The following is a 55,191-nucleotide window of genomic DNA, read 5'->3' on the forward strand; positions in this document are numbered from 1 at the left end:
CGAGCGCATGGCGTTGCCAATCTCCTTGGAGGCGGCGTTGCGGCGCTCCTGCTTGGTCTGCAGCTCGGTGACGTGCTCGCGCCGCGCTTCGTCCTTCTTGATCAACTCGTCGACCGTGGACTGCGCCTCGTCAGCCGACCACGAGCGCTTGGCCAACGCCTCGACAAGGGCCTTCGGGTTGTCGCGAATCCATTTGATGTCAAGCATGGTTGGTCCGTCCTCAGGTAAGGTCTGAGGGGGTAAACCGCATCCTTGATCGATGCAAGACGGCGACTGTCGCGTTTTTCCGCTAGCGAAAGCGCCGGCCTAGGAAGGAGCCTGCGTTGAGGACGCCTTCGCTGCTTTTTCGGCCACCGCTTCGGCAGCTTCCTGCTTTTCGCGCGCCAGCTTCTGCTTGACCTGGTCGCGCTCGATGAACCGGGCCGCCCAGATCGAAACCTCGTAAAGCAGGATGGTCGGGATAGCCAAGCCGATCTGGCTCATCGGATCCGGCGGCGTCAGCACGGCCGCGACGACGAAGGCGATGACGATCGCCCATTTGCGCTTTTCGGCCAGCGCCTTCGACGACAGCATGCCGACGCGCGTCATCAGGCTGGTCACCACCGGCAGCTGGAACACCAGGCCGAAGGAGAAGATCAGCGTCATGATCAGGCTGAGATATTCCGACACTTTTGGCAGCAGCGAAATCTGCACCTGGTCGTCGGTGCCGGCCTGTTGCATGGCGAGGAAGAACCACATCACCATCGGCGTGAAGAAGAAATAGACCAGCGACGCGCCCATCAGGAACAGGATCGGAGAGGCGATCAGGAACGGCAGGAAGGCGTTGCGTTCGTTCTTGTAGAGGCCGGGCGCGATGAATTTATAGATCTGCGTGGCGATCAGCGGAAAGGCGATGACCATGCCGCCGAACATGGCGAGCTTGACCTGCGTGAAGAAGAATTCCTGCGGCGCTGTATAGATCAGTTCGACCTTGTGCGGATCGAGCCCTGCCCATTGCGTCGCCCATTTGAAGGGGATGACCAAAAGGTTGAACAGCTTTTTGGCAAAGAAGAAGCAGACGAGGAAAGCGACGAAGAAGCCGCCGATCGACCAGATCAGCCGCCGCCGCAGTTCGATCAGATGCTCCATCAGCGGAGCCGACGACTTTTCGATCTCGTCCTTTTCGGTGTCCGAAATGCTCACTTGGCGGCTCCCGCCGTCTTCCTGGCTGCCGGCTTTTTGGCTGGGGCAGGCTTTGGGTCAGCCTTTGTAGCAGCAACTGATTTGGCGGCCTTTGCCGGCGCCACCTTGGCGGTCGCTGCTGGCGACTTGGCAGAGGATTTGGCCGCCGGTGCAGCCTTTGCCGGTGCTGTCTTGGATGCCGCCATCGTGGTTGCCGGCGCCTTGGCTTGCTTGGCCGTTGCTGCCGTCTTTGAAGGCGCTTTTTGGGGCGTTGCTGTTGCAACAGCCGGCGTAACCACGGACTCGTCGGTCATGGCCGGAAAGATCGGCGCAGCCGGCGCTGTATCCGGTCCGTTGACACCTGGCATCACCGTCGCGCCGTTCTTGAGCGGCTCCGCTGCCTGCGGGGTCTCTGCCGCCGGCGTTGAGGGATCAACCGCTGGCTTCGGCTTCATCACCGCATCGACGCCGGAGCGCACGTCGGCTGCCGCCTGTTCGAATGGATTGAGCTGCTTGCGGATCTCGGCCGCCGGATTGAGGCTCCTGAGCGTATCGACCGACTTCTTGACGTCGTCGAGTTCGGCTTCCTTCAGCGCCTCGTTGAACTGTTTCTGGAAATCGGAGGCCATCGCGCGCAGCTTCGCCGTCGTGCGGCCGAAGGTGCGCAGCATATTTGGCAAATCCTTGGGCCCGACGACCACGATCATGACGATCGCGATCACCAGCATTTCGGTCCAGCCGACTTCAAACATGGCAATCAGTTCCGACTAGTGCTTGTCGCCCAAAAGTGCGAAGCGGTTTTGGGACAACGACTTGCACAAAAGCAACAACCTTGGGCTCAGCTCTTGCTGGCCTTTTCCTTCACTGCCGAAACGGTCTCGTCGGGACGGTGCTCGACGGTGCGCTTGTCATCGGCGGTATCGTCGTCGGCCATGCCCTTCTTGAAGCTCTTGATGCCCTTGGCCATGTCGCCCATCAGCTCGGGGATCTTGCCGCGGCCGAACACCAGCAGCACGATCACCAGCACGATCATCCAGTGCCAAATCGAAAATGAACCCATTGTAACTCTCTCTCGAATGTTTTCCCTGGCGATGATCTATGCGTTTTCGCGTTGGGATTCAAACACAACAGCGACAAAGTTTATGAAGGCGCGGCTCATGTCACGCATTTTCGGCAAAGCTGCCCGCTACCAATCGGCGCATCTACAGCCGCAATGCAGCTTTTTGACAGCGGCTTGCGGTCAATCTTCCGTGACGCGCGGCGTCAGCAGGCCGAGTTCCTCAAGGTCGATGTCGGTCAGCGCATCCTCGTCCTCGGTCAACGCATCCGGGTCGGCCGGCGGCAGCGGGATGGCGAAATTCGATGGCATGCGGCCCGAAAGCAGTCCCGCTCCCTTCAGTTCGTCCATGCCGGGAAGATCGCGGATCTCCTCGAGCGCGAAATGGTCGAGGAATGTGTCCGTCGTGCCGTAGGTGACCGGACGGCCGGGCGTGCGGCGGCGGCCGCGCATCCGCACCCATTCCGTTTCGAGCAGCATGTCGAGCGTGCCCTTCGAGGTCTCGACGCCTCTGATGTCCTCTATCTCGGCGCGCGTCACCGGCTGGTGGTAGGCGATGATCGCCAGCACTTCGAGCGCCGCGCGGGAAAGCTTGCGCTGCTGGACCGTATCGCGGCTCATCAGGAACGCGAGATCGCCGGCCGTGCGGAATGCCCAGGCGTCGCCGACCCGCACCAGGTTGACCCCCCGCCGCGCATAGATTTGCTGCAGCTCGGCCATGGCAGCGGCTATGTTGATGCCATCAGGCAGTCTGGCTGCGAGCTGCTTTTCGCTGACCGGCTCGGCGCTGGCGAATACGATCGCCTCGGCCATGCGCACGGCTTCCGCCATATGCAGCCGTTCGCCAGGATTCATGGGCGAGTTCTGGGTCTCAGTCGGGTCCTGGGCGATAATGCCCTCCTCCGTCTCTTCTTCGACCTTGAACGGAATGACCGAAGCGTTGCCGCGTTCGCTCATGATGCCACCTCGACTGCTTTGATTGCCGGCTCCCGGTGGTCGCGCAGATAGATCGGCGCAAACGCCTGGTCCTGCCGCACATCGATCTGCCGCTCGCGCACCATTTCCAGTGTTGCGGCGAACGAGCTGGCGATGGCCGTGCGGCGTTCTTCCGGACTGGTCATATACTCGATCAGGAAGCTGTCGAGCGCCGTCCAGTCGCTCAGCGACCCCATCAGCCGGGCCAGGACGTCGCGCGCGTCCTTGAGCGACCAGACGCCGCGCCTGGCGATCGTCACATTGGTGATGGCCTGCTTCTGACGCTGCTGCGCATAGGCGGTGAGAAGGTCGTAGAGCGAGGCAGAATAGGCGTTGCGCTTCTCGACGATGACCATTTCCGGCATGCCGCGGGCAAACACGTCGCGGCCGAGCCGGTTCCGGTTGACCAACCTGGCCGACGCGTCGCGCATGGCTTCCAGGCGCTTCAGCCGGAACTGCAGCACCGCCGCCAGTTCCTCCCCGCTTTCGCCCTCTTCGCCGGGCTGTTTCGGGATCAAAAGCTTCGACTTGAGGAAGGCCAGCCACGCCGCCATCACCAGATAGTCGGCGGCAAGCTCGAGCCTCAGCGCCCTCGCCGTCTCGACAAAGGCCAGATACTGCTCGACCAGCGCCAGGATCGAAATGCGCGCCAGATCGACCTTTTGGGTGCGGGCAAGGTGCAGCAGAAGGTCAAGCGGACCTTCGAAGCCGGCGACATCGACGACCAGCGACGGATCGCCGGTGACGCGTGAATCGTCGTTCTCGGCCCACAGACGGTCCATCGGTGCGGCCTTCGCAGCCTTGCTGTCCAATGTTTCCGCCACTTACTTCTGCTTCCTTTGGTCTAGGCCACCGCGTCGAAATAGGTGGCAAACTCGGCGCGTATTTCGGTTTCGTCGGCCCGGTCGCGATCCCTTATATAGGTCAGCGCCCGCTTGGCGCGTTCCAGCGACGTGCCTTCAAGTCCCGTGGTTCGCGATGCGATGCCCGCCATCTCCTCGAAAACGCCATTGCAGTGAAGGACCAGATCGCAGCCCGCCGCAAGGATCGAGGCCGCCTTTGTCGGGAAATCCCCAGAAAGTGCCTTCATCGAGGTATCGTCGCTCATCAAGAGCCCGTCGAAGCCGATCTCGCGGCGGATGATCTCGTCGATGACCTTGCCCGACGTGGTCGCCGGGTTGTTCGGATCGATGGCGCTGTAGACGACATGCGCCGTCATCGCCATCGGCAGATGGCTAAGCTCCCGAAACGGGGCGAAATCATGCCGCTGCAGGTCGCTCAGCGAGGCATCGACGACAGGCAGTTCGAAATGCGTGTCGGCAAAGGCGCGTCCATGACCCGGAATGTGCTTCATCACCGGCAGCACGCCGCCCGACATCAGCCCTTCCGCCGCGGCGCGGCCAAGTTCGATGACCGGGCGGGGTTCCTTGCCGTAGGCGCGCGCGCCGATGACGTCGCTGGCGCCCTCGATCGGCACATCCAGCACCGGCAGGCAGTCGGCCGATATGCCGTAGCGCAACAGGTCGAAGGCATGCAGCCGCGCCATCAACCAGGCGGCGCGTGTGCCGGCGTCGTGGTCCTTGCGCCACAATGCGCCGAGCGCGCCGCCGGCCGGATAGTTCGGCGCCAGCGGCGGCCGCAGGCGCTGCACCCTTCCGCCCTCCTGGTCGATGAACACCAGCGCATCGGGGCGCCCGATACAGTCGCGCATCTCGGCAACCAGATCGCGGATCTGCTCGGTCTCGCCGATGTTGCGCGCAAACAGGATGAAGCCCCAGGGGCATTCATTGCGATAGAAACGGATTTCGTCGCGGGTGAGCGATTTCCCGGCACAGCCGAGGATCATGGATTTTGATTCGGTCATCCCCTGAGTTTAGGGCTTCGCGCCGTCAAAGGGAATCACCCTGGGCCGCAAGCACCTGAACCCCTCGTCCATCCACATGAAAAAGCCGGCGCGACCCTTGGGAACGCGCCGGCTTCGATGATTGGATCAGGTCTTAGCGCGACACGAAGCAGTTGCCGCCGGCAGCCTTGTAGCTGGTGCACAGATTGATCGCATCGTTGCGCGACTGCGCCGGGACGCGGACGCGGTAGAAAGTGCCCTTGCCAGCGATCTCCGCCTTGACGATGTTGGCGGTGCGACCAGCGAGCACACTGCCATAGCGGCGCTGCAGGTCCGCATAGTTGGCCTGGGCGCTTTCGACCGTCGGCTGCGAAGCAATCTGCATCGACCACGAACCGCCTGTTGTCGCGGCCGTCGCCGGAATGGAGGCAACCTGGTCGGGCTTGACCTCACCGACCACGTCGACCGGCTGATCGGACGGGCGCTGCGGCGCCACGGCAACCGTCTGCGGCGTGTTGGCGGACTGCGTCTCAACCTTCGGTGCAGCCGCCGGCTTCACCGGCTTGACCGGCTTGGCGGTTTCGGCACCAGCCTGGTCGCCATTTGCCTGATCGGCGGCCGGCGCCACGGTGCCGGTTTGCTCGGCATCGGCCGACGGGGCGACATGCTGCGGCGCCGGGTCAAGCGGCTCGGCCGCCGCAATTTGCGGTGCGGCCGGCGTCGGATCCTCACGTGCCACCAGCGAGCCGTCGGGCTTGACCACCATGGTCCGCACCTTGCGCGGGGCAACGGCCACCGTATCGGGGTTCTTGTCGGCTTCCTGCAGAACCTGCGCGATGCGGTCCTCGGACTTGGGTGCCGGTGCCGCGGCCGCGTCGGGATTGCCTGCAGCATCGGGGTTGCCGGCGGCGTCGGTGCCCGGGGCAGCATCGGTATCGTCGGGTGAAAGATCGACGACGCGGCTTTCCGGTTCCTGCGCCTTCACATCGACCGGCTCTTCGGTGTTGGTGACCAGCTTCTCCTGCACCGGCTCGGCCGGCTTGGTGCCCTTGGCGACCGCGTCATAGACCTTGTTGTCCTGGTTCGGCACCACGGCGCCGCCGGGATTTTCCGGCTTGACCTTGATCGGGGTGTTGTCGGCCTTGACGATCACCGGAGCGTCGGTGCCGCCGTTGCCGCCAAAGGACAAGGCAAAGGCGCCAAGGCCACCCGCAATCGCCACCGCAGCAACGACCCCGGCGACCAACAGGCCGCTCCTGCGCGGCCTTGCAGCTTCCTGCTCGGCCGGGCCTGGCAACGCCATCGCCTCGTCCAGATCCGGATCATAGTCGAGCTCGTCGACCGCGAAATCGTCAGCCTGCGAAACCGGCCGGCTGCCCGGCAGATCGTCCACGGCGAAGCCGCCAGCAGCACCAGCATAAGAAGGTTGCGCTGCGGCCACAGGCGCTTCTGCCGGCCGCGCCGCATAGGCGCGCTGGTCGAAGTCGTGGCCAGAACTGAAGCCGGAGCTATAGGAATCGTCGTCATAAGCGGCGCTGCGCGTGGCCGCAGGCGGCGGCGCCGCTTCCACCGCATTCATGTCGGTGAGCAGACCGGCGAATTCGGCGTCGATATCGTCGTAGGCCGCCGGCTCGTCTTCCTGGAAGCTGAGCTCGGGAATGTCGAGGTCGTCGGCGATCGCCACCACACGCTCCGGCACATCGACCGTCTCGACATCCGGCATCTCGTCATAAGCCGGAGGCGGCGCCTGGCGCGTTGTCGCCGGCGCCACATAGGCGGCGGCGATCGGCTGGTCGCGATAGGTTGGCGCTTCCGCCGGCGGCATCGAAGGCTTTTCTGCAAAAGAAGCTTGAGGCTGCGCTGCAAACGAAGGTTGCGGCTGCACTGAGAAAGAAGGGTTGCCGGGGGTCGGGGTCACGCGGCTCCATGAACGCGCCGGCTCCGGCGGCGTCGAGCGCCAGTCGCCAGTAACAGGTGCGGCTGTGTCGTCATCACCGAGATCGATGCCCTTGGCCAAGGCCGCATCGAAGGCATGATCGTCGAACTCGATCTCGGGCTCCTCCCCCTCGAGTTCCTCCGCAAGCAGATCACCGAAATCGGCATCGTTCTGGGCCGCGGCGGCCTGAGGAACCTGCGCAGGTGCGTGTTCGTCCAGGTCCCAATCGAGATTATCGGCGGGAGCCGCCGGAGCCGCAGCGGACCGCTGCACCGGCACGACAGGCTCATAGGCTCTTGTGGGCTCGATGACTGGCGCCGGCCGTGGTGTGGTCATCGCGCCAAGCAGCGCGTTGAGTTCATCTTCCAATGTCCGTTCATCGGCGGCCGGCGCGGCCGGGGTCGCCTCAACGACGGGCGCCACAACAGCGGGCGCCACATAAGCGGGTACGTCCGAGGCTGGCTGCACCGGAGCGGCGGCGACCTCGGCGACCGGCTCTTGGTCGGCAACCGCATCGTCGATGCTCAGATCGAAATCGTCGAATGCCTCATGTTCAGCCTCATGGGAGGGGCCGGCCTCCGCAGTCCAGGCCGGCGTCTCATCGGCTTCCGGCGCGTCCATCTCAACCGGCGCGCTGACCTCGAGATCACTGACGTCCTGATCGCGCTCTGCCGGATCCTCGGCTTCAACAGGCTGAGCTTCGAAAGCCTGAGGCTCGAAATCCTGGGCGGCGAAATCCATGTCGACATCGGCCATTGCGTCTTCGAAATGACCGGCAAAGCCCTCATCGGCAACCGCGTGGTCGCCGGCGTCGACGACATGAACCGGGGCCTCGGCTTCCGGAGCGGCATACTGCTCCTGCGCCGGCACATGGCTGTCCAGCATCAACTCGTCTTCCAGCGACAGCGAGACGGCATTGTCGAAATCATCGTCGAATGCGACGTCGTGGGCAGGCGCGGCAACTTCGGCGACATGGGCTACATCACCCGTCGCATCGTCGTCGAGCAGCAATCCCTGCTCGAGCGAAGCGGCAAGCTCGTCGTCCATCGGCAGGTCGTCTTCGAGCGGTGACACGTTTTCCAGCGACCTGGCGACAGCAGTGTCGAAATCGTCATCGAATACAGGTTCTTCGAACGCGGGCTCGACGGCAACCGCCGCAGCCTGCGGGAGAACGCCAAAATCATGATCCGCAGCATCGTCGAACACGAAATCATGGTCCAGCGAAGCGGCGAGCGCATCGTCCATCGCGGCATCGGCGGTTTCGAAAGCCGGCTCGCGAATCTCGGCGGCAGGCTGGTGAACCTCGGGAGCCGGCTGGCTGACCTCCATGGAAGTGAGGTCGTCGCCGAATTCGCCCATCAACTCCTTCTCGAGGTCGATGTCGAAATCACCCTCGTCCGCAGCCTTCTCGACGGCTGGCGCCTGTGGCTTGACCGGCTGGCGCGGATCGAAACCCATGATCCTGGTCAGTTCTGCGAACGGATCATCCTGGTCGATGTCGTTGTTGTCGGCTGCTCTCAGCTGGGTTCTGTCTGCCATTATTGTTCCCGAACTCGCACTCATTCGGACGCCATGGACGTCGCGTAGGGTTGGCCCTTACCAGCGCAATGTGGGCAAATGGTGACAGGTGTTTTAGTCAAACCTAACGCATTTCGGCGGGCGCATCAGCCCCAATCAGCGTCAGGCCGGAGGTCAAAATATCCGAAACAGCCTGCACCAGCCCTAGTCTGGCATGAGTCAATTGTCGGTCGTTAACCTTAACAAAACGTAAGTCTGGATTCTCGGTGCCCCGATTCCAGTGCCCATGGAAGCTGGAGGCGAGATCGTAGAGGTAGAATGCCAGCCTGTGCGGCTCCAGCGCAAGAGCCGCCGATTCAATCAGCCGGGGATATTCAGCCAGCTTCCGGATCAGCCCGATCTCGCCCTCATCGGTAAGCGACGCCGAGGCGGCGGCCAGGCTCTTGCGGTCGAAATTGGCCTCGCCCAGTTGCTCGCTCGCCTGCCGGAACACCGAATGGCAGCGCGCCGAGGCGTACTGCACGTAAAACACAGGATTGTCCTTCGACTGCTCCGTCACCTTGGCGAAGTCGAAGTCGAGCGGCGCATCGCTCTTGCGGTAGAGCATCATGAAGCGGATGGCGTCGCGGCCCACTTCCTCCACCACTTCGCGCAGTGTGACGAAGTCGCCCGAGCGCTTCGACATCCGAACCGGTTCGCCATCGCGAAACAGCTTCACCAGATTGCACAGCAGCACCGTCAGCTGGAGCTTCAGATCATCACCGGCAATCGCCCGCGCCAAGGCTTCCAGCCGTTTGACATAGCCGCCATGATCGGCGCCTAGCACATAGATCAGGTCGACAAAGCCGCGATCGACCTTGTCCTTGAGATAGGCGACGTCGGCGGCGAAATAGGTGAACAAGCCGTCGGACTTGACCAGCGCCCGATCCATGTCGTCGCCAACTGCGGTCGACCGAAACAAAGTCTGCTCGCGGTCTTCCCAGTCGTCCGGCTTTTCGCCCTTGGGCGGCGGCAGCTTGCCCTTGTAGATATGGCCCTTCAGCGTCAGATCGTTGATCGCCGAGCGGATTTTCCTGGCATTGTCGGCATGCAGCGTGCGCTCGGAGAAGAACACATCGTGATGCACGTTGAGCAGCGCCAGATCCGAGCGGATCATCGCCATCATCGCATCGATGGTGCGGTCCTTGACGATGGCCAGCGCCTCGTCATCCGGCATCTGCAACAGCTTGCGGCCGAATTCAGCAACCAGAGCCTCGCCGACCGGAACCAGATAATCGCCAGGGTAGAGACCGGCCGGTATCTCGCCAATGTCGTCGCCGAGCGCTTCGCGGTAACGCAGGAAGGCCGAACGCCCGAGCACGTCGATCTGCGAGCCGGCATCGTTGATGATGTATTCCTTGGTCACGTCGTAGCCGGCGAAGGCCATCAGATTGGCCAGAGTGTCGCCGACCACCGCACCCCGGCAATGGCCGACATGCATCGGCCCTGTCGGGTTGGCCGAGACATATTCGACATTGGTCTTGCGGCCACCACCGATGGTCGAGCGGCCGTAGTTGCGGCCCTGTCCGAGCAGCGCGGTCAGATGCGCCTGCCAGAAAGCGTCCTTGAGCCTGAGATTGACGAAACCCGGACCGGCCACTTCGGCGGCCGAAACATCGGCGTCAGCGCGCAGCACCTCCACCAGCCGTTCGGCCAGCGCGCGCGGGTTCTGCCCGGTGGGCTTGGCCAGAACCATCGCCGCATTGGTGGCGAGATCGCCATGGCTGGCGTCGCGCGGCGGCTCGACGGCAATGCGCGACAGGTCGGGCGTAGCGCCATTACTGTCTTTCAAATCAAGCGCTTCGACGGCTTTTGTGATTCGCGCGCTGAAATCGGCGAAGATGTTCATGGGTCTTGCTCTGGCGGACTGTGCAGGAGAACCGGCTCGTTGGCCGGCAAATCGCGCCCGCCCTAGCTTAAATCGGGCGTATGGTCAAACAGACGGCGGTGTTCCTTCAAGGCGTAAGTGTCCGTCATCCCCGCCAGGAAATCGGCAACGCTCCGCGCCTTGATGCGGTCTTCGGCCCGGTCGAGCCCCTCACGCCAGCCATCCGGCATGGCGCGCGGATCGGCGAAATAGACGTCGAACAGGTCGCGCACGATCTGCTCGGCATCGCCGCGCACGCGCATCACCTCGTCATGCCGGTAGAGGTGCTTGTAGAGAAACGCCTTCAATTCCTTCTCGCTCGCCGCCATCCCGGCGGAAAACGTCACCATCGTCTCGCCCGCCGCCCGCACCGCTTCAGCGCTGTCAGGCTTGATGCGCTCCAAATTGGCGGTGGTCGACACGATGACGTCCTCGACCATCATCGTGATCTGCCGGCGCATCAGCTCATGGCCGGTGCGCACATCGTCAAGGCCGGGATAGCGTGCGCGCACGCCTTCAAGGATCGATCCCGGCAGGGCAACCTTCTCCAGCATGTCCAGCGTCAGGAAGCCGGAGCGCAGGCCGTCATCTATGTCATGGGTATTGTAGGCAATGTCGTCGGCGATCGCCGCGCACTGCGCCTCGATACCGGCGAAACGGTCGAGTTCGAGGTCGTGCAGCTGCGAATAATCCCGGATCGCCTGCGGCACCGGGCCCTTGAGGCCTTTTCCCTTGGCGTCGGTCAGCGGGCCATTGTGCTTGACCAGGCCTTCGAGCGTTTCCCAGGTCAGGTTCAGCCCGTCGAACTCGGCATAGCGCCGTTCCAGCCGCGTCACCACGCGCAGCGACTGGGCATTGTGGTCGAAGCCGCCCCATTCGGTCATTCGCTCGTTCAGCGCGTCCTCGCCGGTATGGCCGAACGGCGTGTGGCCGAAATCGTGGACCAGGGCGACCGCCTCGGCCAGATCCTCATCGCCGCGCAGCGCCCGCGCCAGAGCGCGCGCAATCTGTGCCACCTCGATCGAATGCGTCAGCCGGGTGCGATAGTGGTCGCCTTCATGCGCCACGAACACCTGTGTCTTGTGCTTCAGCCGGCGGAACGCTGTGGAATGGATGATCCGGTCGCGGTCGCGCTGGAACGGCGTGCGCGTCGGACTCTCGACCTCGTCATAGAGCCGCCCGCGCGACTTGGCGGGATCGCTGGCATAGGCCGCGCGCGGCCGATAGCCGAACCCAATGTCGCCAAGCTCATTTGTCATGGCCGATGCCGCCGCAGTTGACTTGCCCCTTCCCGCTTCATACCTATCATGTGAAACCGAAAGCAAGGTGACGCCCATGGGCGCTGATGCCAAGAGTGCCATGAAAGTCGAAATGACCGAGTCCGCCGCCAGGCGGATCGCGAAAATCGTCTCTGGCGAAGCCGGCAAGACGGCCCTGCGCGTCTCCGTCGAGGGCGGCGGCTGCTCCGGCTTTTCCTACAAGTTCGATCTGGTCGACACGCGCAATGACGATGACGTCGCAATCGAGAAGGACGGCGCCACCGTGCTGATCGACGATCTGTCGCTGGTCTATATGGGAGGCTCGGTCATCGACTTCGTCGACGATCTGATGGGCCAGTCGTTCCAGATCCGCAACCCCAATGCAGTCGCCTCCTGCGGCTGCGGCACCAGTTTTTCCATCTAGTCAGATGCCTGCCATCGGCGCGGTCCGTCAGGTCGCCCTGTCGGCCGGGCGCGATCTCGATGTCACGCTGGCATTCTGGCGCGATGTGCTCGGCCTGGGAGTTCACGCCCGATACGATCCGCCCGGCATGGCCTTTATTATGGCCGGCGACGTGCGCCTGCTGTTCACCGATGGCGTGCCGGCAGGTACCGTCTATCTCGATATTGCAGGCCTCGAAACCTTCCATGCCGAGGCGAAAGCATCCGGCGTTCCCTTCACCGCACCGCCTGCACTCGTCCACAACGATGCCGAAGGCACGTTCGGCCCGGCGGGGGAAAGCGAGTGGATGGCCTTTCTAAAGGACCCGGCAGGCAATACGATCGGGCTTGTCGAACGTCTCCCGCCCGAACATCCCTGAGGCTGCATGAAAATCGTCACCTGGAACATCAACGGCGTTCGCGCCCGCATCGGCAACCTCACCCACTGGCTAAGCGAAAGCCAGCCCGATATCGTCTGCCTGCAGGAGATCAAGACGGTCGACGAGCAGTTCCCACGCGCCGAGATCGAGGCGCTTGGCTACAATGTCGAAACCCATGGCCAGAAGGGTTTTAACGGCGTCGCTCTGCTGTCGAAGCTGCCGTTCGACGAGGTCAGAAGGGGCCTGCCGGGCGACGACACGGATGAGCAGGCGCGCTTCATCGAGGGCGTGTTCTCGACCGATCAGGGCGCGCTGCGCGTCGCCTCGCTCTATCTGCCGAACGGCAATCCGATCGATGACGAGAAGAAATTCCCCTACAAGCTGTCGTGGATGGACCGGCTGTATCGCTGGGCCGAGCAGCGCCTGCTTCTGGAAGAGGCGCTGGTGCTGGCTGGCGACTACAATGTCATCCCCGAGCCGATCGACGCGCGCTTCCCCGAGAACTGGCTGGGCGATGCGCTGTTCCAGCCGCAGACGCGGCAAGCCTTCCGCCGACTGAAGAACCTCGGCTTCACCGAGGCGGTGCGCGCCGTCACCGACACGGCCGATGTCTACACCTTCTGGGATTATCAGGCCGGCGCCTGGCAGAAGAACAACGGCATTCGCATCGACCATCTGCTGTTGTCGCCCGAGGCCGCCAACCGCTTTTCCTCGGCCTCGATCGAAAAGCACGTGCGCGCCTGGGAAAAACCCTCCGACCATGTGCCGGTGGCGATCGATCTGGCGCTGCAGCCGGCCTGAGATCAGCCGAAACCCTGATATCGCCACAATCGCGCCATTCAGTCGGACATCAGCATGGCGGCTGGGGTTCCATGACCATACGATTCCTTCTTTGTCCGATCGGCTTGGCATTTGCCATGGCTGCACCTGCAGCCGCTTTGGCCGACCAGCAGTGCCTGGCCAATGGCAAGTCCTACCAGGTAGGCCAAGTCGCTTGCCTGACGGTTTCCGACCAGAGCCATATGGCCCGCTGCGATCTGGTGCTCAACAACACCTCATGGACGAAGATCGGCGACACCTGCCCTGACAGCACGATGAAGCCTCACTTGCGCGTCACGCCAATCTCAATGCCGGTACGCAGAGCGGTGCCGACCGAGCCGATCGAGAACTGATTTTCCGATTGTTTTGAGGCGGGCAACCTTACTGGTCGCCGCCGCCCTTGGTCAGGATGTCGTCAGCCAGCGATATGGCGGTGCGGCGGTCGGCTTCGCCGGCGGCGGCAAACGCCTCTTCCTGCATGCCGCGGATCCACGGCTGGTCGGCCGGCGAGGCGCGTTCGAGCGCGGCCGTCATCATGGCCAGCCCGCGCACGATCTTGCCGCTCTGAAACAGAAGATTGCCAAGCGTCGCCTGGGCGCCGGCATGGCCTTTTTCGGCGGCGAGCTGGAACCAGCGGCCGGCCTGCTTGACGCTGGCCTTCACGCCGCCCTCGCCCTTCAGGAACATCTGGCCCATCTCGAACTGGGCGTTCGGATTGCGGTAGTTGGCGGCTGCGCGCATGTAATATTCCTGCGCCGCGACCTCGTTTTCCTCGACCGGGCTGCCGGGAATGCCTGTCCTGAGATAGTCGCCCAGCGCCACCAGCGCGTCGGAGACATAGCTTTCCTCCGGCGACCCCGGCTCGACATCCTGGTCGACGATCTCGGAGAAGAATTTGAAGGCCGCATAGTCATCGCGGGTCACGCCGTCGCCTTCGGCATACATGCGCGCGAGCTTCCAGGTGGCGCCGATCTGGCCGTTCTCGGCGGCGTATTTATACGCCTCGACCGCCTGTTCCTTGTGGCCGCTCTTGTAGGCGGAGAAGCCGAACTGGAACACGGCCCACGGGCTCGACTGCGGCTTCACGCCGGTCTTGTCGTCGAACACCTTGTCGTCGAAGGCCATGGCCTGGCCCACGGCGCCAAAGATCGCAACAGCGACCAGTGCCGGAAGGACAGACGACCTCAACAACTCAGATATCCGCATAGCAATGTGTTTCTTTGGCACCGCCGGGATGGGTGACCGCGCCGTCGCGGGCGGGCCCCACCGTCTGTGCGTATTTCCAGATCGCGCCCGACTGATAGTCGGTCGTGCGCGCCTTCCAGGTCTTCGCCCTCGTTGCCAGTTCAGCCTCGGACAGATCGACCTCGATCGTGCCTTTGGTTGCATCGATCGAGATCACATCGCCGTCTTTCAACAGTCCGATCGGGCCGCCAACGGCAGCTTCGGGTCCGACATGGCCGATGCAGAAGCCGCGCGTCGCGCCCGAAAACCGGCCGTCGGTGATGAGGGCCACCTTGCCTCCCATGCCCTGGCCGTAGAGAGCCGCCGTCGTCGACAGCATCTCGCGCATGCCCGGGCCGCCGCGCGGACCTTCGTAGCGGATGACGAGAACCTCGCCTTCCCGGTAGTTGCGGTGCGTGACCGCCTCGAAACATTCCTCTTCCGAATCGAAACAGCGTGCCGGGCCTGAGAATTTCAGCTCCGTCATGCCCGCGACCTTCACGATCGCACCCTCGGGGGCAAGGTTACCCTTCAAGCCCACGACACCGCCGGTTTGGGTGATTGGTCGGTTGGCGGGACGGACCACATCCTGGCTATCATTCCAGGCAACGTGCTCCATGTTTTCGGCCAAAGTACGGCCGGTCACGGTCAGGCAGTCGCCATGCAGGTAGCCGTGGTCGAGCAGCGTCTTCATCAGCAGCGGAATGCCGCCGGCCTCGAACATGTCCTTGGCGACATATTTGCCGCCCGGCTTGAGATCGGCCATGTAAGGCGTCTTCTCGAAAATCGCGGCGACGTCGAACAGGTCGAACTTGATGCCTGCCTCATGCGCAATGGCCGGCAGGTGCAAAGCCGCATTGGTCGAGCCGCCGGTGGCCGAGACCACCGTCGCCGCATTCTCCAGCGCCTTCAGCGTGACGATGTCGCGCGGCCGGATGTTCTTGGCGACCAGCTCCATGATCTTTTCGCCGGAGGCGAAATTGAAGCGGTCGCGCATTTCGTAAGGCGCCGGCGCACCGCAGGAATAGGGCAGCGCCAGGCCGATCGCCTCGGCGACAGTGGCCATGGTGTTGGCGGTGAACTGGGCGCCGCAGGAGCCGGCCGACGGACAGGCGGCCTGTTCGATCTCGAGCAGCTCGGCATCGCTGACCGTGCCGACCGAATGCTGGCCGACCGCCTCGAACACATCCTGCACGGTGATCTGCCGGCCGCGATAGCTGCCGGGCAGGATCGAGCCGCCATAGATGAAGATCGACGGCACGTTGAGCCGCACCATGGCCATCATCATGCCGGGCAGCGACTTGTCACAGCCGGCAAGGCCGACCAGCGCATCATAGCAATGGCCGCGCATGGTGAGTTCGACCGAATCGGCAATCACGTCGCGCGACACCAGCGACGACTTCATGCCCTGGTGGCCCATGGCGATGCCGTCGGTGACGGTGATGGTGCAGAATTCGCGCGGCGTGCCGTTGGCGGCCGCGACGCCCTTCTTGACCACTTGTGCCTGTCGCATCAGCGAGATGTTGCAGGGCGCGGCTTCGTTCCAGCAGGAGGCGACACCGACCAGCGGCTGCGCGATCTCGGCTGCCGACAGGCCCATGGCATAGAGATAGGAACGGTGCGGCGCACGCGCCGGACCGACGGTCACATGGCGGCTAGGCAGCTTGGCCTTGGAAATGACTCTGGCGTCCATACTCTTCCTTGCCGCGGGCGGTGCGGCCTGCCTCATCGCCGAGCCTTTTGGCGCGTGTCCCGAGACAAATTCGAGGTGCGCCGGGTTTATGGCGGGAAATGGGCAATTTGGTCGGGAGGAACCGTAGCGCGGGGGGTTGATCGGGAACTGTTGCCAAAACGTCACAATCGCGAGAGGCGAAAGTGATGAGGGATTTGCAACGCCGGCGCGTTGCGGCACGGCACGACACCGTGCGTCAACGAAAAAGGCAGGGCAAAAGCCCTGCCTTTTGTGTGGATTTTCAGAGCCTTAGAACTTGATCTTGACGCCGCCAGAAATGGCCGTGACCAGATCGTTGCCGAAATCATAGCTGACGTCTGTGCCGGCTTGGTAACCGTTGTCGCCATTCACGACCCCTGAATGGCCGCTGGTCAGGACGCCGACCGCGCCCGCCAGACGCACTTCGATATTGTGCGAAGGCGTGTAGGCGACGCCGCCGCCCAGCGTCCAAGTGTCGGTCTGCGAGCCATAGCCGTGTGATGTGCCACGATCCCAGGAAAGCTGGCCGGCCGCGCTCCACTCATCGTTGAACTTGTGGCCGATGCCGCCCGTGACCGTCCAGCCGTCGCGATACATCAGGTCCAGCGAGGTAATCTGGCCTGAATGCAGATCATCACCCGTAACGCACAGCGCAGCGGGAGTGCCCTGGACGCAGATCGGAACACTCTGCAGCAGGCTCCAGTTGACCCACTTGAGCGAGCCGAAGGCGAGCCAGCCGGGCGCAATGCCTGACTGCAACTTCAATTCGACCGTGTCCGGCATGTACTCCGTCGCGCCGTAGATCGGCAGCACGACAAGGCCAACATGCGTCAGGTCCAGCGTGCCCGAGATGTTGTCGAGCTTGACCCGCGAATTGTAGACGAGGCTGGCGCGCAGCGCGATTTCTGGGATTTCATAGGCAAGGCCGACGCGCCAGCCCCAGCCGGTCCCCTTGAGATCAACACGGCCGGTTCCCTGGAAACCCGGCACCAGCGGCGACACCAGGTCTTCCTTGAAGCCATAGACTTCCTGGTAATAGACGCCGCCTATGAAGCGAACCTGGCCTTTGCCGGCATCCATCTTGTAAGAACAAGTGCCGGCGTAGTTGTTGCTCTTGATGTCGGTTTCGATGTTGGACTCGGCACCAGCCCACAGACCCGGATTTGTGTGCGCGCCCCACGGCTGGGAATAGTCGAACATGCAGTCGACCCCCTTGACGACCTCGGCCTTGACGCCGATGCGCGGCACCCAGTAGCTCTTGCTGTCTTTCGCCGTGCTGCCCAGGAATGTAAGATTGCCGTCACTCGGATCGGTATCGACCGCGTTCTTGAGCTTGCGCTCTGGCATCACATAAGTCGCCTCGGCCTCCGTGGCGAACGGAGCTGGATCAAACAGAAGGTCTATGTCGTAGCCACCGCGCTCGATGCCGCCGGCATGCACGGAACCGATCAAGCCCAGCGAAAAACACCCCGCCCCCAGCAGTGTTTTCAAACGCAAATTGTTCATGGATGTCCTCCCCGAATACGAGTGCGTCAAGCTAGAACCAATTCAGGTTAACGGTGCAACAATGAAATCACATAGCGTACACGTACACTCTTGCGGACCGCATTTCGAACACAGAGGCGGCCTGGCCAGCAGGTCCAAAAATGGCCATTCGGGAGGTACATTAGGAAAGAAATCAGAAAGAAACGCTTAAAACGGCACGAAATCCGGCTGTTTTGCCGGCATTCCTCCCGATTGTTACATTATGGCAACAATGGGGCTGAAACTTTCCGTTTACGTCAATATTAACGCAACGGAATGCCTGTTTATTGGGCAAAAGAGCCGTCGCGAAACGCTTGTCGGCGCCTCGCGAATCCGGTGCTCAACCGGCTTCGCGCACCCTGGTCAACGCCACCGAAAGCTTCTCCTGCTGATCGCGGTATTCGTCGAGTTTTTCGCGCTCGGCTGCGACGATCTCTTCCGGCGCGCTGGCGACGAATCGTTCGTTCGACAGTTTCTTGTGCAGCCGCGCGATTTCCTCGGTCACCTTGGCCAGTTCCTTCTGCAGCCGCGCCGCCTCGGCGGAGAGATCGATCAGGCTGCCGAGCGGCAAGCAGATCGTCGCCTCGTTGAGCACGATCTGGGCCGAGCCCTTGGGTGCGGCGTCCTGCAGCGAGATATCGCCGACCCGCGCCAGCCGCTTGATGGCGGAGGCGTGGCGTTCCAGCCTCTGGTGGGTCTCGGCGCTGGCGCCGACCACCACCAGCGGCGCGATCGCCGCCGGCGGCACGTTCATCTCCGAGCGCACGGAGCGGATGCCGGAGACGAGATCAACCAGCCAGTTGATGTCGGCGGCTGCATCGGCGTCCTCGAAGTCCGGTGACGGCCAGGCGGCGTGGCAAAGCAGCGAGTCGCGCGTCTGGCCGTCGCCGGCCGTCTGCGCCCACAATTCCTCGGTCATGAACGGCATCATCGGGTGAAGCAGCTTGTAGATTTCGTCGAGCACGAAGGCGACACAGGCGCGGCTTTCCGCCTTGGCCGCCTCGTCGGTGCCCATGAACACCGGCTTCAACAGTTCCAGATACCAGTCGCAGAACAGGTTCCAGACGAAGCGGTAGGCAGCGCCCGCAGCTTCGTTGAAGCGGTATGAGGTGATCCCCTCGGTGATCGCGTGCGACGCCCTGGTCAGCTCTGTCAGGATCCAGCGGTTGACCGGCAGCTTGGCGTCGTTCAGCCAGAAATCATCATTGCGCGCGACCTCGTTCATCTCGGCAAAGCGCGTCGCGTTCCACAGCTTGGTGCCGAAATTGCGGTAGCCGGCAATGCGCGCCGGATCGAGCTTCACATCGCGCCCTTGTGCGGCCATCACCGTCAGCGTGAAGCGCAGCGCGTCGGCGCCAAACTCGTCGATGAGGTCGAGCGGATCGATGACGTTGCCTTTCGACTTCGACATCTTCTGCCCGTTCTTGTCGCGCACCAGCGCGTGCACATAAACGGTGTGGAACGGCTCCTCGTGCATGAAGTGCAGGCCCATCATCATCATCCGGGCGACCCAGAAGAAGATGATGTCGAAGCCGGTCACGAGCACATCGGTCTGGTAATAGGTCTTCAGCTCGGGCGCGTGATCCGGCCAGCCCAGCGTCGAGAACGGCCACAGCGCCGAGGAGAACCAGGTGTCGAGCACATCCTCGTCACGGGTCAGGATTTCACCCGGCTCGAAATTCTCGAGCTTTTCCTCGACCCAAGCTTTCCAAGGCCCTTCCAGCGCCAGGTAATATTCGATAGCGGCGCCCAGCGCCTCTTCCTCGGTCTTCTCGACGAACACGCGACCGTCCGGCCCGTACCAGGCCGGGATCTGGTGACCCCACCACAGCTGGCGCGAAATGCACCAGGGCTGGATGTTCTCCATCCAGTCGAAATAGGTCTTTTCCCAGTTCTTCGGCACGAAATTGGTACGGCCCTCGCGCACCGAGGCGATCGCCGGCTTGGCCAGCTCGGCGGCATTGGCATACCATTGCTCGGTCAGGAACGGCTCGATCGGCACGCCGCCCCGGTCGCCATGCGGCACGGCGTGGCGGTGCGGCTCGACCTTGTCGAGAAAGCCGCCGGCCTCCATCAGCTCGACAACCTTCTTGCGAGCGACGAAACGGTCGAGGCCGTCGAGCTCATCCCAGACGGCCTGGCGCTCCGGCGTCACCTCAAGACCGGCGAGGAAGTCCTCGTTATCCCTCAGTTTGATGGCGGCCTCGACGGTCAGGATGTTGATTGCCGGCAGCTTGTGGCGCTTGCCGACTTCGAAATCGTTGAAGTCGTGCGCCGGCGTAATCTTGACCGCGCCGGATCCTTTTTCCGGATCGGAGTACTCGTCCGCCACGACTGGGATTTTTCGGCCGACGATCGGCAGCACGACATTCCTGCCGACCAGATGCCGGTAGCGTTCGTCATCGGGATGCACGGCAACCGCCGTGTCGCCCAGCATCGTCTCCGGGCGCGTCGTCGCCACGGTGATAAAGGTCGCAGGGTTTTCCGGGTCGTACGTCTCGCCTTCGACGGGATAGCGGAAATGCCAGAGGTTGCCGTTGACCTCCTGCTGCTCGACCTCCAGATCGGAGATCGCCGTCAAGAGCTTGGGGTCCCAGTTCACAAGGCGCTTGTCCTTGTAGATCAGCCCTTGTTTGTAGAGCGTGACGAACACTTCGAGCACAGCCTTCGATAGGCCCTCATCCATGGTGAAGCGTTCGCGCGACCAGTCGGCCGAGGCACCGAGCCGCTTCAACTGGTTGAAAATGGCGCCGCCTGACTCGGCCTTCCACTCCCAGACCTTTTCGATGAATTGTTCACGGGTGAGATCGCGGCGATGGATCTGCTTTTCCATCAACTGGCGTTCGACCACCATCTGCGTGGCGATACCGGCATGGTCCATGCCCGGCTGCCACAGCACGTTCTTGCCGCGCATGCGCTCGAAGCGCACCAGGATGTCCTGCAGCGTGTTGTTGAGCGCATGGCCCATATGCAGCGAGCCGGTGACGTTGGGCGGCGGGATGACGATGGTGAAGGCTTCCGCCCCCTCCTCGGCGCCGGCGCCGGCGCGAAATGCGTCCGCCTCTTCCCAGATTTTGGCGATCTTCGGCTCGACGGTCTTTGCGTCGTAGGTCTTTTCAAGCATGGGAAAGTGGTCCGCGCTGTCGGGATTTTGCTGGTTCGGTGTAAATCGGAAGGTTTTGGCCAAGTCAACCGCAGGCGGCCAACGGTACCAGCCATAGATAGGGCGGTATAGATCGAGGCAACAGGCCTGGGCGCGCCCTGGCCACAAGGCTCGGCTCAACCTGACCCGCAACGAAAAAGCGCCGCCCAAGGGCAGCGCTTTGATCCGGAATAGGCGCGAACCCTACTGCGCGCCGCGCGCGACGCGCTCGATTTCCTCGCGAACCAGGCGCTCGACTAGCGTCGGCAGGTTATTGTCCAGCCAATCCTGCAGCATCGGCCGCAGCATCTCCTCGGCCATCTCGTCGAAGGTCTTCTTGCTGCGGCTGGCAAAGGCGTCGGAGAGCTCGCCGAAGGCTGCGGCGACCTGTCGTCCTGTGTGTTCCGAAACGATCGCCGGGCGAACCGGCGTTGCATCGGCCTGGTGCGCCTGCTCGCTGCGCGAAGGACGAGGCTCGAAAGTCGGCTCGGCCGCGAGTTCGTCCTCGAAAGCGTCGATCTCGTCTGCTGCAGCCTGCCGCTCCCCGGTCTCTTGCGGCTTGATTTCTTGCGGCCTGACCTCTTGCGGCCTGATTTCCAGCGGCTTGGCCACTTCGGCGGGCTTTGCCTGGCTGCCCACGGCGGCAATTTCGCGCCGCCAATCGGTAACGATCGAATCGGTGGTTTCCGCCTTCGGCCGTGCCGGCGCTTCTGCCCTGGCCGCCGGAGCAGACTCGCTGGCGATTCTGGCGCTCACTTCCGCCAGGGTCATCGGTGCCTGCGCGGGCGGCGCGACGGTCGTAGGGACCGGATTTGCCGGCGTGGCGGGCTTCACCGGAGCGGGCTCGGAACGCGGCTCCAGCCGCGTCACCACAGGTTCGGCCAGTTGGGCCTGTACCTCGGCCAGCGTCACCGGCTTCTTGCTTTCGGCCGCGCTGTGCAACTCGCTGCGGAAGGCTTCGACATCCGAGTCCGGCCCGGCGGCGGGCGCTAGGTCCTGGCGCAACTCATCGGCGTCACCGGGCTGTTTGCGGCCGGTGTCGCTGTCTTCGATGATCCTCCTGATGGAAGCCAGTATCTCTTCCATGGAAGGTTCGCGCTGCGCGCTGCTTGCCGTCGCCATCGTCACATCCGCCGCCCCGCGCATGACCCCGAAAATCGGTTCGATTTTCGGACAGGATCATGCGCAAAATCCAAGTGCTACAGCGTCCTTGCGCGTCCAATCGGACGCGCGGCGCTGTAGTGACCCGTTCCAAGATTGCCAGTCCGGCAAAAGCCGGGCACGAATCATGGCGACAGCGTAGCCGACGGATTGCCATCCGAGAATCCCCAATCTCGGGAGACGCGGGATTTCAACAATTTAGACCTGGCTCCGAACCGAAGCCCTTCTTTCGGAACCGATCATGGCGGTGCAAAAGGATAGCGCCGCGCATCCCTGTGATGCGCGGCGCTCCAATGCTTCAATCCTAGCGGGATTTGAACCGCCTAAGCGCGGTCAGCGGCCATCCGGCGTGCGCAGGCCGATCCACTTGTCCTTGACGGCTCTGTAGTGCTCTTCAGGCTTGTACTTCACCACATTCAACGCCAGGCGCTCGACCGACAGGCGGCCCATGGCCGAAAGGATGGCATAGCTCGCGACCACCACATCGCGCTCGGAGCTGGCGAGGTCGATCTTGGCCGAGATGACGGCGTTCTGCGCGTTCAACACGTCGAGCGTGGTGCGCTGGCCGACATTGCGCTCCTCGATGACGCCGTTGAGCGCCAACTGCGCGGCGGCAATGACCTGCCGGTTGGCGTCAACGCTTTCCTGCGCAGAGGTGTATTGCGTCCAAGCCGACGTCACCGCCTGGCGCACCTGGTCACGGCTGACATCGACTTCAATGCGGGCCTGGCTGAGCGATTCCTTCGACTGGCGGACCAGGGCCGAGGTGCGGCCGCCCGAATAGATCGGAATGGTCAGTGTCGCACCGATGTTGGCGGAACGGGTGGTGCCATTCTGTGACGTCAAGGTTTCCGGCGAGTTCTTGGAGTAGTCGTCCGAAACGCCGGCTGAAGCGGAAAGCTGCGGCAGCAGAGCGCCTTCGTGGGACTTCACTTGAAATGCGGCTGCGTCGACCAGATGCTCGGTAGAAAGAATGGCCGGATGTTCGGTCGCCGCGATGTCGATCGCCGCATCGAGACTCCTCGGCAAAAGCTTCGCCAATGGGGACGCCGCCTTGAGCTTGCCCGGATCGTCGCCGACGATCTGGCGGTAGGTTGCGGCGCTGGCCAGCGCCTGTGCGCGGGCAGCACTCAACTGCGCCACCGCGGCCGAGCGCGAGGCGTCGGCCTGCGCCACGTCGGTGCGCGTGCCTTCGCCGACCTCGAAGCGCGAGCGCGCCGCGCGCGCCTGCTCGGTCAGGAACTGCAAGTTCTGTTCCGTCAGAACCGCCACCTGACGGTCATGGATGACATCCATGTAGGCGCTTGCCGCGTTGAACAACGTATTCTCTTCGGTGTTGCGCAGGCTCTCGACCGACGCCTTGACCTGCGCCTCGGCTGCCGCGACGTTGTTCTTGGTCTGAAACCCGTCAAACAGCATCTGATTGATGGCGACGCCGAAGCTCCCTGTGGTCAGACGAGTGCCGGCGTTTGAACCGTTGAGGTGCCGGCTGGCGTAGCCGACGTCCGCACTCCCGGTAATGACCGGCCTGTATCCCGACTTGGCGATCGCCACGCCCTCATCGGTGACGCGCACGCCGGCACGGGCGGAGTTCAGCGAGGAATTGTTCTGGTAGGCCTTGGAAAGCGCGCCGAGGATGGTTTCCGCCGAGGCGGCTATCGGCGACAGCGCTGTCGCGGAAATAAGGACGGTAGCAAACAAGCTCTTGGCTAAGGACGGCACTTTAAATCCCTCATTCGTTCTTCACGGGAACCACGCCACGCCAGCCCATCCCAAGGGATCAGCCAGCGCCGCGTCGATATATCGTTCCCCCGCTGACGGCCTCCCGAAACACCGGTTAACCAAATCAGCAACGATTGTCCAATCGCAAGCCAACATGACAGCGTCTTTGCTGCAAGGCAAAATCACTTAGAATTCGAACGCGTGAATGCGTTCAAATCCCGGTAGTGGCTTAATTGCCGCATTAAATGCCCGTCTTCCGGTTGCAACCCCCCCTGCTTTGAAAAAAAGCCGGGCCACACCCGCATTGCCCTGCCCTTCCACGGCGACGAGACGGCCGCCTTCAGCGAGCTGGCCAAGCAGTGCCGCCGGCACCTCCTCGACGCTGCCGCCGAGCAGAATCACATTGTAGGGTGCCTTGGCGGCATGACCTTGGGGCAGCGGCCCGGTGACCACGGCGACATTGTCGCAGCCCTGAGCAGAGAGTGCGGCCTTGGCCGTTTCTGCCAATCCGGTATCGCTTTCCAGCGCAATAACGGATTTTGCCAGTCTGGACAGCAGCGCCGCGCAGTAGCCGGTGCCGCAACCGACATCGAGCACCGAATCGCCGGCGCCGATCTCGGCCAGTTGCAAAAGCTTGGCCAGCGGCGAAGGCTCCATGAGGTAGCGCGCGCCGCTGCCATCGCCGCCGTCGGAGATGCGGATATCCTCGTCAATATAGGCAAGAGCCTGTTGCGTTGCCCCGACAAAAGCCTCGCGCGGAACCGCAAGCATGGCATCGAGCAATGCTGCGTCGGTCACATCGGTGGTGCGTACCTGGCCGTCGACCATCTTCACGCGAAGTTCGGAGAAATCAGCGCTCATGTCCCAACCAATCCGTCAAAAACCAATGCGCTGCGACGCGCTCGCCGCGCCGACACTGCAGCGCATTCGACCGGAACTCAAGCCCCCGCCGCGCGGGAGCTGAAGCAACTGGAGGCCTCGCCCGGAATCGAACCGGGGTGCAAGGATTTGCAGTCCTCTGCGTAACCACTCCGCCACGAGGCCTCGTCGCTCCCGGCGAGCGAACTCAATATGGTGGCGACGAAAGGTCGTCAAGCGTTCGTGCAGCATTCCGGCGCGCTTTCCGCGTCAGCCTCCCTAACGTGGTTCCCGAGCGATTTAACCGCTTGGCGGAGCGGTATATTAGCGCCCGCTAAGCACGACTGCCTGGCAGGCGAAACTCCCACCTGCACCTTTACGTAGCGGGAGATGGAGGTAGCCCATGCCAAGGCCGCGGCGGACTGGAAAACAGCGTTTCGCGCAGATTGTCGCTGTTGCGCTGCGAATAGCTTGTGCGATACGCGCTCGACCGCCTCTCCATCGAGGGAGCAAACCGGCTTTCGCCGCACGATCGCGCGCGACTGGCTTCCGCCGCCGCCGTCCTCAAGGACATCTGCGAGGGGCTGGAAAGGCGCATCGGCCGCTGAGCCGGACCCCCATCGCTTTTCAGTTCGGTCGGCGCCGCCGTTCCCACCAGACGACGAACCGCCGCCGCTGGCGGCGCACCGCGGAAAATTCGTAGGAAAGCACCAAAAGGCCGAGCGGAATCATCCAGAAGCCGAGAATCGGCAGGAAGCCGAGAATGCCGAAAAACACCAGGACGATACCGATGGCGATCCTGAGGCCGCGTGAGCGCGGCATGGTAAACTCGCGGCCGAACACCGAGATTTTGCGCGCCGGTGCCTGGTTTTCGCCTGCTGTAGTCATGTCGAAAGTCGATCCGGTTGCCGTCAGTAAAGCCATACGTCGTAAAGGCTGCCATCACCTTTTGGTTCCGCCGACCAAGGCCAGGCGGCAGTCCAGACGGCTCATATGTGGTGTTCTCAGGCGATTGCCACAAACCATTGCATGAAAAAGCGCTAAAAAATGCGAAATGCTTCTTTGCAAAGCCGAAACGGGTTTGCTATAGGCTGCGCCACTCACATGAGAGCCTCTGTTCCCCGGTAGCTCAGTGGTAGAGCAACCGGCTGTTAACCGGTTGGTCGCTGGTTCGAATCCGGCCCGGGGAGCCAAAGGCTATTGATTTCATTACATTTTTCGCGGTAATCTGGAACTTTCCCCGCTTTCCCTCCCCGCTTTTGGCGACATCGAAAACCCAGCACGAGGGCTCCTGTCTTTACATGTTGGACGCGCCGCGGAGTTGAGGCGGAGCCGGTCTGCTTTTGGATGTTGGTTTAGGCCTTATATGAATGATCGGCCGAGCAGCAGCGATCTCTACCAGCGGCGTCATGTTGTGCAATGACACGACCATCCGCTGACGGCGCAACACGGCGTTCACGAATTTTTTGATGTCCAATGCCATGGGCATAGCGACTTCCTCCCGTCGTCCGCCCTCCCGCGATCATAGGCTACGCCGTTCGGGTGGCGGCGGTAAAGAAAAAAGGCCCGCGCGGGGCGGGCTTGGTGTTGTCGATAATGAACACTAAGGAAGGAATGGTGCGCCGTCCGACGCCACGACCATGGGTTTCAAGGTGACGTACGGTCGGACGGCGCTGCCGCACGAGGCGGCATCTGGATCAAGCTAGTCTTCTGCCGCAACTTCCTTGAGGACCGCCATGGCCCCAAGATGCAGAGCTTCGTGGCTTAACTTCTCATTCCTATCTAATTCCGCCAGGACTCTCTCTAGAACTTCATCCTCGCTCATCTCCGGATGGCTATCAGCCACACGGACAATAAGGTCAGGCAGCGTTTCCGAATAGGCGACCCGTATTGTAGAAACCATATCTCACTCCTCATGCGCAAAGCGCGTTGATGCCGGCCGCGCCATGCGACAGACAAAGTTAAACACCCCACTCGCGGGGCATACATGTCAGTAGAGGGTCTCGCTCGGTGTGTGCTGGCCCGAAGGCTGCAAGCGCGAGACATGGCCAAGCCAAGGCAACATTCCGAAGAACGGCGGCAAGCTAGGTGTTGCCGCCCCTCGGATCAACGAACTTATTTGGCGGTAGCGCAAATATTTAGGTTGACGCCCAAGCGATAAAATCACGACAGGTAAAACGCATCCCGCAGCTGCCGCGTCTTGATCTCCACGTCCTCGACGTGGGCAACCACCACTTCCCGCTTGCGCTCAACCAGCGCCAGCGCATCCGCCGCGCTGAAGCCGGCCTTGGCATATGAGGCCAATTCCTCAAGCAGGCTGCCGACCAGCAATTCCGTGACGTAGCCGAGCCGGGCCAGGTCATTGATGGCGGGCTCTAGGCTGGCATGATGGGCGATGCTGGCGGGATGAATGGCGGTGATGTGAGTATGCGCGTTCATTGGTGGTCTCCTCAAGCCCGTTAGTTGGGTGTGGTAACCATATTGCGAACCGACGCTTGCGGTCAAGCGAAATATTGGGTATAAAACCCACATTTCAATTTGGAAAACACAGATGCCAGTCACCGGAAACCAAATCAAGGCTGCAAGAGCGCTTGCGGGCATGGACCAGAAGGCACTGGCCGATGCAGCAAAGATCGGAATAAACACGGTGAGGAATTTCGAGGGACGGGGCAGCGCAATCGTCCGCGGTCGCCTGGACACCATGCAAGCCATCAAGGACGCCTTTAGCGCCGTTGGCATTGAGTTGCTTGAGGACGGCCAAGCCTCTTCGGAAGGCAGAGGCGTCCGCCTGAGGGAATAGCCATGACCGAGAATACGCCGAGCCGCCTGAGCGCTCATTGACTGGTCTCACCCTCGCTGATGCATCGAAGATCGGGAACGCCACGATCAGAAACTTCGAAGGCGAGAAGCCGGCACCGCAGCATGCAGCGCTGGACGCCGTTTTGCAGCGCGCTCTTGAGGCCGAGGCGTCGAATTCATCAACGACACTGGCATGAAATTGGGGAAGTAAAAGGCGCGCCGTTGTGATCGAAGTTGGCGGCGCGCCCGACTGCTGAGGCGCCAACAGTCGGTCTTCGCGGACCAGCCGGCCCGTTCCCGGCCGACCATGGACCAAGCTAGTGGATTTGCCCGGATCCAGCAAGCCTTTTCGGCAGCCAGTTCGCCCCTCTAAATTGGTAAATTGGTAAATAAAAGCAATGGCTTGACTCCACATGCTGCAGTGTGGAATTACCTGCCGGCATGGGCGGGTTAGAAGACAAAATTTTCACGGTGGACGAGGCTGCCGATTACCTCCGCTGCACACGGCGCGGGGTAATCAAGGTCGCCAAACGGCACGGGCTGTGCATGGTTCGCGGGCGGGAAGTGACGTTCACCAGGACCGACATACTAGGCATAATTGAAGCGCTGCGACCCTCACCGAATGAGCCGCATGCCTTGACAGTGCGCGGACACATCGATCGCCAACCATCCGGTTCGGCTTCCCCAAAGCTGCGCAAACTCTTCCTCGAGCGGTCGAACCGGAAATGGGCCAAGAAGGCTTTGCGGGAGGAATTTGGCGAATGACCAGCCAGCCTGTTTTGCCCGTACCGTCTCGGCGCCGGCATCGCTTTGAGTGTCCTCAGTGGGAGCGATCGGGAGGCGAGTTATGCTCCGACAGAACTGTAGATGCAGACGCGTGTTCAATTGACTTCCTCTGCCTGCCGAGGAAAGCATTGACCCGAGTGAAGGGGAAAATCATGAAATTCAAAACAGCTTCGGCGCTCGCGCTGTGCGGGGTGATGTTTGCAGGATGTCAAACGGCGCCATCGTCGACTTACCCGATCCAGGCATCCACTCAGCCAACCGTCAAGCATACGGTCAAAAGGCAACTTAGCGCCGAAGAGGTTGCGGTGATTCAGAAAGGTGTTCGGGATAGTTTGAAGGATCCCGACAGCGCTAGGTTCGGCAACATGCTCGCGGCACAGGAAGATGCAGACAGTTCTTGGGTCTGCGGCACTGTCAATGCGAGGAACAGTTTCGGCGGCTATACAGGTGGCACGCCGTTTATGGGCATGCTGACGCATCTCGCGGGCGGCGGTGGTAAAGTGCTCAGAACGTTTTCGGTTATTGGACTCGGCGGCACTGATTCCGAAACCTACAGCATCTTATCAATGTGCAAGCAATACGGCGTGCTTTAGACACCTGATTAGGGGCATCCCCATTGGCGTGTCGGAAAACTTGCACTACAAGCGGACGCGGCGGGCTTTAACAAACTATTTTAGGAGCAAGTAAATTGACTGAACAGAACGAAGCCCAGAACGTTGATCTAGTCGGACTGACAGCGGATATTGTTTCTGCATATGTGGGCAACAATCCCCTCCCTGTCGCCGGATTGCCCGACCTTATTGCTTCCATTCATTCATCATTGACGGGTATCGGCCAACCAACTGCGACCGCACAGCCAAAACTGGAGCCCGCCGTCAACCCGAAGCGCTCCGTGACGCCGGACTTCATCATCTGCCTGGAAGACGGGAAGAAATTCAAATCGCTGAAGCGGCACCTGTCGACCGACTACGGCCTGACGCCGGACGACTACCGCGCGAAATGGGGTCTGCCAGCGGACTATCCGATGGTCGCGCCAACCTATGCAGCCGCACGTTCGGCATTGGCAAAGGCCAGCGGGCTCGGACGGAAGGCGCCGGAAAAGGCTGCTAAATCGGCAAAAAAACCGCGGTAAGCTTAGTTCCTGAGATAGCTCTTGCTCCCTGTATCCGTGAAGCAGAAGCGCCCGCCCCGAGGACCAGTGCAGTAGTGACCGTCCCGGCAACGGCACTCGCCCCGTTCAATGGCTGGGGCCATCTCAGCAGAGCCACCGATGAGACCAAGCGGATCCGATGCCCCTCCCGTATAGACCGCGCAGTTCTTTTTGCTGGCACTGACTGAACCATCGTTGCAAATGAAGGTTCTGCCCTGGCAGCCAGAGATTCCGCCTTTGTGCCCGCTGCATGGAGTGTTCTGAGCACAAATCGGCTGAACACCAAACATCGTCAAGGCAAGGGCAAAAAGACACGTCTTCAATAGTCGCAAGAAGGTCTCTCCGAACTCTCATACAAACCAGTAACAGGGCGATCAGAGATACGATAATGCGATTCGGAGCAACTCGTTTTGAAGAGCGCTCATCCACTCAGGTGTTATGCGCCAGACTCAAAACGTTCGCTGCGACCAACCGCTCCTTCTCCTCGCGAGACTTCCATCTATCAGCTTTGACTTGAATAAGTTTCAACCAACAAAAAACCCGCCAACCTCTCGGATGGCGGGTCTGTCTGTGCTAAGAGGCGCGGCGTGATGGTCGGCAAAATGCTAGCCCTCTAGCGGCACCACAAACTCTGCGAACATTTCCTCAAAGTCACTGGCCGCAGCGTCACGGGTTATGACGTTCTTGAAGTCGATCGCGATCTTGACATCGTCAATGGCGGTGTAGCTGAAGCCGTTTTCGTAAAGAAAGGCCAGCCCGGATGTGAAGCCGGTGCGCTTGTTTCCCTGCTCGAATGCGTGAGCCTCGGCGATACCAAACATAAGGGAGACCGTAAGGGTCACGATGTCATATACATCCTCGTAGTAGAAGAGATTTTGAGGGCGGATAATTGCGGACTCAAGCTTTTCGGGGAACAGGAGAGCATGATTCTCCCCCGTCTCCTCAACGTGCTTCAGATTTATGTCTAGGATAGCCTGGTGACCAAGCCAGCGCGGCTCATTTGGCAAGTTCGGCGATTACCTTAGGAAACCGCTTGATTACACTGCCCGCAAAAGCAGTGTAATCTACCGGGCCGGAACGCGGACGAGCGACTAGCACAGGGCGACGCTGCTTGCGCTCTGCGACGGGCACCTTCGTGATGAATTTAGCGGTACGCATCTTCGCCACCCTGTTCCGACGCCGGATATAGCGCGCATCCCTAGCAGTTTCAACCTTTTCGTGAAACTAGCCATAGATCGTGAATTTGGCCCTAATGGGGATTTGTAGCCCGAAACTGCGCCTACCCTGCCCGGCGCGTCGGCCGTTCGAACGCACGGTCAAGCCGTTCGTGCAAGCCGTCGATGCGGTTGCCGACGCCTTCAATGGCGCGGAGCAGTTGCGCCGTCTGCTCTTGCATGCCGGCCTTGGTGGCGAAGGTCTCGGCACTGTGCAACTTGTGCGCGGCCAAGTCTTGCTGCGCCTTGGTGCCTTTGTCGCCCGCTTCCTTGATCAATCCCCACATCTTCCAAAATGCGCCAAAGATGGCGCCGATAACCATAATGCCAAATCCGACTGCGGCCATAAGTTGATCAGCGGTCACTTGGCTACCTTCCCGGCACGGATGGCGGCATCGCGATCATGGTAGAAGTCGCGCAATGCCAAATGCCGCTTGCCGCAGTCGATGAGCGCCTTGCGATCCGAGATCCACAGCCGCTCAACGTCGCGTTGCTTCAATTCTCCCGAAGGCAAGCGCACCGGCCCGAGGCATGCCGCCACCGTCCTGGCGTCAGGCTCACTCAAAGTCGGCGGCGGCACGGCAACATTAATGGATCGAGTCGATGCGCAACCCTGCGCCGCTAGACAAAGCAGGCCGATCGCGATCAGGGTCAGCGTCCGCTTCATCTGATTTTTCCTTGATGGTTTTTTCTAGGGCTGCGTTGTCGGCCTCGAGTTGCTCGATACGCTTGGTCTCGATGGCCTTCGCTTGCGCATTTGCCTGTGCCTGGCGGCCGATTTCGGCGTTGGTGGCGGCAGTGATCGCCACCTCACGCTGCTCGTATTTCGCGGACCAGATGGCTTCGGTGTGCGCTGAGCCAAGGTGATAGGTGTAGCCAAACGCCCCAACAATCACCGCGGCGATCACGCCGTATTTGATCAACGAGGCGTAGCCTCCCGTGAGTTTATCCAAGAGGGCGATCATGGTTGCGAATCCACAATGCTTGTGCTGAATTGCGCCGGCGCAACTTGGGGGTGCAAATGTTCGACAAAGCCGAGATCGGGATTCCTTGCCCGAAATGCCGTCACAAGACGAGCAAGACCATCGCTTGGATAAAGGCTCACAACGATTTCGCTTGCGCCGGTTGCGGGTCGACAATCGCACTTGAGAAGAAAAAGCTCCTCGCCGGACTCGATGAAGTCGACAAGAGCATCGCCAAATTCAGGAAAACGCTTAGCGGCATCGGCAAGCGACGATAGGAAGGTCGCTGCCGCATCACTGTCAAAAGTGAGTGTCGTCGTGCTCATGGTTTCGCCTCCTTGAGATCGAGGCCCGAGACGCAAAGCTCGGCTTCGCCGATGCGATCCGTGTCACCATTCTCACGGCGGTGCACCAAGCCTGGCAGCACGCGGCCACCGGCCCTGTTGAATGCGGTCTGTGCGATACAGGCGTCGTGATAGCGATGCTCGCCAACGCGGTCTGCTGTGGTCGAGTCAATCTGGCGCTGGACACCATAGTTGTAGGCACCCGAGATCATCGACGCCTGAAGTGAAATCGGCGCATTGATGTAGCCATCCACGCCATCGACCAGCGGCAGGTAGTAGTCGAAGATCACGCGCTGAATCAGCTTGGTTTCGCAGTCGGCTTTCGTAAACTTCATGCCGCGCTTTACGCCGAGTGTCTCGCCGTAACAGACCGTCCAGACGTGCTTCTTGGGCAGCGTGTCGAGATAGGCTGTAGTGCGCAGGCCCTCCCACGGCATAATCAGTTGCTCGACGGCAAGCTTGACCGCAGGCGGTACGTAGCCCTTGTCGATTGCCGCGCGGATTTCCATCGCCGGCGTAATGACGGTTCGGTGAATGGCTGCAGGCTCTGGCGCGGCGGGCTGGTGGCTATAGCTCCAACCGCCAGCGGCGGACGCAGCGATAAGCACGGCGGCAATAGCCTTCCTTGCTCGGCCGGTCGGCACAATCTTATTTATCGGCATCGACGTCTTTCTCAGGTTGCAGCAAAAGTCGGGCCGCCCACGCACCGCCAAGCAGCAGCAGCGTTAGCCACCACGGCAGGAAGTCCATTGACGGGACGACGTTCAGGATGATGTCCACGATCGCGGCGAGCTCGATGAGCCGCATTGACCAGGCGCGTTTGATAGTTTGCTCGAGGTCGGGGATGAGGCGCGCACGGATGCACGACCAGGCGCGCGCGAGTGCACCGCGCCAATCTGGGAGTGGCATGGATTTTCCTTTTTGGGATTGTCTATGGGCGGCGGTGATGGAAGTCGCCTTACACCCCGCCATTGCGCCACGTCAGACCGTTGCTGGCGTAAGTTCCCTATTAAGCGGCAAGGCTGGTGAGCGCCTGCCGCAACCGACCGATCTCACGCCGCTGCCACGCCGCTTCCAAGGCCTGGGCTTGGTCGTGGCGGACGCCGAAGCGGTTTCCCGCTTCGATAGCCGGCGTGATGACGGTTCCGTCTTCCTCACTGATCACCGCTTCCACAGCCTCCCATTCATCATAGCACAGCAAGCCGATCTCAAAGGCATCAAGCCTGCGCGCACTAAAGGCATCACGAACATGTTGCGCGATCAGACCAACATGCCAGCGGGCGCTGCTGCCCTTCCGTTCGACGGCCTCATTCCACTTGTACCGCTGCCACTGGACATCGGCCCAGGCGTCGAGCCATTCATCAGGGATGACGCCGATCTGCTGTTTTTCGCGCTCGTCCGACGTGTTGATTGTCCCGGTGCCAGCGTAGACCGTCGACCAGCGTAGCGCGGCCGAGCCGTTGGTGTGTGCGTTGTCGGCGCCGGGCTCGATGCTGTTGACGCCCAGTCGATTGATGTAGAAGCGAGCGCCCGCTACGGCGGACACCACAGTGTTGAACTGGATGCCTTGATTATCCTGGTCTGAGATGAGGCCGAAGGTACCACCCGAGGTCACTTGCGAATAGCCAAGCCTGACATTTGACGAATCAACGAACCGCAACATGCCCTCGAAATCGTGGGCGATGCCAGACGTGCCCTTTGAGCGCATGGCAGCATTGGCTGGCACACCAAGCGAACCGACGTTGATCTTGCCGTTTTTGATAATGACGGTCTTGCTCAGGTCACCAGAAATATTCCCGGCAGTCTCGCCAATAATGCATGCAGAAAGACCGGTTCCCATCACAATCTGATTGGTGATCGCGTTGGTGATGCGCCCGCCGAACACCTGCAAGTGCCCGTACGCTCCAAACGTGGCAGCCATTTCGATGGCGCTGGTGTTGTCATTGCCGGGGATCATTTCACCCCCAATAATGTTCAACACGGAAGACGAGCTACCGCCAGCAAACAGGATGTGCCTCTGGCCCTTGTTTGATTCCAAATGGCAAGCGATCAGGTTGACCTTGCCGGCCTGCGAGAACTCCATGCAGTTTATGCCGTCGTGGTCGTTGCCTGCGACGTAGTTATTCCCTTCGATCTCACATTCGTTGAAGCTGATGACACCGTTCGGGAACTTTTCGGCAAAGCCGATACGGGTGTTCTCGAATATGTAGCAGGACATAAAATGTATGTCGTTGGGGGCATATGTTACGTTGCTGGTAATATAGTACCCATAGGCGTTATTGTATAGCTCCAATCCAAAAAAGCGAAGAATAAGTCCTCCAACGACAGATAGACCCTTTTCATACCCTCGAACTTTACAATTATGAACTTCCACAGTCGCGCCATTGACGATCGAGATGCCGATTGAGCCGGCAACGCCAAGACCTGGCCCGAGGAAAGTTACGCCATCAATATCACTCCGCTGCTTTACCTGAGGTGCAGGGCTCGGGTCAGAAGGGTCAAACTCGATGGCCGGGCCAGCATGGGTCGAAACGATCTGCGCATTATCGCCAGATACCTTGATGCTTCGATAGTCGAAGTTGCCGTAGACCTGAATTTTTGCGCTGATTTTGTAAGTACCGGCAGGCAGGCGGGCGACACCGCCTACGGCGGTCTTTACACGGTCAATGGTCTTCTGGATAGGGACGGTATCGTCGGCCACGCCATCGCCAACCGCCCCAAAGGAACGAACGTCATATCCGGTCACGGCCTCCTGCACGTAAAGCTTGATGCCGCCGGCAGTGGTAAGGTCATGGTTGGATGCGCCAGAGGCGGCCACCTTGTAACGGAAGCCTCTCGCTTGAATAATATCGCCAGTACCAACCACCACATGGCCACCGCCAGCCGTATACGAGAGAACCGTATCGGCCAGCAAAGAAGCAACCGTCGCAAACGTCAGTGGGGCCAGGGCGGCGCCTGCCAGCGCGGCGTAGTTTTGCGATCGAACGGCAGCCGCATCAGAATCGGTGGCGCTCGCGCTGGCTGCGTTGGCCCAAACTTCGGCCGCCGCGACAATGGCCGCGCTAGCTTGATCGGATAGAAGCCGGAAGTTCGATCCAGAAACGACGCCGAGAACCGGTCCAGCCGTAAGTCCTCCGGACGCAACATTATTTCCAGATGCCGTTTTAATCGGCATGGGCGTGCCGCCATTGAAGGCTACGGTGGCGGGGCCGGTGTTCGCTTCAAAGACGTCCAGCCGAACGATTTGAGATCCCGATGCCGATAGACCAATGGAGCTCGTCGCAATGATGGCATTCGGCGTGCCGGCGCCGGCATCAACAGCATGAACGATCTGCGCGCCAGGCACAAAATCCGTCAATTGCACCCAAGAGCCGGTAGTGGTGGCGCCTACCTTTTGATAGAGGCCATCATTGCCCGGCGTGGTATCTCCGATGACGAGAGCAGGCGTGTTGGCGCCTGGCACCAAATCAGCAGTCAGCGCAGCCTTGGTCGCGTAGACCTTGCCACTCGTAAAAGACAAATTTGCAAGAGATTCGAGATAGGCGCCCCACTGACGCACGTCGCTCTTGCGAGTCTTATTTGCGCCCGACGACGGCACGCCATCCGTAACGAAATCGCGCCAGACCGACGCAGCCAAATTAACCATAAAATATCCTCAAAATTAAGGTGCAGTAACTACTTCGGCTGCCGCAACTGGTTCCCAGTTCGGCGTGCCGACGTAGCTGAAAGCGTTATCGTTGAAATGCGCTGTGGCCAGATCGCGCGTAAACCCGTCATCGCCGGGTTTCAGCTTCGCGCCATCGTCCCACTGCTCACCAGTCCTATCGCTCATCCAAAGGGCCATCGGGAGGTTCCTTACGAGTATTGGAGGTTGAGGCCGGTGATCGCGCCGGCAGATACTGCGGTCGTGTCCGCGTCGGCTGCGGCCCCGGTCAGCGCATAGCTGATGCCGGCCGAGAAATAGTAGGGAGCAGCATTGAAGTTGATCGAGAAAAGGCCCGACGCCGGGATCGGAATCGTCAGAACTGGCGTGTCCGTGCCGACAGTCGGCGATGTCGCCTTATTGTAGACTTTCAGGTAGATCGCCGTGCCGGTCGTGTTAAGGCCCATGAGTCCGAACAGCCAGCCGGTCGACGCCTTTGCAACCGTGGCGTTGGTCGTGTTGGCACTCGATACAATGCGGGAACTCGACGAGGGAATGCGCTGACGGTCCCACAAGGTACCGTTGAAGTATCCGACATATGAATAACCGGGCTTTGTCTGGCCCGTATTATCCAGAAGTACATTTGCAAGGTTGCCCCCTGCATCTGCGGGCGCCCAGTTATTTGCGGCCGCAACATACAGTTGGCCTTTAGAGGTCACCTGCATATCGCTGCGCTGACCGGTAGTCAGCGTCGGTAAGGTCGAATTATAAACACCGCCCACCTTAACCGGATTGCCACTATCCGCCGCACCAGAAGCAACATTGCCAGCGGGAGTGACTGGAACGGACGACTGGTCACTTGCCACAACGACGCGCATAGACTGCGCCATAGTGCCCTGCCCAAGCGCGGCAGGGATTAGCGCAATCAAACTAGTAAGCCGCTGTGCGATGCGCTGTAGGCGCCCGTTGAGGCCACTGGAAGCCGTATCCGAGGCGGGCGCCGCTTCTGTAACGTCACCAATAAGAGTGTTGGCCGACGTCTGTAGCGCCGAGGTAGCCACAGCCACCTCAGCGCCCGTGCTATCCACGGTGATGCGCCTTGGATATTGTACCCCGCCCACGTCCTTTGACGCGAGCACAACGGGAGCGCCGGCACCATCCTTGATGCTAATATTATCGGCCATATGGCCTCCATTTTATGAAGTAATTTACGCCGCCAGCGCCGCCAGATATTGGCTGTTGGCCGGATAGCGAAAGTTTGCAGACAGGGTTGCAACCGCATGGATCGAAGGACTAGACCATGCGCCCTGGCGACCGGTAATGGTCACGTACCGCAGTTCGAACTCATACTCGCCGACATCATCAATGATGAATCCGGTCGCTGAGCTTGCGCCGGGATCAACGGCGATCGTCGCCCACGATGTGTCGGTTACCGCTCGGCCTCGAGCCTCGATAATCAAGGCGTCTGATGGAGACGCATTAAACGTCAACATCGCTCTTGATGCGGTAGCGCCGCCAAACGTGACCGTCTGAATGGTTACCGCTAATCCGGTCGGAACCGGAATCGTCCTGTCGACCGTAGTGACCTCCGAGATCGGCGGAGTGCCTTCTTCGCTTGCAGCATCCCAAGCATAGGCCGCCGATGGCATCGATTGCACTTGTAGTGACACACCGGTCAGGATTCCGCCTTCGCCTATGACGAATTTGAAATCCTGAATTTCGAACACCTCATTGATGTTGAACAGCGGATAGGCAATGCGTACGAACCGCTTGCCGAATACGGCCATTGCGCGGAGGTTGCACTGAAACACGCCCACCCAAGACGGATTGGCGCGGTATGCCTCAAGCTTCATCAGCCGTCGCGCCTGGCTGTGCGAAGGCGCCATGTTGAACTGCTTGTCGACAGGAATTTCGCCGCGAAGGGCAACATCTGCCTCGTCAATCCACTGGTCTGCGTCGGTCGACTGATAGTCGTGGAAGGGTGATGTGTATGTTGCCCGAATGATGTTTGCCGTGGTCAAGACATCGCGACCGCGAGCCACTTCCGAAAAGCCGGTTATGGCGTCGGCATCGAGTGTCACAGTCGGCTCGGTCCACGTACCGATATCTAGTGTTAGGCCTCCGTCCGCGGTCGGGACAAGTCGACCATCGCAGGCCGCCGTCATGCGTGACAGAACGTCCGCTGGACGTTCATTCAGTTGATAGGATCCCCAAATGCGGTAGCGCTTCTCTGTGCCGCCGGCATTTACCGCAACAGCCTCATTGCAACGATTGTAGGCCGCAAGCCAACCGGCCACCGCAAGCGGCGTACTCACGATGCTGGCAGGCAAGCGCATGCCGTCAGCGTGCGTGAGATAATCGCGGACGATATCGGCGGCGTTCTCGGACCAAATGTTGGTCGAGGTGCCGAGGCTGTAAACGATGGATCCGCGCACCACCACACGATAAAGCGTGTTGATGATATTCGGGAAAATAGTTGAGATCTGATCAGACCCCACCGCGACTTGCACAGCGTATAGGGATGACACGCCGTCGCCGCGATGGCTCGAATCCCATGCCGCAAAATGCGACGTCAGGTCTGCGTAGGACGTTTCCGTTGGCAGTCCTAGACGCGACGATATGTACGCCTTGCCGTAGTACGGCGCCGAAGTAACAGCCCTTGTAGAGGGATCCACAGTGGCCAGGTTGTCGTCAATCCAGTATTCCTCGATTGCGTCGAGTTGACCGGTGCCGAGCGCAATGACCTTGAACAGAGCGCCGTTCTTGCTCTCGACAAAAGCCCACGGTCCCGACGCTTTGACGCGGCCATAGTGCCGAATGCGTGCCGCCACCGGATTCTTGACTGATGTCTGCACGTCCTGCGGCTTCGGTGGGTCGGGCCGAAACAGCGAGCTCGCCAGATACGAAAGGCCAATCGATACGCCGATCTGAATTGCACCCACCACGGCAGGCACGAGAATACCAAGCGCGGCACCGCTCGCTCCAACCGCCGTAAGCGCGAGCAGGACGAGATCTGTTAGAGGGTCTTTTCTTGCCCCTTGCGCTACAATTCCGCTATCGCCAGTAATGACATTGTGCCACCTCCGATTCATACAGACCAAGCCTTCCAAAATGCACTTACTGGCGCGCCGACAAGTCCGTCTCTTCCACGCGAGAACCAGAAGGCTCCTGCGTGAATGGCGACGCCAACCTTGCCGTCAAACAGTGCTAGCCCGATATCACCGGGTTGCGGATTCGTGGTTCGTGCGACGCTTGCTTTGCGTAGCGCTCTATTGATGCGAGCCGGTAGCGAGTACGGGCGCGATAGGCATTCTTCGGCATCGGCAGCCGTGCGGTCCCATTCATCAAATAGGGTGAGCGGAGAAATGCATCGAACCTTTTGCACCCACCTATCTACTGTGCTGCAGCAGTCCGTCACTCCCCACACAAAGGGCCTTGCAGATTCAGATGCAACATAAGCCTGAACCGCCGCGAGCCGTTCGGCTTCGGTCATGACGCCTCGCAATGTATTAGTAGAGCCTAATAATCCGGGTAGGTGATCGTCTTAATGAGGATCGAACTTACAAACCCGAAGAACTTGTCACCAGGCGAGCGCGCCTGCTGGTCTCTGTCGGTATATCTGCCCCATTTTGGACGACTGCGATTGAAGAACGCATTCTCCGCCGTGATGGCGATCGACTGCACAGCGCCGTCAAGACCACTCATCTCTGTGCGGCTGATTTTGGGTGGTTGCATAAACCCGTGGAATATTGCGATCGGATATCCGACCGGTGCCCAGTCTTCACCAAAAAGCTGCAAATAAATGGTGGCTAATTGCTGATCAACTGATGGCGTATTTTCCAGAGCTTTCGCCAGAAAAGGCAGCGCCTGATCCGAGAGACCGTCGACCGAAATGGTTACGCTATCGCTTGCCCCGCTACCCGATAAGCCCAGGCCTTCGATTTGGCCAATGCCTCGCATTGGGAGCCATGTATTGCCATCTAGCGTGGTGAGTTCCGTATAACCATTCCACGCGCGCTCAACACCGCTGGCGAAATCGAAGCGAACCAAAAGGCTTACTCGCACAGTGCTTGCCGCGAGTAAGTCGAGCTGATCTGCGGTGAAGAAGTCGCTCATCACAGATCCTCGACAAATTGCACAGATGGCGTTCCCCACTTGCGCATCGCAAGCTCGAGGTCCATGCCGCCGTCGTTCAGTAGGCGCATGCGGCAAATTGGGCTATCAAACTCGAGCCTACCGCCGGCCGTCACAGCCTCTCGCAGCGGCGGGCGGATTGTCATCGTGCCGGTAACGGCATCAAACGTTCGAATGCGATAGAGCCTTTCCGAAATGGAGAAGTGCTGGCCTGGCTGGACGTCGCCAGCATAGTTCACCGTTACCATCAGCGTCGTTGCGCGCGCTGCGGCGTTGGCCGCAGCCACAACATCGATAACGGTCCCAACGTATCCGGTATCATCATCGAAAAACGCCAAGTCACTGTGCGGCACCTCGTCATACAAGCCAGCCGCAACGGCACCGGCTGGCACCGGCTGGTAGGCACGGCAAAGCGGTATGAGGATCGATCCCATCCGCCCATCAAGCAGCGCCGCAACAGCTCGGTGCGCCAGTACGGCTTGGCGCGATTTGACTATTACCGAACCGAACGTGGCCTTCCAGATTCCGGCCGAACTGGATATGACTTGGGTCGCACCGCTAATGGATGCCGGCCCCGCAAGGGACCGGCTATCGAGATCGAAGGCAACGTTCTGTACGCGAAGGACGTCTTCCGGCCAACGAATTGTCATAGGCTTTCCTTTGGCTTCGAGTGGCTAGAGATTCCGAGTTTGCGCGTTTGCAATCAGGCTTGGCATTTGGCCCTTCACCGCCTTCGTACTGCGCTGCACGGCTATCTCAACGATTGTTCCGGAGTGCGTCCTGATTCTTTGGTCGGCGACATCAGCCATTCGGCCGCTGTCATCCTGAAGCACCAAGCGCACGGTGTCGTTCGAGCTACCACTGCGCCCCGGTATTCGGCCGGGCATCGACGGTAGGGGTATCGGCCCGCCGACTATCCCGCCTGTCGCGTAGCCACGCCTGCGCATACCATCGACCCGCTGAGGACCGCCCCATCGCCTTACGTCATCCTGGCTCCAGACGACTTCGCCCTTGTGGACGATACCGGCTGGTTCGTTCTTGCCGCCATTGCCGGTGTAGCCGCCATCGGCAAACAAGAACGAAAATATGCTGCCAAGGATGCCGCTGCCGGGTTTGCTCCCCTTGGGGCCATCAAAGATGTTATTGAGCGCCACCTCAAGCAGCTTGTCGGCCACCTTACCCAACGCGTTAGACAACGCCTCGGATGCCGTCTTACCGGCCTGCAAGTCCTTGATGAAGCCACCAAGCACGTCCTTGCCCAGCGCCGAGGACTCGGCCATCTTCTGGCTTAGTATCTCAACGCCTTGCTGCATTTTGTTGCGCGCGGCGTCTGCAACGGCGTATTTCTCGGCAAGCGCATCGATCTTGGCGGCATATTCCGGTGTGATCTCTACACCTGCCGCCATGGCGTCATTGATGAGCTTCTGCTTGATCTCGGCCTTGGACTGGGCATAGCCATAGTCGTTGATGAGCGGATTTACGAGGCCAAGTGCGGCAGCCTCCTTGTTTAGGAGATCGATCTGCGCTTGCGTCTCGGTCAGGTTCCGGCCGAACTTATCCTGTCCTTCGACTGCCTTCTTGACGCCAGAAGGCGAGCCGCCAAGAAAAGTTAGCGCCTCAGTGTTGCGGCGATCCTTGTTGATCCCGCCATTGTCGGCGCCAAGCCCGCGAATGGCCTGAACAACCGTCGCCTGGTTGCCAGTCTTAATGGCGGCAACGATGCGCTCCGGCAGGCTACCGTAATTATAGGCGATGGACGTCAGGGCGGCCTGTTGCTTCGGATCAAAGCTATTGAAGGTGTCTGCGCCGATCTTGTCCTTGATTGCGCTCTGGAAGTCACCTATGCGGCGAAGAAGGTCACGATCGGCATCAGCCAGTGAAACTACCGTGCCTGACGTAACCGCGGAATGACCGCCAGACATATCCGTAGTGGACTCTGAGCCATAGCCTACACGATAACGATTGACATCCCAATAGGCCTTCGATCGGAAACCTTCAAAGTCCTTTATCAAATCTGCCGCTGTCGTCACGCTCGCTGTAGTCTGCTTTGCGATATCTTCGGCCGCAAGTTCCTTAGCCGCCTGGATCTTCGCGGCAGCATCGGTGATGGCAATGCCAACCTTCTGCGCTGCTGTCTCTATCTCCTTGGCGCGCACATCAATTTGCTTTTGAAGCGTGCTGGCCGACTCGGCATTGCGTTGGTCAAAGAACGCCTTTGACTTGTCGTTCTCGTGCTGCATAGCCCATCCGGCATTCTCCGGATCCGGCGCGCCAACGCCAATATCAACACCAGCCTTTCGCGCCTTAGCGAGGGCTTCGACCTTCTGAAGTTTGTCCAAGAGATCGTCGAAAACGCTGAGGAGCCGACTGTACATCGGATCATCCCCAAACATGTCGCGCAGCGCTTCCTTAGCCTTCTTGGCGCTAATCTCGCCTTTATCTAACCCCGACTGGAGAGCATCAAAGCTCGCGACCACATCCGGCTTCAACTCGACAATAGAGGATCGGAAATCGGAGAAGGCGCCGTCCAGCGCCTCAATCTCCTTATGCGCAGGAGTGAACTGGTCCTGCATATCGTTGACCATCTTGCCGAACGTGTCGGGAAAGCCAAGAAGCAGATTAGGGTCGACGTTTTCGTTAAAGGCCCTGCGACCAGTCGCTCCGCCAGTTCCGGGTAGAAGGTTTCCGATTTTCTCAAGGTTCTCAACGATAGTCGCTAGCGCCTTGACGCCCGGACTATTGGCAATCTGATCGAGCGCCGTGGACAGCCCATTGATGGCCCCAACAAGATCCGTCCCGAGGAACTGCTTGACCGCGTCACCAGCGCCAGACACTTCGGCCATCTTGCCGACAAAAGCTGTGAGCGCATTACCAACAAGCGTAAGATTGTTGCCAATGGTTGCCTGCGTGGCGTCGAACGCCTTATCGATCAGCGGTTTTGAATCAAGGATTGCCTTGAACACGCGATCGACGGACAGCTTGCCGTCCGCACCAAGCTGCTTGAGGCCACCGATCGTGGTCTTGAATTCGTTGGCGATCGCTTGAGCAATAAGCGGTGCGTTCTCGCGGATAGAGCGCAGTTCGTCGCCCTGGAGGATGCCGCTCGATAGCGCCTGGCTAAGCTGCAGAATGCCTGCCGCCTGCTCACTTGCCTCGGCGCCGCCAGCCTTGAACGCCTTGTTGACGATCTCGGTTGCTGTCGCCACCTCCTGCTCATTCTTGGCAACGCCGGCAGTAGCCCGGAGAAGCTTCGCGTAAAGGTCCACCGTCTCCGTAAGACCGGAACGCGTGTCGGTCGCAATTTGATTGATGGCGTCCAAGGATCGCGCCGACCGACCACTAACAACTGACGATGCTGCGATCTTGTTGCCGGCCTCGGTCCATGCGTCGGCATATTCCTTGATCTTGTCGACCGCGAACGCGCCAGCGAATCCAGCCGCGCCAGCCTTTAGGCCATCTATGCCCTCGCTCAGGCCACCGAACGATAGCTTGCCGAACGACAATCCCTCATCCAGTTTCTTGTTTGTGTCTGTAAACTGGCGCTGAATGTCCGTAAGCTGTTTCTTAGCCGTCTGATTGGCCTTGCTGAGGGCCTTCTCAAATTTGGTGGTCTGCGCCTCAAGCGATACGACCAACCGCTCCAAATCAGTTGCCATATAACCCACCGATCATGCTGGCGGCGTAACATGAACGCGCGCAACACAGTTTTTTGTTGTTGCTGGTTTGATTGTTGCCGGTCACGTTCTCAGCGAACGCGCCGGACACGGCGATGTCTATGGCTTGGATGCAGGCGACACAGCAAACGAAGCTGCCCGGACGCCAAATGATATCAGTGCGGCCACAGCAGACTGCCGAACAGATTACGCCAACGTCGGCACCTAAAACCCCACGATACCCAGCGCCTCTAACCGATCATCCGAGATCGTGCCACCCTTAGGCTTAGCTCCGTTGGCCTCCGCATATCCTTGCGTGGCGTCAACGAACTCTAGTAGCGTCATGGCGCCTATGGGCTGGTGAAGTACGCCGGCCCATTTGTAAATTTCGCCCCAACGTAGCTTCCCCCGCGGCAGCGGCTTTAGTCCTCCGCTGCCGCCCTCTGTTCCCCCGCATCGCTATCTCCCTCCTCGCTGAATAGTGTATGCGTGAGGATCGCGCGTGCCAGGAGGACGTGCTTTACGCCAAAGTCTTCCTCGATGTGGCGCCGCACAAGTTTGCGCGCATCTTCCTTGTCTATCCCGCCACCCTCAAGCGCGAGACGGATGGTTGACACAACATCATCCACCCGCCATTCGCCGTTCGTGAGCCTGGATAGAATAAACGCCGGCCCGGCGTCACACCGATCTTGCAAGGCGCGCAAAAGATCGATGGTAAGAAGAAACGAGTGCTCTCCACCGGCCCAAGTTATGTCTACTCCTCTAGCCACGTTGCGCCCCTAATTACGGCTTGTCAGTAAGCGTCGGGCTGCCATCGAAGTGCAGTTCAATGCTTGCCGTGACCTTCTTGCCCTTGGTGCGGGTGTTGTCCAACTTGGAAAGCAGAGCGGGGCCGGATTCTGTCTCAATGTCTCCAGAAGCGGCTGCCGTGTCACGCAGACGTACATTCTTGGACGCAGCCGAATAGAACCACTGCTTGAGTGAATCTTGGCTTGACCTGGCCCAAATGCCTGTGGCTGAGACGGACACATCGATCGAGCGCACCTGCTTCTCAATGCTGAGAGGCTTGCTCTCGTCGTCGCAATCCGGGATTTCCGAAGTATCAACCGTGGCCGCGCGCGTAATGGTCACATCGGTCATGCCGCAGATCGGGGTATAGATGCCGCTGCCCGAAACGAGCTCGACATCGAGGATCATTTCCTCATACTTTTCGGTAACGGGAGTCGCCATGTTTGGCCCTTTTCCAATTAAAAAGGCCGCTCTCTGGCGGCCGGTTATCTGTGGTGGTGGTTTTGATTACTCAGCCTTGTGGCGCTTGCCTGGCGGCTTCGTTTCCTGCGCCTTGCCAGCCGCTATAGCGGCGTTGACGAGGTCGCGAGGATGGTTCTGTGGCTCCGGACTGGCCTCAACCACAAAGGCCAGGGCTTGCCGTGGGCGTCGGTCGTAATGGAACCTATCGGTAAAGATCGCCCACACGTCATGTCTCTTCGATGAGCGCCGTGACGGTAACGATGCCGTGCGAGGTTAGCCCATCAGGATCCCTGACATACCGCATAGACGGGACGCGAATTTCGACGAGTGCATTCTCAGTCGGAATGTCAAAATTTGCCTCGTGCAATACCGCTTTGATGCGATCCCCAATCTGCTTGCATACCGGGAAGCCAACCGAGCGACTCCACACATCCAACTGGAATGTGTGCGTGCCGGAAACTATGCAACCTTCGTCGTCCTCGGCGTAATCGTGAGGACCGAAGCTGACATAGGCTGATTTTGGGTCAGCGAACGCCGTGGTGGATGGCGGTGGCTGGTCCCACACGCCGTTTATCATTGCCGTAAGCAGAGCGTCGGCCTTAAGCGCGTTCAGGATAAGGTCTTGCAGGTCTAGTGCCGGACTGCCCATCATTACCTCGTGATTGCGCGATCCTCAGGCCTTGGCGCCATCCTTGAGGCCCTTTGATATGGCGCGAGTTATTGCTGCCTTGGCGGCACGCTTATTGGCCCGATAGATCGGATAGAAGAACGGGTGCGCCGGCATGTTCTGCGTGCCGAACTCTTGGAACCATGCGTAGAACTCGTCCCCGCCGCCCGCAAAAATGCTTATCCGAAGGCCGGTTGTGTTCTTGCCTTGTTTGAACGTTCGGCTGCCCTTGCCGCCGCCCGTGGTGACGCGACCAATTGTCATCGTCCCCTTCGGCGCATTGCCCCAGCACCAGCTGATGCTCATCTGAAGATCGCCGCTATCGACTGGCGCGTGCCGCTTCATCTGCGCGACTATCTTGTCAGCCTGCGCAGCCAAAACCGTTCGCACCTGGTTGTAGACCCTTTCGGGAATTGCCTTAGTCAGCTTGCGGTTTAGATTGGCGAGGCCTTGTGCAATGTCGGCCAATGGGCACTCCTAATCGGCCACTCCGCTTTCGCAAAGGAACTCGAGATAGCCACGATTGTCGCTCAGGCGCGGCTCTTCGCGGATGGCAAATTCCTGCCCGTCGCGATCATTGACAACGCGCCAGTCGTTCGTGATCTGTCTTGCCTGTTCGCTTTTGCGAATCATGAAGGTCACGTACTTGTGCCCCGTTAGCCGGCCAGCCATCACTGCCTCACCGGCCCCACGGAGGATCCACTTGCGGTTTCCGGCTTGCGAAAACTGAAATTGCCAGTCGGCCACGGTGTTTCCGTGGCCGTCTTCAATGTCAACGCGCCTGTAAAACGAAAGGCGCTGATCTAGCTGTCCAGCGCCATTTGCCATTACGCGAGCGGCACGCCAGGGAATTCGATGTCGACGTTAAGCACGGTCGTGCTGGCACCGATGCCGAGCAGGAGCGTGTAGTCGCCGGTCACATTGTCCGCGACCGGACGAATGCCGCCCGGCGTACCAGACAGGTAATAAGCGACACCGGCAAGGATAGCGGCGCCGATCGTAACCGGACCCTTGGTGACAACCGCGATTGGCTGGCCATTGGAGGCGCCGTTAAGCGCAATGCCTACCGCGTTGCGTACGGCAGCCGTAGCCGAATTCGTATCAGCCAAACCGTACTTGCCAGTTGTCGGGTCGAGATACACAACCTGGCCGGCAGTGATGGTGGCGCCAGCGGTGCCGCGGGCGATAGTGGCAGTGTTGCCCGCAACGACGCTCGCAGCGGCAATGGTCAAATCGGCCAAAGAGGCCTCCTATCGAGTTGGATTGTAATTTTGTTGACGCCGTGGATCGAATTCTGGCCGGCGACGTCGGTGCCGAGTCGAAGCGATCAAGTCAGAAGCGACAGCACATATGTGAACAGCGAAGTCGGATCGACGCTGACTGGGTTGCTGCGTCCATGGCTGATCAGCCTCTCAAACGGACGACTAAACAACGGCGCGAAGGGCGATCTACCGAACCTAGGCACTGAACACCCCGCAAACGCCGCCAGCAACGCGAGAGAAGCGATAGGTGCCAGGCGCCGAGATCATCAGCACGGGCTCGCCCGACGTCAGGCGACCTCCGGTCTGGTTATAGGCTGAGGCATCATCCTTGAGCGAAACCAGAACGATGGCGTTTTGGTCGGCCACACCCTTGAGGCCAACCGTAATCGGAGTGCCGGCGGCAACCGTCACATCGCCGGAGTTTGCGGCAGTCGAGCCTGTCGCTAGGAGTTCTGCGGCTGCCATTTAGGCCACCGGCTTCGTCGCGGCGTGGCCGAGCAGGATGGAGGCGCCGTAGACTGCGCCTGTGGTCGCGCCGGCAACGGTGGCGGCAACGCGCAGAAAAGGCTTCTTGCCGAGGTAACCAACCTTGTAGGTTTTACTCGCGGTGCCGGCTGAACTCACGACCGGCTTGGTGCCCTGAAGCAGCCCAGCCGCCACCGATGCAAACGTCGAGTTGTCGTCGGAATCCTGAATGTCGAACGTGTGAGTGCCGTCCGTCCAAGCACCAACGCCGATAACGGCGACAGCGCCTTCGAATCCGTTTAAGCCCACGCCAGTACCGTTGGCCGAGGCCGTGCGTGCGGCAGGCGCAAGCGACTGCGCAAAGCCCGCGTCGTTGTATAGATCGCGCATTGTTTATCCTTGCGGCAATGCCGCGGTTAGTAATATCTGTGATTGCTCAGCAGCGAATCGAACGACGTCCAATCCGCGTCTGGCGCGCTCTCGCGGTTCTCATAAAGATCAGCAAGACGCATCAAAATCGCGTGCTTGACTGCTGGCTCAACAGGGTCGAAGCCGACAACGACGGTTAGTGAGATCAGCGAGCCGGGCTGGATAGGCGGCCACGCCTGGCCGTACTTCAGCACAATAGCGTCGCCGCGCAATTCATAGACCGTAGTGGCAAGCGTTTGCGTGCTACCAGTTCTGTCCGTGTACCCCACCGACACCACCGACTGCGCTGGCCTTACCGGTAGATGCGCAAAGTCGCACCAGCCTTCTGCCTCTGTCGCAACGGTCTGCGTCGCAAGATATGCGCCGCAATATTTCTCAGCATGATTCCGAGCGGCTGCAATAATGCCAGTCAGACTGTCGTCATCGTCGTCAAAGTCGACGTGGACTTGCCGCTTTGCCTCAACTAGTGAGACCGGCTCGCTGGTTGGCGCTACCGTCACCTTCGGCGGGTACCACATTTTTGGTGCGCCTCCCGCGCCGTTCTGTCGCCGGTAAAGCAACCGCGCGTTCAATCTTGGTTTCCGCAACCGGATCGGCAAACTCCGCAGCAATGAGGCGCAATGCCTCATCCCGCGGGAAGTCGCGCTCGTCGCCAGGCACTAGACAGTAGGCCGATCCAGACAAGCCGACGAGCATACGAACCAGCATTAGCCAGCGCTTACCGTCACAGTGCCGGCGTTGTTCCAAAGCGCGCCAACGACATGCGGGTCGGCAGTCGGCAGCGTGACGATAACTGTGCCGCCGCTTTCGATAGTGATCTTCCCGCCGTTGGCAACAACGAGTTCGTCGCCGCCAAGCTTGTGGTAAACTTTGGTGTTGTATGAAGTATCGGGCATAGGCCGTTCTCCTTGTAGGGTTGGGGCGCCCTATCGAGCGCCCCGTAACGATTAGCTTACGCCTGTGCCAGATATTTCACGGCGTTGGCATCGAGGAGTTCGCCATCGAAGCGGATCAGGCCGGCGATCCCGAGATTCGGCCAGAATCTTTCCCTGAGTACCCCAATTACAGGAGCGCCCACTTTTCGGCACCAGTACTTGGAAAAGTCGCCGAACAGCATCGTCTTGTTGCCGGTGGCCAGGGTGCTCATTGCCTGGTTAATGCTGTAGTTATATCCGACGATGTTGCTAGCAACGCCGTTCTGAATGTTGCCCATCTGCCAAATATATTCACCCTCGCCGTTCTTCAGTTTACGAAGAGCAGAGAGCGTGAGGTCGTGGAACATGAATCGCACCTTTGGCGACTCGCGATAGGCAGGGTCGACCGCGTGTACGAGATCGATGACCTCGTCAAAGGTGACCGCATTCGTTGCCGCAGCGGTCTTGCCAAGGCTGGCTGCGGTGACGATACCGTGCGGCGCGGATGTGCCGGTGCCCGTGGTGAGCTGTGCGTTGGCAAGACGGCCAAGGCGCTCGCCAAGCAGATCGGCAAGAACGGCTTCCATCGCAAATATGGAATCGGCCGCCAACTGCCAGGAGAATTTCACGAACTTCGTATTGAAGTCATAAGCCTCGATCTGCTTCTGGCCAAACGTGACGTCGGCCGAGCCGTCGTCGGTCAGGTCCGCGCCTTCCGTGCCTGCGACGCCAGTGTTGCCGGTGTCGTCAGTCGTCGGAATCGGCAGTGCGATGCCGGACGAGGTGTTCAGTTCGCTGACGATAGTGGCGTCATACATCGGGCCGAAGGCCTTCATGGAGCGCACGAGCATGCTCTGCAGCTCGACCGGGACGGTGTAGCCGCCAGCAGTGTTGGATCCGCCGGTCTGAACGCGCTTTTCAATGTCCACAACACCAGCGCGCAGGATGGTGCGCTCTTCGGCGCTAAGGTCTTCAAGTGATGCGCCCGCGGCGAGATACTTGTAGAACACCGAACGATATTCCGGCTTGTCGCTATCGGATTGGCCGCGCTGCTCGGTGTCATCACCGATCGGACGCCTGGCCCTCCGCTCTTCCTCGGCCGCCTTGTTGATGCGCTCTTCGGCAGCCACCGTACGCTGCTCGCGCTCGATGTCCTTCTCGACCTTGTCGAAGTCGGCCATGATCGTGTCGTGGCGATTTTCGAGCTCGGCAGCGCGGGCCTGGTCGGTGTTATTCTTGATGGCATCAAGCGCCTCGCGCGCCTGCGCGACCAGTTTGCCGCGCTTTTCCTGCATTTCCCTGAGGGTCATGTCGTACCTTTAAGCAATAGAAGCCCGCCTCCGCGCACGGCGGAGCCAACGAGCCAGTCTTGGTTTGAATGGCGGACTGCGCCGCCCTCCGGACTAAAGCCGGGTGACTACGAAGCGCCCGCCTGGATGCCCCGAAACTTCTGCTCCATGGAGGCGCGCCTTTCGGCAACCCGCCTTGCCGCCGCGACAGCGTCTGCGGCCCGCCTTTCGGCGTCCTTCTTCACCTGCTCCACCTCGCCGCGAGCGGCTTCCAACGAGCGCGCCGCCAATGTGGTGTCTGGATATGCGGGCAGCGCGGTGGCCGTCACCTCGTATAGTTCGGCCTCGATAATGGTTCGCTTCGGCAAATCACCCGTGTCGTCCCACTCCTGCTTAGTCGCCCGGAAAGCGAACGACATGCCGCTGACGTCGCCACGCTTCACCAGCGTCCACAGGTTGTTGCCGTCCGTGGTGTCAGGAACGTCGATCTCGGCCCGGAGGCCTCGTGCGTCCTCAGACAGCCTTAGTGTGCCAGACTTGGTGCGCCCGAGCACGCGACCAATGTCATGGTCGCAGAGCGCCAGGATGTCGCCGCGAAGAGCCGCGGAGAACGCACCAGGTGCAATGCGCTCAATGAAGTAATCGCCGATCGTGGTGTCTGTATTCCAGACTGCAGCATAGCCGATGAGGGTGCGCGTTCCCGCAGCCTCTCGAGACTCAACGCCAAACTCGCCGCTGCGCTTTTCTAGGTCAATCATGCGGCCTTGGCCTCATACAGTTTGTTGTCGTTGACTGCCGGCGGCATAGGCTGCGTGGCGTTGCTGCCAAGCGGCACCGTGGCGCCTTGGATATAAAGCTTGTCGCCATTTTCCATCGCCGGCCTGTTATCGAGAGCTCGACCTTCGTTGGGCGTAATCAAGCCGTTCTGCACACCCTGCGACATGCCCGCCATGCGGGTCACGAAGTCACCGCGAAGCAGTCCGTCAAGATTGTGCTCGATGTATTTTCCGCCGCCGCCGCCACGGCCGAACAACTTGAGGTTCAATTCGTCCTCGAGGGCTTTCGCCCACTGGCCAACGAGGTGCTGAACGAGCATCAAATTCTGCTGCTCAGTGTTGCTGAACGTTGCACCGGTAAGATCCTGCAAGAAGACCTTCGGCAACTGGTAAGCCCGCGCGATTTCCTCAACCTGGAAGCGGCGCGCTTCAACCATCTGACCCTTAGCCGGATCAAGACCAACCGGATTCAGCGTGTAGCCACCCGGAATTGGGAAGATCGGATCATTAGCGTTCTTAGCCGCATCGATCGTGCGCTTTATATCGCCCTGCGCGCGCTTGATGGCATCGGTGCCCACCGGCACCGGACCCTGCAGCGCGAGCGGCGGCACGCCTCCACCAGCAAAGAAATTCGAGCCGTAGTCGTTCATCGCCAAGGCAAGCTGAATTGCCTTTGACGCCATCGTAATTGGGCCGTAGTGCCTCAGTCCGTCATGCCAAAGCATGAACGGTACGTCGATAACTTCCTCGGCAGGGTATTCCTTGACCGGGTGTGTAGCATCACCAAACTGGTAGAGTACCCTTCCGCCAACACGCCGAACTGTCGTCTTGGTCGGATCCATAGGCCATAATGAATCAACGCCCTGCGGCGTGCGCTCGATCCACGCAAAGCCGCGGCCACCCGTAAAAACCTGCTGCCAAAACCACTGCCAGAACTTGAACGATCCCTGCTCTGGATTTGGCGCATCATGCACAATGGCCTCAAGGCGGCCTGTCAGTTTCTTGGGGCCATCTTTTGTCTCGCGGTAGGCATGCAGCGGAAGCGCCGCAAGCGTGCGCGACAGAAATGCCACAGCCGCCCACACGGCAGGCACGGCCAGGGCGCTGTCGATCGAGACGGCGGGCAGATTTGCCGACTGTAGGCCGAAATATGCGAGGAAGTTCTCGGCGCTTACCGGAATGTTCTGATTCTCAATGGTATTGCGCTTTTCCTGCCGGTTTCTCGCGGTTCGGCGGGAAAACAAGTCATAAAATGCCATTTATCCCGCCGATCTAAGCTGTAGAAGGCTGTAGTTTGGATCGTCCCAAGGGGACGTCGGTTGAGACACAATCGACCCACCGTCAGTCGCGGCGCCGACAGCCATACAAAGAGCCACGGCGACGTCGATGCGCACCGAAGCTTTTTGCTTCACGAACCACCTGTTGTCCTGCGGATCTCGGTCAAAGGTGGCGCCCATCAAGGCGGTCATCAGCACCGGACTGCGGCGGAGCCTAATGCGTCCGTCGATAATCATGTCCTCAAGCGCAGACACGGAGCCGGGCATCCACAACCCCTGTGGAATTGGCTCGCCTGCCGCCTTCGCGGCCTCGACTTTCGCATCGCTCGGTCTTGCACGAACCTTGCCGCCCTGCGGGTGGGGCACGTGCTCAACTTCTACGCCTAACGCTTCGACTTCTTCGCGAAATTTGTCGTACGCATACTTGTCGTACGCGATCGCTCGGATATCGAATATCTGGTCGATCTGCTGCACGCGCGCCGCGACGTAGTCGAAGCGAATGCGCAGGCCTGGCGGGGCATTAAGCCAACCATCCGCGACCCACTGCTCGTACGGTGCCTTGTCGGCTAGGGCTCGAGCCTTCAGAGTATCGCCTGGCGTCCAGGCCTCAACCCATGCGTCGAACGTCGGCAGATTTACCGACGTGCCGTCATCGCGATGCATATCCTTGAAGCCAGTCGGGATCACACAAGCCAGAGCCGTAATGTCCTTGCTGCCAGATAAGTCAACTCCCAAGAATACTGGGCCTTCAGCGTGCTCATCCTCCGGATCGAAGTCGTCCATGACAGCTTCGACAGTCGCGCGCGGCATCCACGCCTGGTCAGCATCGGTCCATTTGCAAAAATGGAGCCGCAAGATGCCATTAAGCTTGCCCGGAATCTGCTTCGCCTGCGCAACAACGCCGGCCAGGTAGTCATCGGTCAAAATCGTGCCAAGTAGCGGGTTGGCTTTCACCCAGCACGCCGGATCATCTAGCGGATCGTCGTCCTTATCGAGCGCGCAGACATACGCGAAGGTCGTATCGTCCAACACCTCGCCGACATACGTGAAATCGTCGTCAGGCTCGCGCGTGCCGGCCGCTACGCGCACAGCGTGCTCATGCTCTTCCCAGCAAACCGTATTCCGATCGCTACCGGAATTGGTGATCATAAGTAGGAGCGGCTGGCGCCGGAATTTGAACCCGCGTTCGAGCATTTCCATGGTCATGCGGTCGGGATGCTCGTGAACCTCATCCGCAAGGGCAAAGTGAGGGCGCGGACCACTGCCAGACTTGCCGCTGTCTTTCGAAATCGGTCGGAAGAAAGATCCGGAGCGATGATGCGCGATATTGAACTCGCGCCCCATTCCGCCACTGAACTTCAGACGCTCCTCCAACTCTGGAGCAGCGCGAACCATCTTCACGGCATCCTGAAACAGGATGGCCGCCTGCTCCTTCTTGGCCGCGGCGGCGTATATCTGGGCGCCCGCTTCGTTGTCTGCCATCAGACCATAGAGTCCGATGCCACCAGCGAATGGCGACTTACCATTGCCTTTACCTTCCTCGATGTAGACGCGCCGAAAACGGCGGGAGCCGTCTGCCTTCTTCCAACCGAAGATCGAACCAAGTTTGAACGCCTGCGATGGATGCAGATTGAACGGCCTGCCCTCGAACTGGCCTTCTGAAAGCTTTAAGCGCTCCTCGAAAAACCGGAAAACGCGCTGCGCAGCATCGTCATCGAACTTCAGACCGCGCCCTGCCCCCGCGGCCAAGTCGTCAAAGTGGCGCCGGCAGGCATTCCGCACATGCGGGCCAGCAACTGCGTCGCCGGCAAGAACAGCCTCGGCGTAAGCATTGATGCGCCGAAGAGCCGGCCCGACATCAGTCGAGCAGATCGTCTTTGTCCTCTTTTTCATCGGGCACCGTGATCTTCGTCGCGTCAGCTGGCGTTGCGCCCATCTGGCCAAGCATCTGCCGAAGTAGATTCATGCTCTGCACGCCAACTTCCTGCCCCGCCATTATGCGGCCCTGAATGCCCGCCGCCATTCCAACCAGTATTCGGTGAGACTGGTTCAACCATGGCATGTCTTTCTGGAAAAGATGCCAGGCCGATTTGGTTTTGCTGGTGTCAGTGTCAACGATCCACTTTGGTGGAGCGCCCAGCGGGCCGCCAGCCTTTGGTTCCGAGCGATTCTTGAAGCGTCCAGCGTTTATTTTTTCCCGACCTTCAGCCTTGGCTTTGGCGAGCGGGTTTCTCGGCCTCGCCATGGTGATGTCCTCTAGGCAGGGGTCATATTTTGAATTGCAGATGCGTGCGCTGTGGGGGGACGCCGGTCGCTAGGCGATGATGTCTGGGACATCACCATACCCCCTACCCAACCCCCTATTATAGCACGAGGGTGGGTGGCCGTCAAGTGAAATCGGCGCAATATTCTTGCGTTTTGCAATATCGGTCGATTTATTTTCATCGATCGACTTCGCGTCACGAAGCATCATCAAGTATCGCCTCAGTCAAAGCGGCCAGCCGTCAGGCCCGAACGCAATGACCGTCTTGCCGTTGTCTTCGCGTTGTCCTCGGCTCGAGTGACATGCTTTGCAGGTGCTGAGAAATGGGCCAGCCCAGAACTTGGACACATCGCCTTTGTGTCCACCATCGGTGTGGTGCACCTCGGTTGCAGGCTCGACTATCTCCTGCTCGAGGCACCACTCACACAGCGGTTGCTGTGCCAACTTGACCAGGCGCAACTTGCGCCAGCGTGCCGTTGAATAGAGTTTTCTGTACTCGGCAGCCTCAGCCGATCGCCTATCGCGCCGCGAGGTGTCGTGCGTCATAGGCGTTGAGATGATACCAGACCCACGCCCGCATCACCCAATCGTCAAACCACTGACGTACCTTGTCGAGCAGCCGCTTAATCATCATCGTCAGCCCAATACACGAGGGCTTCCTCGGGCAAGTCCTGCACGGACAGGCTAGCGCCATCGAACCATGCAACCTCAACCGTGCCGCAGTCGCATACGTGGATCACGGTAAGCGCTGGACCGCCACTGAGCAGCGTGACGAGATCGCCAACCGCAAAAGTGTCTTCGGTCTCAGGCAGCGGTACACCATTGAACCAAGGGCTGTCGCCGCCATAAGAGTGTGCGTTCATGTGTTTTCCTCCTTCAGTTGACTACTGGTGCGTCGCTAAGCCCAACCTCAAGAACGGTCAGAGAGCGCGTATCCCAAACGTGAAGCGTGCTGGACTTGCCGGGCTCAACGTGTACCGTGCTGGCCTCAACCCAATCGCCATCGGCCAGATCGTAGTTGATCACGCTGGCCCGATAGTTGGCGCCATTTGGCACCGTCACCACAACGGCAGTGGTCATGGGTTTTCCTCCGTTGAATTGGTCAGGGTGCGGTGTTCTGCCCACCGTCATCCGGCTTCCAAGGCCGGTACTCTTCTGCACGAGCTTCACCCTGTTAGGGTGGTCGCGGTCGATCTTTAGACATCGTTGCTTCCTCTGGAATGGTGCCCTAGCGAAGGATCGAACTCCGGACATCCTGCTTACAAGGCAGGCGCTC

61 protein-coding genes and 3 tRNA genes (2 of these 64 running past the window's edge) are annotated in these 55,191 nt (G+C 60.2%); 9 read left to right on the plus strand and 55 right to left on the minus strand.

The features are described from left to right. From serS to ACWTU9_RS15150, 10 genes are all read right to left on the minus strand, one after another. Nucleotides 1-207, minus strand: the beginning of a protein-coding gene (serS, locus tag ACWTU9_RS15105; RefSeq protein WP_455858969.1) for a serine--tRNA ligase. 1,098 nt of this gene lie to the left of the window's left edge; the window shows 207 of its 1,305 coding nt (coding positions 1-207); it begins with the start codon at nt 205-207; its stop codon lies beyond the left edge, outside the window. A 99-nt stretch (nt 208-306) separates the two neighbouring features. Beyond that, nucleotides 307-1,182 (minus strand): twin-arginine translocase subunit TatC, encoded by an 876-nt coding sequence (gene tatC, locus ACWTU9_RS15110; protein WP_455858970.1) that lies wholly within the window; start codon nt 1,180-1,182, stop codon nt 307-309. After that, nucleotides 1,179-1,913, minus strand: a complete 735-nt coding sequence (tatB, locus tag ACWTU9_RS15115) for a Sec-independent protein translocase protein TatB (RefSeq protein ID WP_455858971.1) — start codon at nt 1,911-1,913, stop codon at nt 1,179-1,181. The genes tatC and tatB overlap by 4 nt, the downstream gene beginning before the upstream one ends. Before the next feature lie 86 nt (nt 1,914-1,999). Then, nucleotides 2,000-2,221: a twin-arginine translocase TatA/TatE family subunit gene (locus tag ACWTU9_RS15120; protein ID WP_023667688.1), complete on the minus strand. Its 222-nt coding sequence runs from the start codon at nt 2,219-2,221 to the stop codon at nt 2,000-2,002. Nucleotides 2,222-2,401: 180 nt separating this feature from the next. Continuing rightward, nucleotides 2,402-3,175, minus strand: a complete 774-nt coding sequence (gene scpB / locus ACWTU9_RS15125) for an SMC-Scp complex subunit ScpB (RefSeq protein WP_455858972.1) — start codon at nt 3,173-3,175, stop codon at nt 2,402-2,404. Beyond that, the gene (locus tag ACWTU9_RS15130) at nt 3,172-3,975 is read right to left on the minus strand and encodes a segregation and condensation protein A (protein ID WP_454587956.1); all 804 of its coding nucleotides are present in this window, start codon (nt 3,973-3,975) and stop codon (nt 3,172-3,174) included. The genes scpB and ACWTU9_RS15130 overlap by 4 nt, the downstream gene beginning before the upstream one ends. 62 nt (nt 3,976-4,037) lie before the next feature. Then, nucleotides 4,038-5,057 (minus strand): beta-N-acetylhexosaminidase, encoded by a 1,020-nt coding sequence (gene nagZ / locus ACWTU9_RS15135; protein WP_455858973.1) that lies wholly within the window; start codon nt 5,055-5,057, stop codon nt 4,038-4,040. 133 nt (nt 5,058-5,190) lie between these two features. Further along, the gene (locus ACWTU9_RS15140) at nt 5,191-8,511 is read right to left on the minus strand and encodes an SPOR domain-containing protein (protein WP_455858974.1); all 3,321 of its coding nucleotides are present in this window, start codon (nt 8,509-8,511) and stop codon (nt 5,191-5,193) included. A gap of 103 nt (nt 8,512-8,614) precedes the next feature. Beyond that, nucleotides 8,615-10,378, minus strand: a complete 1,764-nt coding sequence (gene argS, locus ACWTU9_RS15145) for an arginine--tRNA ligase (RefSeq protein WP_455858975.1) — start codon at nt 10,376-10,378, stop codon at nt 8,615-8,617. A gap of 62 nt (nt 10,379-10,440) precedes the next feature. Further along, nucleotides 10,441-11,655, minus strand: coding sequence for a deoxyguanosinetriphosphate triphosphohydrolase (locus ACWTU9_RS15150; protein WP_455858976.1), 1,215 nt, complete (start codon nt 11,653-11,655; stop codon nt 10,441-10,443). Between the two features lie 76 nt (nt 11,656-11,731). Here ACWTU9_RS15150 and erpA point away from each other — a divergent pair, with 76 nt between their 5' ends. From erpA to ACWTU9_RS15170, 4 genes are all read left to right on the plus strand, one after another. Beyond that, a complete protein-coding gene (erpA, locus tag ACWTU9_RS15155) occupies nt 11,732-12,079 on the plus strand; it encodes an iron-sulfur cluster insertion protein ErpA (protein ID WP_455858977.1) in 348 nt (115 codons plus the stop codon). 4 nt (nt 12,080-12,083) lie between these two features. Beyond that, nucleotides 12,084-12,476: a VOC family protein gene (locus tag ACWTU9_RS15160; protein ID WP_455858978.1), complete on the plus strand. Its 393-nt coding sequence runs from the start codon at nt 12,084-12,086 to the stop codon at nt 12,474-12,476. 6 nt (nt 12,477-12,482) lie between these two features. Then, on the plus strand, nt 12,483-13,277 hold the full coding sequence (xth, locus tag ACWTU9_RS15165) for an exodeoxyribonuclease III (RefSeq protein WP_455858979.1): 795 nt from the start codon (nt 12,483-12,485) through the stop codon (nt 13,275-13,277). Between the two features lie 116 nt (nt 13,278-13,393). Beyond that, nucleotides 13,394-13,648, plus strand: coding sequence for a hypothetical protein (locus ACWTU9_RS15170; protein ID WP_454587753.1), 255 nt, complete (start codon nt 13,394-13,396; stop codon nt 13,646-13,648). A gap of 28 nt (nt 13,649-13,676) precedes the next feature. On the opposite strand, the gene ACWTU9_RS15175 is transcribed toward ACWTU9_RS15170, so the two are convergent. The 9 genes from ACWTU9_RS15175 to ACWTU9_RS15215 form a co-directional block, all read right to left on the minus strand. Continuing rightward, nucleotides 13,677-14,501 (minus strand): tetratricopeptide repeat protein, encoded by an 825-nt coding sequence (locus tag ACWTU9_RS15175; protein ID WP_112564806.1) that lies wholly within the window; start codon nt 14,499-14,501, stop codon nt 13,677-13,679. Further along, complete coding sequence (gene ilvD / locus ACWTU9_RS15180) at nt 14,488-16,212, minus strand: dihydroxy-acid dehydratase (protein WP_455858980.1); 1,725 nt, start codon at nt 16,210-16,212, stop codon at nt 14,488-14,490. Before ilvD ends, ACWTU9_RS15175 begins: the two co-directional genes overlap by 14 nt. Nucleotides 16,213-16,500: 288 nt before the next feature. Further along, the gene (locus tag ACWTU9_RS15185) at nt 16,501-17,736 is read right to left on the minus strand and encodes an outer membrane protein transport protein (protein ID WP_455858981.1); all 1,236 of its coding nucleotides are present in this window, start codon (nt 17,734-17,736) and stop codon (nt 16,501-16,503) included. A 358-nt stretch (nt 17,737-18,094) separates the two neighbouring features. Then, a complete protein-coding gene (locus ACWTU9_RS15190; RefSeq protein WP_455858982.1) occupies nt 18,095-20,878 on the minus strand; it encodes a valine--tRNA ligase in 2,784 nt (927 codons plus the stop codon). Between the two features lie 222 nt (nt 20,879-21,100). Next, entirely contained in the window at nt 21,101-22,018 is a 918-nt protein-coding gene (locus ACWTU9_RS15195; protein ID WP_455858983.1) for a DUF2497 domain-containing protein, read from the minus strand. Between the two features lie 372 nt (nt 22,019-22,390). Then, entirely contained in the window at nt 22,391-23,779 is a 1,389-nt protein-coding gene (locus tag ACWTU9_RS15200) for a TolC family outer membrane protein (protein ID WP_454587757.1), read from the minus strand. Nucleotides 23,780-23,965: 186 nt separating this feature from the next. Beyond that, nucleotides 23,966-24,640 (minus strand): protein-L-isoaspartate O-methyltransferase family protein, encoded by a 675-nt coding sequence (locus ACWTU9_RS15205; protein WP_455858984.1) that lies wholly within the window; start codon nt 24,638-24,640, stop codon nt 23,966-23,968. Between the two features lie 109 nt (nt 24,641-24,749). After that, nucleotides 24,750-24,823, minus strand: a tRNA-Cys gene (locus ACWTU9_RS15210). 441 nt (nt 24,824-25,264) lie between these two features. Further along, nucleotides 25,265-25,525, minus strand: a complete 261-nt coding sequence (locus ACWTU9_RS15215) for a hypothetical protein (protein WP_454587759.1) — start codon at nt 25,523-25,525, stop codon at nt 25,265-25,267. 230 nt (nt 25,526-25,755) lie between these two features. Here ACWTU9_RS15215 and ACWTU9_RS15220 point away from each other — a divergent pair. Beyond that, nucleotides 25,756-25,830, plus strand: a tRNA-Asn gene (locus ACWTU9_RS15220). 104 nt (nt 25,831-25,934) lie between these two features. Here ACWTU9_RS15220 and ACWTU9_RS15225 read toward each other — a convergent pair. From ACWTU9_RS15225 to ACWTU9_RS15235, 3 genes are all read right to left on the minus strand, one after another. Beyond that, nucleotides 25,935-26,120 (minus strand): hypothetical protein, encoded by a 186-nt coding sequence (locus ACWTU9_RS15225; RefSeq protein WP_455858985.1) that lies wholly within the window; start codon nt 26,118-26,120, stop codon nt 25,935-25,937. A gap of 219 nt (nt 26,121-26,339) precedes the next feature. Then, nucleotides 26,340-26,540, minus strand: a complete 201-nt coding sequence (locus ACWTU9_RS15230; protein WP_455858986.1) for a hypothetical protein — start codon at nt 26,538-26,540, stop codon at nt 26,340-26,342. A 260-nt stretch (nt 26,541-26,800) separates the two neighbouring features. Beyond that, complete coding sequence (locus ACWTU9_RS15235; protein ID WP_455858987.1) at nt 26,801-27,076, minus strand: hypothetical protein; 276 nt, start codon at nt 27,074-27,076, stop codon at nt 26,801-26,803. 112 nt (nt 27,077-27,188) lie between these two features. Here ACWTU9_RS15235 and ACWTU9_RS15240 point away from each other — a divergent pair, with 112 nt between their 5' ends. The 4 genes from ACWTU9_RS15240 (at nt 27,189) to ACWTU9_RS15255 (ending at nt 29,354) form a co-directional block, all read left to right on the plus strand. After that, the gene (locus ACWTU9_RS15240; RefSeq protein WP_455858988.1) at nt 27,189-27,437 is read left to right on the plus strand and encodes a helix-turn-helix domain-containing protein; all 249 of its coding nucleotides are present in this window, start codon (nt 27,189-27,191) and stop codon (nt 27,435-27,437) included. Nucleotides 27,438-27,877: 440 nt separating this feature from the next. Continuing rightward, nucleotides 27,878-28,201 carry a helix-turn-helix domain-containing protein gene (locus ACWTU9_RS15245; protein WP_455858989.1) on the plus strand — a complete coding sequence of 108 codons (324 nt, stop codon included), beginning with the start codon at nt 27,878-27,880 and terminating at the stop codon, nt 28,199-28,201. A gap of 173 nt (nt 28,202-28,374) precedes the next feature. Continuing rightward, entirely contained in the window at nt 28,375-28,815 is a 441-nt protein-coding gene (locus ACWTU9_RS15250) for a hypothetical protein (protein WP_455858990.1), read from the plus strand. Between the two features lie 95 nt (nt 28,816-28,910). Continuing rightward, the gene (locus tag ACWTU9_RS15255; RefSeq protein WP_455858991.1) at nt 28,911-29,354 is read left to right on the plus strand and encodes a MucR family transcriptional regulator; all 444 of its coding nucleotides are present in this window, start codon (nt 28,911-28,913) and stop codon (nt 29,352-29,354) included. A gap of 623 nt (nt 29,355-29,977) precedes the next feature. Here ACWTU9_RS15255 and ACWTU9_RS15260 read toward each other — a convergent pair. From ACWTU9_RS15260 to ACWTU9_RS15420, 33 genes are all read right to left on the minus strand, one after another. After that, on the minus strand, nt 29,978-30,379 hold the full coding sequence (locus ACWTU9_RS15260; protein ID WP_455858992.1) for a type II toxin-antitoxin system death-on-curing family toxin: 402 nt from the start codon (nt 30,377-30,379) through the stop codon (nt 29,978-29,980). Nucleotides 30,380-30,651: 272 nt separating this feature from the next. Then, on the minus strand, nt 30,652-30,951 hold the full coding sequence (locus tag ACWTU9_RS15265; RefSeq protein ID WP_455858993.1) for a hypothetical protein: 300 nt from the start codon (nt 30,949-30,951) through the stop codon (nt 30,652-30,654). Continuing rightward, nucleotides 30,948-31,253, minus strand: a complete 306-nt coding sequence (locus ACWTU9_RS15270; protein ID WP_455858994.1) for a dehydrogenase — start codon at nt 31,251-31,253, stop codon at nt 30,948-30,950. Before ACWTU9_RS15270 ends, ACWTU9_RS15265 begins: the two co-directional genes overlap by 4 nt. Further along, nucleotides 31,174-31,551 (minus strand): hypothetical protein, encoded by a 378-nt coding sequence (locus tag ACWTU9_RS15275; RefSeq protein ID WP_455858995.1) that lies wholly within the window; start codon nt 31,549-31,551, stop codon nt 31,174-31,176. The genes ACWTU9_RS15270 and ACWTU9_RS15275 overlap by 80 nt, the downstream gene beginning before the upstream one ends. Continuing rightward, nucleotides 31,548-31,874, minus strand: a complete 327-nt coding sequence (locus ACWTU9_RS15280; RefSeq protein ID WP_455858996.1) for a hypothetical protein — start codon at nt 31,872-31,874, stop codon at nt 31,548-31,550. The genes ACWTU9_RS15275 and ACWTU9_RS15280 overlap by 4 nt, the downstream gene beginning before the upstream one ends. Next, the gene (locus tag ACWTU9_RS15285; RefSeq protein WP_455858997.1) at nt 31,871-32,554 is read right to left on the minus strand and encodes a lysozyme; all 684 of its coding nucleotides are present in this window, start codon (nt 32,552-32,554) and stop codon (nt 31,871-31,873) included. The genes ACWTU9_RS15280 and ACWTU9_RS15285 overlap by 4 nt, the downstream gene beginning before the upstream one ends. Then, nucleotides 32,541-32,801: a hypothetical protein gene (locus ACWTU9_RS15290; RefSeq protein ID WP_455858998.1), complete on the minus strand. Its 261-nt coding sequence runs from the start codon at nt 32,799-32,801 to the stop codon at nt 32,541-32,543. The genes ACWTU9_RS15285 and ACWTU9_RS15290 overlap by 14 nt, the downstream gene beginning before the upstream one ends. A 100-nt stretch (nt 32,802-32,901) precedes the next feature. Continuing rightward, nucleotides 32,902-35,538, minus strand: coding sequence for a tail fiber domain-containing protein (locus ACWTU9_RS15295; RefSeq protein ID WP_455858999.1), 2,637 nt, complete (start codon nt 35,536-35,538; stop codon nt 32,902-32,904). A gap of 15 nt (nt 35,539-35,553) precedes the next feature. Beyond that, on the minus strand, nt 35,554-35,736 hold the full coding sequence (locus ACWTU9_RS15300) for a hypothetical protein (RefSeq protein ID WP_455859000.1): 183 nt from the start codon (nt 35,734-35,736) through the stop codon (nt 35,554-35,556). Between the two features lie 11 nt (nt 35,737-35,747). Next, nucleotides 35,748-36,719, minus strand: a complete 972-nt coding sequence (locus tag ACWTU9_RS15305) for a hypothetical protein (RefSeq protein ID WP_455859001.1) — start codon at nt 36,717-36,719, stop codon at nt 35,748-35,750. Between the two features lie 24 nt (nt 36,720-36,743). Next, entirely contained in the window at nt 36,744-38,627 is a 1,884-nt protein-coding gene (locus tag ACWTU9_RS15310; RefSeq protein ID WP_455859002.1) for a fibronectin type III domain-containing protein, read from the minus strand. Beyond that, the gene (locus ACWTU9_RS15315; protein ID WP_455859003.1) at nt 38,624-39,028 is read right to left on the minus strand and encodes a DUF6950 family protein; all 405 of its coding nucleotides are present in this window, start codon (nt 39,026-39,028) and stop codon (nt 38,624-38,626) included. Before ACWTU9_RS15315 ends, ACWTU9_RS15310 begins: the two co-directional genes overlap by 4 nt. Nucleotides 39,029-39,054: 26 nt before the next feature. Beyond that, nucleotides 39,055-39,651 (minus strand): hypothetical protein, encoded by a 597-nt coding sequence (locus ACWTU9_RS15320; RefSeq protein ID WP_455859004.1) that lies wholly within the window; start codon nt 39,649-39,651, stop codon nt 39,055-39,057. After that, complete coding sequence (locus ACWTU9_RS15325; protein ID WP_455859005.1) at nt 39,651-40,319, minus strand: hypothetical protein; 669 nt, start codon at nt 40,317-40,319, stop codon at nt 39,651-39,653. Before ACWTU9_RS15325 ends, ACWTU9_RS15320 begins: the two co-directional genes overlap by 1 nt. 24 nt (nt 40,320-40,343) lie before the next feature. After that, nucleotides 40,344-43,325, minus strand: a complete 2,982-nt coding sequence (locus ACWTU9_RS15330; protein WP_455859006.1) for a tape measure protein — start codon at nt 43,323-43,325, stop codon at nt 40,344-40,346. A 419-nt stretch (nt 43,326-43,744) separates the two neighbouring features. Beyond that, nucleotides 43,745-44,092 carry a gene transfer agent family protein gene (locus ACWTU9_RS15335; RefSeq protein ID WP_455859007.1) on the minus strand — a complete coding sequence of 116 codons (348 nt, stop codon included), beginning with the start codon at nt 44,090-44,092 and terminating at the stop codon, nt 43,745-43,747. A gap of 13 nt (nt 44,093-44,105) precedes the next feature. After that, on the minus strand, nt 44,106-44,552 hold the full coding sequence (locus tag ACWTU9_RS15340; RefSeq protein ID WP_455859008.1) for a phage tail tube protein: 447 nt from the start codon (nt 44,550-44,552) through the stop codon (nt 44,106-44,108). A gap of 247 nt (nt 44,553-44,799) precedes the next feature. Further along, entirely contained in the window at nt 44,800-45,222 is a 423-nt protein-coding gene (locus tag ACWTU9_RS15345; protein WP_455859009.1) for a DUF3168 domain-containing protein, read from the minus strand. 24 nt (nt 45,223-45,246) lie between these two features. After that, entirely contained in the window at nt 45,247-45,708 is a 462-nt protein-coding gene (locus tag ACWTU9_RS15350; RefSeq protein WP_455859010.1) for an HK97-gp10 family putative phage morphogenesis protein, read from the minus strand. Between the two features lie 9 nt (nt 45,709-45,717). Next, entirely contained in the window at nt 45,718-46,068 is a 351-nt protein-coding gene (locus ACWTU9_RS15355) for a head-tail adaptor protein (protein ID WP_455859011.1), read from the minus strand. Then, nucleotides 46,068-46,481, minus strand: a complete 414-nt coding sequence (locus ACWTU9_RS15360) for a hypothetical protein (RefSeq protein WP_455859012.1) — start codon at nt 46,479-46,481, stop codon at nt 46,068-46,070. Before ACWTU9_RS15360 ends, ACWTU9_RS15355 begins: the two co-directional genes overlap by 1 nt. Before the next feature lie 216 nt (nt 46,482-46,697). Further along, nucleotides 46,698-46,967, minus strand: coding sequence for a hypothetical protein (locus ACWTU9_RS15365; protein WP_455859013.1), 270 nt, complete (start codon nt 46,965-46,967; stop codon nt 46,698-46,700). Next, nucleotides 46,968-47,357, minus strand: a complete 390-nt coding sequence (locus ACWTU9_RS15370) for a hypothetical protein (RefSeq protein WP_455859014.1) — start codon at nt 47,355-47,357, stop codon at nt 46,968-46,970. 26 nt (nt 47,358-47,383) lie between these two features. Next, nucleotides 47,384-47,968, minus strand: a complete 585-nt coding sequence (locus ACWTU9_RS15375; protein ID WP_455859015.1) for a head-tail connector protein — start codon at nt 47,966-47,968, stop codon at nt 47,384-47,386. Between the two features lie 135 nt (nt 47,969-48,103). Further along, complete coding sequence (locus tag ACWTU9_RS15380; RefSeq protein WP_455859016.1) at nt 48,104-48,292, minus strand: hypothetical protein; 189 nt, start codon at nt 48,290-48,292, stop codon at nt 48,104-48,106. A gap of 56 nt (nt 48,293-48,348) precedes the next feature. Then, entirely contained in the window at nt 48,349-49,620 is a 1,272-nt protein-coding gene (locus ACWTU9_RS15385; RefSeq protein ID WP_455859017.1) for a phage major capsid protein, read from the minus strand. Nucleotides 49,621-49,727: 107 nt separating this feature from the next. Continuing rightward, entirely contained in the window at nt 49,728-50,357 is a 630-nt protein-coding gene (locus ACWTU9_RS15390) for an HK97 family phage prohead protease (RefSeq protein WP_455859018.1), read from the minus strand. Beyond that, entirely contained in the window at nt 50,354-51,634 is a 1,281-nt protein-coding gene (locus ACWTU9_RS15395; protein ID WP_455859019.1) for a phage portal protein, read from the minus strand. Before ACWTU9_RS15395 ends, ACWTU9_RS15390 begins: the two co-directional genes overlap by 4 nt. After that, entirely contained in the window at nt 51,635-53,545 is a 1,911-nt protein-coding gene (locus tag ACWTU9_RS15400) for a terminase large subunit (protein WP_455859020.1), read from the minus strand. It lies immediately after the preceding gene. Further along, nucleotides 53,511-53,897, minus strand: a complete 387-nt coding sequence (locus ACWTU9_RS15405; protein WP_455859021.1) for a hypothetical protein — start codon at nt 53,895-53,897, stop codon at nt 53,511-53,513. Before ACWTU9_RS15405 ends, ACWTU9_RS15400 begins: the two co-directional genes overlap by 35 nt. Before the next feature lie 641 nt (nt 53,898-54,538). Next, nucleotides 54,539-54,778 carry a YodC family protein gene (locus ACWTU9_RS15410; protein ID WP_455859022.1) on the minus strand — a complete coding sequence of 80 codons (240 nt, stop codon included), beginning with the start codon at nt 54,776-54,778 and terminating at the stop codon, nt 54,539-54,541. A 13-nt stretch (nt 54,779-54,791) separates the two neighbouring features. After that, nucleotides 54,792-54,995, minus strand: coding sequence for a hypothetical protein (locus tag ACWTU9_RS15415; protein WP_455859023.1), 204 nt, complete (start codon nt 54,993-54,995; stop codon nt 54,792-54,794). 141 nt (nt 54,996-55,136) lie between these two features. Beyond that, nucleotides 55,137-55,191: transfer RNA gene (locus tag ACWTU9_RS15420), tRNA-Thr, on the minus strand (it continues 21 nt past the right edge of the window).

The organism is Mesorhizobium sp. 128a (assembly GCF_053848025.1).

Bases quoted from the DNA above. Each gene is read 5' to 3' on its own strand.
- ACWTU9_RS15320 (WP_455859004.1), bottom strand. From the start codon at position 39,651: ATGAGCGACTTCTTCACCGCAGATCAGCTCGACTTACTCGCGGCAAGC.
- ACWTU9_RS15370 (WP_455859014.1), bottom strand. From the start codon at position 47,357: ATGCGCGATCTATACAACGACGCGGGCTTTGCGCAGTCGCTTGCGCCT.
- ACWTU9_RS15305 (WP_455859001.1), bottom strand. From the start codon at position 36,719: ATGGCCGATAATATTAGCATCAAGGATGGTGCCGGCGCTCCCGTTGTG.
- ACWTU9_RS15355 (WP_455859011.1), bottom strand. From the start codon at position 46,068: ATGGCAAATGGCGCTGGACAGCTAGATCAGCGCCTTTCGTTTTACAGG.
- ACWTU9_RS15395 (WP_455859019.1), bottom strand. From the start codon at position 51,634: ATGGCATTTTATGACTTGTTTTCCCGCCGAACCGCGAGAAACCGGCAG.
- ACWTU9_RS15270 (WP_455858994.1), bottom strand. From the start codon at position 31,253: ATGAAGCGGACGCTGACCCTGATCGCGATCGGCCTGCTTTGTCTAGCG.
- ACWTU9_RS15325 (WP_455859005.1), bottom strand. From the start codon at position 40,319: ATGACAATTCGTTGGCCGGAAGACGTCCTTCGCGTACAGAACGTTGCC.
- ACWTU9_RS15215 (WP_454587759.1), bottom strand. From the start codon at position 25,525: ATGACTACAGCAGGCGAAAACCAGGCACCGGCGCGCAAAATCTCGGTG.
- ACWTU9_RS15280 (WP_455858996.1), bottom strand. From the start codon at position 31,874: ATGAGCACGACGACACTCACTTTTGACAGTGATGCGGCAGCGACCTTC.
- ACWTU9_RS15330 (WP_455859006.1), bottom strand. From the start codon at position 43,325: ATGGCAACTGATTTGGAGCGGTTGGTCGTATCGCTTGAGGCGCAGACC.
- ACWTU9_RS15120 (WP_023667688.1), bottom strand. From the start codon at position 2,221: ATGGGTTCATTTTCGATTTGGCACTGGATGATCGTGCTGGTGATCGTG.
- ACWTU9_RS15250 (WP_455858990.1), top strand. From the start codon at position 28,375: ATGAAATTCAAAACAGCTTCGGCGCTCGCGCTGTGCGGGGTGATGTTT.
- ACWTU9_RS15225 (WP_455858985.1), bottom strand. From the start codon at position 26,120: ATGGCATTGGACATCAAAAAATTCGTGAACGCCGTGTTGCGCCGTCAG.
- ACWTU9_RS15310 (WP_455859002.1), bottom strand. From the start codon at position 38,627: ATGAATCGGAGGTGGCACAATGTCATTACTGGCGATAGCGGAATTGTA.
- tatB (WP_455858971.1), bottom strand. From the start codon at position 1,913: ATGTTTGAAGTCGGCTGGACCGAAATGCTGGTGATCGCGATCGTCATG.
- ilvD (WP_455858980.1), bottom strand. From the start codon at position 16,212: ATGGACGCCAGAGTCATTTCCAAGGCCAAGCTGCCTAGCCGCCATGTG.
- ACWTU9_RS15290 (WP_455858998.1), bottom strand. From the start codon at position 32,801: ATGCCACTCCCAGATTGGCGCGGTGCACTCGCGCGCGCCTGGTCGTGC.
- ACWTU9_RS15400 (WP_455859020.1), bottom strand. From the start codon at position 53,545: ATGAAAAAGAGGACAAAGACGATCTGCTCGACTGATGTCGGGCCGGCT.
- nagZ (WP_455858973.1), bottom strand. From the start codon at position 5,057: ATGACCGAATCAAAATCCATGATCCTCGGCTGTGCCGGGAAATCGCTC.
- ACWTU9_RS15170 (WP_454587753.1), top strand. From the start codon at position 13,394: ATGGCTGCACCTGCAGCCGCTTTGGCCGACCAGCAGTGCCTGGCCAAT.
- ACWTU9_RS15140 (WP_455858974.1), bottom strand. From the start codon at position 8,511: ATGGCAGACAGAACCCAGCTGAGAGCAGCCGACAACAACGACATCGAC.
- ACWTU9_RS15130 (WP_454587956.1), bottom strand. From the start codon at position 3,975: ATGGACCGTCTGTGGGCCGAGAACGACGATTCACGCGTCACCGGCGAT.
- ACWTU9_RS15185 (WP_455858981.1), bottom strand. From the start codon at position 17,736: ATGAACAATTTGCGTTTGAAAACACTGCTGGGGGCGGGGTGTTTTTCG.
- ACWTU9_RS15405 (WP_455859021.1), bottom strand. From the start codon at position 53,897: ATGGCGAGGCCGAGAAACCCGCTCGCCAAAGCCAAGGCTGAAGGTCGG.
- erpA (WP_455858977.1), top strand. From the start codon at position 11,732: ATGGGCGCTGATGCCAAGAGTGCCATGAAAGTCGAAATGACCGAGTCC.
- scpB (WP_455858972.1), bottom strand. From the start codon at position 3,175: ATGAGCGAACGCGGCAACGCTTCGGTCATTCCGTTCAAGGTCGAAGAA.
- ACWTU9_RS15195 (WP_455858983.1), bottom strand. From the start codon at position 22,018: ATGGCGACGGCAAGCAGCGCGCAGCGCGAACCTTCCATGGAAGAGATA.
- ACWTU9_RS15345 (WP_455859009.1), bottom strand. From the start codon at position 45,222: ATGGGCAGTCCGGCACTAGACCTGCAAGACCTTATCCTGAACGCGCTT.
- ACWTU9_RS15205 (WP_455858984.1), bottom strand. From the start codon at position 24,640: ATGAGCGCTGATTTCTCCGAACTTCGCGTGAAGATGGTCGACGGCCAG.
- ACWTU9_RS15340 (WP_455859008.1), bottom strand. From the start codon at position 44,552: ATGGCGACTCCCGTTACCGAAAAGTATGAGGAAATGATCCTCGATGTC.
- ACWTU9_RS15245 (WP_455858989.1), top strand. From the start codon at position 27,878: ATGGGCGGGTTAGAAGACAAAATTTTCACGGTGGACGAGGCTGCCGAT.
- ACWTU9_RS15150 (WP_455858976.1), bottom strand. From the start codon at position 11,655: ATGACAAATGAGCTTGGCGACATTGGGTTCGGCTATCGGCCGCGCGCG.
- ACWTU9_RS15300 (WP_455859000.1), bottom strand. From the start codon at position 35,736: ATGGCCCTTTGGATGAGCGATAGGACTGGTGAGCAGTGGGACGATGGC.
- ACWTU9_RS15160 (WP_455858978.1), top strand. From the start codon at position 12,084: ATGCCTGCCATCGGCGCGGTCCGTCAGGTCGCCCTGTCGGCCGGGCGC.
- ACWTU9_RS15380 (WP_455859016.1), bottom strand. From the start codon at position 48,292: ATGCCCGATACTTCATACAACACCAAAGTTTACCACAAGCTTGGCGGC.
- ACWTU9_RS15390 (WP_455859018.1), bottom strand. From the start codon at position 50,357: ATGATTGACCTAGAAAAGCGCAGCGGCGAGTTTGGCGTTGAGTCTCGA.
- ACWTU9_RS15275 (WP_455858995.1), bottom strand. From the start codon at position 31,551: ATGATCGCCCTCTTGGATAAACTCACGGGAGGCTACGCCTCGTTGATC.
- ACWTU9_RS15235 (WP_455858987.1), bottom strand. From the start codon at position 27,076: ATGAACGCGCATACTCACATCACCGCCATTCATCCCGCCAGCATCGCC.
- argS (WP_455858975.1), bottom strand. From the start codon at position 10,378: ATGAACATCTTCGCCGATTTCAGCGCGCGAATCACAAAAGCCGTCGAA.
- ACWTU9_RS15415 (WP_455859023.1), bottom strand. From the start codon at position 54,995: ATGACCACTGCCGTTGTGGTGACGGTGCCAAATGGCGCCAACTATCGG.
- xth (WP_455858979.1), top strand. From the start codon at position 12,483: ATGAAAATCGTCACCTGGAACATCAACGGCGTTCGCGCCCGCATCGGC.
- ACWTU9_RS15365 (WP_455859013.1), bottom strand. From the start codon at position 46,967: ATGGCAGCCGCAGAACTCCTAGCGACAGGCTCGACTGCCGCAAACTCC.
- ACWTU9_RS15240 (WP_455858988.1), top strand. From the start codon at position 27,189: ATGCCAGTCACCGGAAACCAAATCAAGGCTGCAAGAGCGCTTGCGGGC.
- ACWTU9_RS15190 (WP_455858982.1), bottom strand. From the start codon at position 20,878: ATGCTTGAAAAGACCTACGACGCAAAGACCGTCGAGCCGAAGATCGCC.
- ACWTU9_RS15385 (WP_455859017.1), bottom strand. From the start codon at position 49,620: ATGACCCTCAGGGAAATGCAGGAAAAGCGCGGCAAACTGGTCGCGCAG.
- ACWTU9_RS15315 (WP_455859003.1), bottom strand. From the start codon at position 39,028: ATGACCGAAGCCGAACGGCTCGCGGCGGTTCAGGCTTATGTTGCATCT.
- ACWTU9_RS15410 (WP_455859022.1), bottom strand. From the start codon at position 54,778: ATGAACGCACACTCTTATGGCGGCGACAGCCCTTGGTTCAATGGTGTA.
- ACWTU9_RS15230 (WP_455858986.1), bottom strand. From the start codon at position 26,540: ATGGTTTCTACAATACGGGTCGCCTATTCGGAAACGCTGCCTGACCTT.
- ACWTU9_RS15175 (WP_112564806.1), bottom strand. From the start codon at position 14,501: ATGCGGATATCTGAGTTGTTGAGGTCGTCTGTCCTTCCGGCACTGGTC.
- ACWTU9_RS15285 (WP_455858997.1), bottom strand. From the start codon at position 32,554: ATGCCGATAAATAAGATTGTGCCGACCGGCCGAGCAAGGAAGGCTATT.
- ACWTU9_RS15295 (WP_455858999.1), bottom strand. From the start codon at position 35,538: ATGGTTAATTTGGCTGCGTCGGTCTGGCGCGATTTCGTTACGGATGGC.